We start from the raw sequence: 57,021 nt of genomic DNA on the forward strand, positions 1-57,021 counted from the left end.
TTCGGTGGTTGCGGCCCGTATCAGCCGCCGAGTTGCAGCAGGGTTACCAGCTACTGCTGCAACAGGCCCAAACCGGGCACTACTGGTTGGTTGACCTACGCCAGCGCGGCCCGGCCAGCGAGGATGATACCCATTGGGTACTCACCCAATTTATTGGGAGCCTGGCCCGGCAAACGGGCCAACGCGTGTACCTGGCTTTTTTGGTAGCCGCCGGACAGTTGCATGCGGACGAGCAGCAGTCCGGCTCCCCTATGGTTCAGAACGAGCAGGCTCACGTCCGGCTGTTCGGGGAGGAAGCACCCGCCCTTCACTGGCTGGCCAGCCGCCGCCAGCATCATAGCGCTTAAACACTGCCTATCTCTCACTTTTCCATACCTCAGTTATATGCTCCGCACCCCTTTACCCGTATCCGTATTGCTGCTCAGTGGCCTGTTTGCTTGTGCAGCCTTCTCCTCGGCACATGCCCAAACCCAGCCCACCGCCACTGCGCAACCAGCAGCCCAATTGAAGGATGGCGCCTTCCGGCGTGAGGGCAAAACGTTCCGGCTGCAAGCTGGGCAGGTGTTTACCCTCACGGCACCCGTGCGCTTTGCCAACGGCCTCACCTTGCGCCCCGATGGTATCATGGTAAGCAAAAACGGTAACCGCCAACTGCTGGAAAACGGCAAAGCCATTAACATGCAGGGCGACGTGGTGCTGTACCGCGACGATATGATGACCCCCGAAGCCATTACTCGCCACGATGAGCAAACTACCGGTGCAGCCGGAACTACTACCATAACCATTCCGGCGGCCGTAAACCTCTCCGCTCTTAGCGCGGAGCTGCAACGCACTGCCCAGCGTTTCGAGCAGTTACGGCAGCTCAGTCAGCTGCTTAACCAGCGCACCAGTGCCGCCGCCGCCGGTACCACCCCTCCCCCCGCCCTGGAAAGCCAGATCCGGGAGCTGAGCCAACAGCTGCGCCCATAATGCACGGTTCTTGCATAGCCTCTGCTACAGGTAGTTGACTATCTGGCAATTTGCCCAAAAGCCTGTTTTCCACGCCAGCAACGTGGTTGCGCTGGGCTTAACTGGACGCAATGCAGTATATAGAATTCCGTATGCCTGATATTAAGGTTTAGGGTCTTCGAAAATAATTTTGGCATTTGCACGTGGTACCCGTTGTGTTTGGCGCGGCGGTTCTCTACATTTGGTTTTAGCGGCATCTTCACGCATCCTTCATTCAGGTTTTCACTGGCAACTGCATTCTATGGCCTAAAGCTCTACGTCCCCTTTACTTTCGTAGTGTTTATGGAAACCATGCAGCCGAGCGACTCCGCTCTCATCTCGCGCTATATTGCCGGCCAGGAAGATGCCTTTGCTCAGTTACTTGAGCGGCACAAGGCCCGCGTATTTACCACTATCATGCTCATTGTTCGCGACGAAGACGTGGCGGAAGATTTGCTGCAGGATACATTTATCAAGGCCGTCCACACTATGAAGAGTGGGCGCTACAACGAAGAGGGGAAATTTTCATCGTGGATTTGCCGGATTGCGCATAATTTAGCCATTGACTGCTTCCGCCGCGAAAAACGGAGTCCTTTGTTGAACCTTGACACAACAAGTCATGCGTTCAACTCGTTGTCGTTGGCAGAAGAAGGGGCTGAAGCGGCGCTTACCCGGGAAGAAACCCACGCGCGGCTTCGGGAACTGATTCAGGAGCTGCCCGCGGCGCAGAAGGAAGTCCTGATCATGCGCCATTACGGCGACATGAGTTTTCAGGAAATAGCCGATGCAACGGGGGTCAGCATTAACACTGCGCTGGGGCGTATGCGCTATGCGCTGATCAACCTGCGGAAAAAGATGGCCGCACAACCCGTTTTCTATGATCAAAACCTTTACCCACGAGACGCTGCTCCGGTACGTGTACAACGAATTGCCAGCTAAGGAGCACCAACAAGTAGAACATGCCCTCTTGCACGATGCCGAATTAGCGGCCTCCTGCGCCGATTTGCTACTGGCCCAGCGCGCCCTCAACGACTTGCGCCGCGCCCCCAGCAAGCGCACCACCGACTCCATCCTGCAGTATTCCCGCACCTTTCTGCGGAAGGAATAAGACTGGTTTCCAGTTGAAATTTACAGCGCCGCGAAGTTACTGAGTAGGTAACTTCGCGGCGCTGTGCTTTTTGGTACTGCCATAGTTGCTGTTAGTTGCCTTTAGCCATGCGTAAGCCCGAGCGTTACCGCCATTTCATCGAGTATTTCACCACCCATTTCCCAGAGCCCGAAACAGAGCTGCACTATGCCAACCCCTACGAGCTGATTGTGGCCGTAGTGCTCAGCGCCCAGTGCACCGATAAACGTGTGAACCAGGTGATGCCTGCCTTGGTGCAGCAGTTTCCCACACCCGAGCACCTGGCCGCCGCCTCTGCCGAGGATATTTTCCCTTTTATTCGCAGCGTATCTTATCCCAACAACAAAGCCAAGCACCTAGCCGGCCTGGGCCGGATGTTGGTGCAGGATTTCGGGGGTGAGGTACCTAGCTCTATTGAGGAGTTACAGCGCTTGCCCGGTGTCGGCCGCAAAACGGCCAACGTGGTGGTATCAGTCATTTACAACCAACCAGCCATGGCCGTGGATACGCATGTATTCCGGGTGTCGCACAGGTTGGGGCTGGTGAGCAAAACGGCTACCACCCCTCTGGCCGTGGAAAAAGAGTTGGTTCGCTATACCCCTACTGACCTGATTCCGAAAGCGCACCACTGGCTGATCCTGCATGGGCGTTACATCTGCGTGGCCCGCACGCCCAAGTGCGCTGTATGTCCACTCACAAGTTGGTGCAAATACTACGCTGAGCTAGAAAGTAAAAACTCGCTGAAGACAGCAAAACCTGCCAAAACTGCCTCAATATCAATCTATAATAACCCAAGTAGTACAACTTAGTATAAAAGTAGTACTCCTGAGCTCATAAGTTCCCTACTGTCCTTTAGCCGCGCTCTGCAAAATTTGCTGCATGCGGGCTCCTATCAGTTGCCGGTCAAATTCTAGCCGGGCCACTATTTTTCCTTGCTCCCCGGCGGCCAGCACCTGGGTAGAGTTTGCCAGCACCTGCGCCAGCAGTTGGGCCAGTGCGGGCGCATCACTGGCGGGTGAATACCAGCCGCAGCAGTGTTGCTCAACAAAGCGCTTCGTCCAGCCCGGGTTAGTTACCACTACCGGCGTACCAACCACCAAGCTGTCGTAGAACTTAGCGGGGGAATTGGCGTCCAGCACGGGCAGGCCCAGGAAGGGCGCCACTGATATGGTGGCTAGCCGAAACCAGGAGAATACTGCGTGACGCGGTTGCGGAGGTACTACCCGGATGAACGGGTGACGGGCAGCTGCTTGCGCCAACTGGTCATCGAAGTACCCGTGACCTATAAATACCCATGCTACATCAGGGCAGGTTGGGGCCAGCAGCACGGCCGCCTCCAGTAGCAGCGGAATATCGTTGGCCCGCCCAAAAGTACCAGCATACAGCACTACCCGCTTGCCCTGGAGTTGCCAATCCCGGCGCAAGGCCTCCACGGTTTCGTTTGTAGCCCGGGCCGCCAACTCCAAATCGGTACCGTTGAGGAGGGTAAATACCTTTTGGGAATCAAAAGACCGGGGTAGCTTTTTGCCCACGGCCTGCACATACTCCGTCATATCGGGCGAGAGAGTGACAATAGACGTTGCCTGCTTATACAGCCGGGCCTCCATCCGAAACAGTTGCTGCTGGGCCAGGCGGTTGGGCACGGCCCCCATGGCAATAGGGAAAGAGGGCCACAAATCCTGCACTTCAAATACCCAGGGCACCCGCCGCCAGCGGGCTACCTGGGCAGCAGCCCAGGCGGCTGTAAGCGGGGTGCTGATACCCCATATCACGTCGGGCCGAGCAATGCGCAGGCCTTGCCGCACGGCATAAGCGGCGTATTGGGCGAAGGCCAGACCCCGCCGGGCTACGCCCATGCGATTTTCGTAGGGCACATCGGCCGCGTGCAGCTCCACTCCCTCGGGCACCCAGGCAAACTCCTGGGTAAGGCGCTGCCGCTCCCAGGTGCGGGTGGTGATGAGTGTTACGTGGTGGTGCCGGGCCAGCTGCGCCAACAACGAATAGTGCCGGCTGGTAGCCGGACAATCGGGGTTGGTGTGGTACTGGCTAAAGACGGCTATGTGCATCTGGTTACGTTAAAAATCACCGCCCCAAATTCTACTACCCTACAAACCGCCCGCAACCCTGCATTCACTTTCTAACTCACCCGACCCCGATTCACCTTGGGGCGGTAGCGTGACTCATTGAGGATACGCTGGGTGTTTTTCTCGGCCATCAACTGTTTCAGCGTCACGTTGGGGTGCTCGTTCATGTACTTGCGCACAATCTGCCAGCCCACCCAGGCCCCTACCCGGCCGGGGCAGGTTTTGTCGATTTCCGGGATATTGGGCCGCTCCCCAATGTATTTCTGGATGGTAAAGGGAGCAGTGGTATAGAGCAGCTTCTTCTCGATGAAATGCGCCCATATTTTGCCCTCGTTGAAGTACACTCCCGCCATTTCCTTGTCAGAATAGCCCATCAGCAGGGAGTCGGCGGTGCAGGGTAGTACTTTTTCGGCGAAGTACAGTGCCTTACCAAACTGCACCATTTCGCCGAGCATGGTTTGGTTGGTGAGTTGTTTCTGGTTGTATTTGCTGCTGATGGCCAGGGCCACCGTGGGTACCAGGTGCTCGGGTGTGTAGCGCCGCAGAATATAGCCCGGCACGTTGGGCCGGTACGCAGCCTTAGGCCCCACAAAGAAGTCGGTACTGAGCACCATTAGGCTGTCGTTTACAAACACATCCTGACTGAGCCCGCTCACGAACGTTTTGACGGGCGGCACCCGAAAATCGGGGAAATTGTACCGGATATACTGAAACATAGGCTTCAGCTGTTTCTCCAGCGCCGGCGTAGTGAAAGTGCTATCGGCCTGAGCGCCGAGTTTTTGCAGCCCCACATTAGTAGCCAGGCGCGCCAGCGTGGTAGCCAGCCCCGGAGGCGGATACTGCCCGCTTTGCAAAAAATGCCGGGCAAACAATGGGTGCTGCTGCACAAACTGCCCCGCATCGGCCGGGGATTTAATCTGGAAAAAAGGCTTTTCCAGGCGCTCCAACTGCACCGGCGCGGTCACCTTGGCCACGTCGGGGTTCATTTCGCAGCTTTCCTGGCCTTGGCTGCAGGCCAGCAGGGTGATGGAGGCTACCACCAAGGCTGCCAGGGTACGCAAACGGACAGGAATATGCATCACGCTTCTATCTTTGGGGTGAAATTAGCCAAAACCAAACGGCCAGCGGCCGTAGCTTCGTGTTTCTCATCACCGTAATTCTGCAGCTGTTATGAAAAAAGCCCTGCTTGCCCTCGTTTTCAGCGCTGCCACCATTGGGGCGGTATCGGCGCAGGTTGAAATCGGTTTGAAGGTTTCGCCCTCTGTCACCCACCTGCGCACCGATTCGCCTAGTGCGTACGGTTTCGAAAACCAGCAGTCCAAGGTGGGCATTGGCGGTGGTATTATCGTCGATTATTTTTTTGGCCAGAACTACGCCTTTGGCACCGGCCTGGAACTGACGGGCAAAGGCGGTACCATCAGCTACTTCGACCCAGCCCGCAATGCCCGCATTGAACAGAAAATTGGTCTGCAGTACCTGCAGGTGCCACTTACGGTAAAGCTATTCACCAACGATATTGCTACCGATACCAAGCTGTATTTCCAGCTGGGCGGCACCCTGAATGCTGCCATTGCCGGCCGCATCAACGGCGAAAAACGATACGTTGACCCCACTACTACCCAGGAAACCAAGGCGGCCAAGCACGTAATCATTCCGGATGCGGGCTTGCGTGGGGCTTTCGGAGTAGAGTACCAGCTTGGCCAGAGCACGAAGGTGCTGCTGGGCCTTAGCTACAACCGGGGGTTGTTCAACATCGACAATTACTTTGAGGATGAGCGAGGCTTCAAGGATGTGGAGCTCAAGAACAGCGAGTTTGCGCTGGATTTGGGTCTCAAATTCTAGCTCTCGGATTTCCGCACGCCAACGCCCGCAACGCCTTCTGGCGTTGCGGGCGTTGGCGTTCTATGCAGAAACAGGCTTAGTAATGTGCTGGCTACTTACGTGCCAGGTACTTGCTGGCGGTGGCAGATAGGCTCTGGAATACCAGGGACAGTACGTTATTGTGCAGTATCCGTCCACTGCCAACAGCTATGCACAAACGGCTTACTACTTTGTTGGGCGAGGATTCTGCCTGTTTTAACTGATTTTGGGGCGCCGGCCGGAGCTACTTTATTTACTCACCTATACCTTGCGCTATCAAATCTGCAACGTTCCGCGCTCTGCAGAGAATTGTTGTATTTTCTGCCTTCCTCGCCTGCTATGCCCGCTTCATTTACCTGTGTTATCGTTGATGACAACGAAATCAACCGGCTGACGCTGGAGCATATGGTGGAGTTGACTCCGGAGCTTACATTAATGGCTTCTTTGGCTGGCAGCCTGGAGGCGCTGCAGTACTTCCGTCAGGGAGGGCAGGCCGATTTACTGCTGTTGGATATTGAAATGCCTCACCTCACGGGTCTGGAGCTAGCCCGCTTACTGCCGCAGCCAGCCCCGGCGGTTATCATGGTTACCACGCACCGGGATTTTGCCGTAGATGCCTTTGAACTACAGGTCGTCGACTACCTGGTCAAGCCAGTTGATCTGCCTCGTTTCACCCAGGCCGTCACCAGAGCCCTGGACCGCCACCAGTTGCAGGTAGCCGCCGTGGCTCCTGCACCCGTAATTGACACGCCAAGCTCAGAGCTTTTTATCAAGGTAGGCACCAAAATGCTGCGCCTTGATTTCAATGAGGTGCTGTTCATTGAGGCCATGTCCACGTATTCCATTTTGGTCACAGGTACGCAAAAGCACATCGTATATATGACCCTCAAGGCCCTCACCGACCGGTTGCCCTTTGCGCATTTTGTGCGGGCCCACCGGAGCTACATCGTCAATACTCAGCGCATTGATGCCATTGAGGATAACATGTTGCAACTGGGTAAGTACGAGGTGCCCATTGGCAAATCCTATCAGGAGGAATTTTACCGCCAGATACGCGGCCTGTAACGGCGAGTTACTCCTGCGGCAACTCGCGGGGAAGCTCCTGCAAGGCGCGTTTTACCTGGGAAACCACCCGGGCCACCGCCTCATGAGCCGGCACCTGCTCGGAGCCGACTGCCGGAACGTGCTGCTCCAGCTGCTGCATGGCCCCGGCTACCTCCCGCACCCCTAACGACTCAATACCCGGTTTGATGTGGTGAATGATGGCCGCCACCTGCTGCCAGTCGCCAGCAATGGCGGCGGCTTCCAGCTGCGAGAGGCTGGCCGGAACGTTGCTTAGGAAGGAGCGAATAATTTTGAGCACGAAGGCTTCGCGGCCGTGCGATAAAGCCCGCAGCTTGGTAAGGTCGTAGCTGTTTGTTGCCGGCGCCGCCGTGGGCATTAATTTCTCCAATACCTGGTATAGCTCCGCCTCCTCAAACGGTTTAGTCAGGCACTCATTCATCCCCGCAGCCAGGTACTTGGCACTGTCGGCCCGGAAGGCATTAGCCGTGAGGGCCAAGATGGGTACGTTGGCTTTAGCGGCATCGGGCAGCTCCCGAATGAGGGCCGTAGCCTCCAGCCCACTCATACCCGGCATCTGAATATCCATCAGGATAACATCATAGTCGTGCTGCTGATACATGGCTACACCCTGAATCCCGTCTTCCGCCTCGTCCACCGTCACGCCCCACTCTTCCAACAGCATGCGCGCCACGTCCCGGTTCACTTCGTTGTCTTCCACCAGCAGCGCGCGGCGGCCCTGTAAAGTCCCGTTATCAAAGGCAGAGGTAGCTACCTGCGTACTGACCGGAACACTGCGCGGCAACGTGAGCTGAAACCGAAAAGTACTGCCCTGGCCTAGCTCGCTTTCTACTGCTAGGGTGCCCCCTAGTTGCTCTACTATAGCCCGCGAAATACTCAAGCCCAATCCAGTGCCACCAAACCGCCGGGTGGTGTCGGCGTAGGCTTGGGTAAAGCCCTCAAAAATGCGCTGCTGCTGCTCAACCGGAATGCCGATACCAGTATCAGTTACCGAAAACTCTACGGTAAGCGTTTCGGGCGTTTCGGTTAGCTGCTGGCCTACCACGGTGATATGCCCCCCCCGAGCCGTAAACTTCACGGCATTGGCCAGCAGGTTGATTAACACCTGGTTGATGCGGTACGGGTCGCCGAGTACCCAGGGTATAGGGCAAGATTCTTTCAGAGGTACCCCCGTTACCGTTATTCCTTTCTCAATGGCCTGGTGCACCAGCGGCTGAATAGCCTCCCCCATGGAATCACAGAGGTTGAAGGGCGTTTGCTCAAACTCCAGCTTACCGGAGGTTATTTTGGCCATGTCCAGCACATCGTTGATGATGCTGAGCAGATGCTGGCCGGAAGTCCGGATGACGCGCAGAAACTCCTGCTGACGCGCATCCAGGCGCGTTTTGCTGAGTTGGGTAGCCATACCCAGCACTCCGTTCATGGGCGTGCGGATTTCATGGCTCATGTTAGCCAGAAAGTTCTCCCGGGCCCGCACCGCCGCCTCAGCTTCGTCTTTAGCGTGATTGAGCTCCTGCTCGGCCAGGATGCGTTTGGTAATGTTGATGAGGTACAGGTTTACGTAGCTCTCCTCCGGAAACGGCATCACAAACACCGCGTAAAAACTAGTACCTACCGGAATATCTACCTGCCAGGGGGCATTTTGGGCCAAGGCCGTAGCTGCCAGCCGTTGTGCCTTGGCCAGCAGGCGGTTCTGGTCGGTTTCGCTGAGGCTGGCGTGCAGGGCACTTGCCGAGGGATTGTTATATAGTACCTGCCCCTCAGCATCAATCCGGAAAATGGGATTTGGGTTTTGGCCGGGAATGCTGGCTACCGCCCGCAACTGCTCCGTAGCCCGGTGGTACTCCGTAATATCCCGAAACCGGATCATAGTGCGGGCACGTAGGCCATTCACCTCCTGCACCGGCACGAAGTCACGCTCCAGCACCCGCCCGTCGCTTAGTTCCAGCTGTTCATTGAAAACCGGCTCACCCTTGGCGCGCAGCTCGTGCACCCGCTGCTCAAAGGCCAGCTGATCGGCGGCCATACCAAACATAACCGCCGCCATTTCCTGCCAGGGCTGCCCAATCCAGTGACTGGCCGAATGCGGCATATCCCACAGGGCACAGCACCGCTCATTCACCAACGCAATGCGCCCCTCCGGATCAATCAGGATGACGCCTTCCTGGGCCTGACTAATCAGGTGCTGGAGCCGCGTTTCCAGGGTGTATGCATCTTCTTTCACCTGCCGCAGCTCCTGCTCCAACTCCTGAATTCGCTGGTACGCTTGCGCGGCATCTGCAAACTGAGGCGGAACAGAGGGCGGAAAGGTCATAGCGTAGTAGGAGGACGACGTGCTTGCCCGCAAGTACGGATACCCTCGCTGAATGAACCGCCATTCTGGCTGAATAGTAGTTTTTTCCTGCCTAACGTCAGTTTCCCGCAACTAAAGCCGCCAAGCGAAATTTTCCATGTTTCATTCCTTGGCACAGGAAAAAGCCCGCCTTGCTCTCAGCAACGCGGGCTTTTCTTCTATCAGGAGGAGTTTTCTCGCAGAAAAAATCCGTCAGTCAGTTATTTCCAGTTCCCGGTCCTGCAACCGGCTCATGGCCGCCGCGGCCGAGTGCAGCTCGATTTCCTCGCCGTGCTCGTCCTCAATGCGGTACTCAGTGAGGCCCAGACTAGTGTCCTTCATCACCTTCACCCACTTGTAATACTTCAAGTACCATTTCATCTGCCGGCTTACCAACCCTTTGGTATAATAGGCGTGCAGGAAAGGATGCACCGAAAGCGTAATACCCGACTGGTTTTGGGCTACCAGCAGGTCGTCAATGCTGTTGTCGATTTCGTCCGTCACGAGGATGGAAGCGGAAATCTTGCCCGTGCCGCCGCAGGTGGGGCATACCTCACCGGTGACAATGGCTTCGGCCGGCCGCACGCGCTGCCGGGTAATCTGAAGCAGGCCAAACTTGGTGATGGGCAGAATGGTGTACCGGGCCTTGTCATGTTTCATGATGCTGTGCACGGTATCCTCCACCTTCTTGCGGCTCTCGCCCGACTTCATATCAATGAAGTCGACGACGATGATGCCGCCCATGTCGCGCAGCCGGAGCTGGCGGGCTACTTCTTTGGCGGCCGCGAGGTTCACGTGCAGGGCTGTGGCCTCTTGGTCGCCTTCCTGGTTGCTCTTGTTACCGGAGTTTACGTCGATAACGTGCAGAGCTTCCGTGTGTTCAATGACTAGGTAACCACCGCCGGGCACGGTTACGGTTTTGCCAAACAGCGTTTTCAGCTGTTTTTCAATACCGTGCTGCTCGAACACTTTTACCTTGCCGGTGTGCAGCTTCAGTAAGCCCAGCTTGTCGGGCGCAATCTGCTGCAGGTAGCTGCGCATTTCCTCGTACATCGGGGCCGAGTCCACGGTAATGGCATCGAACGACTCGTTGAGCATGTCGCGCAGCATGGAGGAGGTGCGGCCCAGCTCGCCCAGAATCTTGTCATTGGGTTTCCCCGCCTTCAGATTCTGAAACAGCGTGTTCCACTTCTCTACCATATTCTGCATATCACGGTCGAGTTCAGCCACCTCGCGGCCCTCGGCCACCGTGCGGATGATCACGCCAAAATTGTCGGGCTTGATGGAGGCAATGAGCCGCTTGAGCCGCTCCCGCTCCGTCTTGCTGACAATTTTCTTGGATACGCTGATGGTGTTGGAAAATGGCACCAGTACCAAGTAACGGCCAGCCATGGAAATATCCATGGACAAGCGGGGGCCCTTGGTAGAAATCGGCTCCTTGATGATTTGCACCACCAGTTGCTGGCCCTTCTTCAGGGCGTTGTCGATTTTGCCGACTTTGTCGAGCGTCCCGTCAAACTGGAAGGTTTTCAGGGGGCCGACGGGTATTTTCTGCGAGTGTACGCCTTTGCCCCACTTCACCAGGGAAGGAAAGTTTTCCCCTAGGTCGCCGTAGTGCAGAAAGGCATCTTTTTGGTACCCGATATCAATGAACGCGGCGTTCAGACCGGGCATAACTTTCTTGACCGTACCCAGGAAAATGTCACCAACCGAGTAGGCGGTGTCATTGCGGTCGAAATGATATTCGATGAGCCGCTTGTCCTGTAGCAGGGCAATCCGTTCTCCGTCCTGAGTAGAATTAATGATTAATTCGTTACTCAATGGATTAAGCGGTTAGAATAGAATCTCTGGCGGAGCCGGCTATTGAGCCTGCTTGCCCCTTGAAACCCGTAAAGGGAAGCCAGTGCACCAAGGCACTAGCTTCCCTTTCAAGCCACGGGGAAAGCAAACTTATGGCCACTCTCAGAGAACCTAAGTGAAAGATAGACGGGGCATTTTCTGGTAGAAAAAGCCCGCCAGCAAACCCCGGGAGGGCTTACTTCTTCTTGTGACGGTTCTTGCGCAGACGCTTCTTCCGCTTGTGAGTGGCAATCTTATGACGCTTTCTCTTTTTACCGCAGGGCATGTTGATGTGGGTTAAGTGGTTGAATGGTTTGTTTTGGCTAGTTTTCGGTTGCTGGTTGCCGGTTGTCAGAGAAATCTAATAACGCACAACTAGCAACTGACAACTAATTTATTGCAGCTTTTTCAGCTCATCATCCACCGAAGTAGCCAGAGCTGGGTCGGGGCTGATGCTTTTGGCTTTCAGGAAGGCTTTGCGGGCCTCGGCCTTCGCGCCGGTTTTGGCTAATGAGACGCCAAGATAAAACTGTCCGTTGATGTTTTCGGGGTTTACTTTCGCCAACTCCTGAAAACGCTCCACTGCTTTATCGAACTGCCCGCTCTGAATGGCCAGAAAACCAAGGTTATACAGGGCTTTTTCATTGCGCGGGTCGGCTGCCAATACCTCCCGAATTAGCGTGATACCCTGCACCGGATTGGTGCTGGACATATAGGCCATACCCAGGTTGGTTTTGGCGTCGAGGTTGTCGGGGTTGTTTTTCAGCACTTTCTGGTACAGCTCCTGGCACTTGGCACCCAGCAGCTTCTGGCGCTCCTCAGTAGTGGCAAAGCTATAGGCCTCAAAGTACTGATCGGCGGCCCGCTTCCAGGCCTGCTCACCAGGGCGAACCACAGCCACCTGCTCCAGGTAATACCCAGCGCTATCAAAACGCTCCACGGCCTTATACTTCTCAGCTAATTGCTGGGCCAACCGCAGCTTGGCGGTTTGGTCAGCCTCGCTGGAGAACTTGCGTACCAACGCGGTGATTTCACCGCGCTGGGCGGCCGGCACCGTCATGTGAGGCTGTTCGGCGCTTCCCTCATCGTGACTACCAATCGGGTGACCATGCTCATCCAAGCCGGTGGCACTGGTGGACGGAGCGGCCGCGCCCTGGTCACGGTTGGCCGTGCGGGCAGCAGTTTGCGTCAACGACTCTTTGCCCTCCTTGGGCTTCACAATTACCTTCGGCAACAAAAACAAACCGGCCACCAGCGCAAACGCCAGGGCCAGAACAAGAAGTTGATGCTTGGAAGATGCGGTAGTGGATGCCATCAGCGCGGGAAAAAAGCCGGCCGCCGGGTTCCCATGTCTGGGCAAGCCCGGCGGCACAGCCGGCAAACGAACAGAACAGGTTGCTTAGGCAGCCAGTTCCTTAATTTTTTTGCTGTTTTTGATCTTACCAATGAAGGTCTTTGACGGCTTGAAGCTCGGGATGAAATGCTCGTCGATGATAATCGACGTGTTTTTCGAGATGTTACGGGCTACTTTTTTCGCGCGCTTTTTGTTCACGAAAGAGCCGAATCCACGCACGTAGATGTTGTTGCCTTCGGCCATGGAATCCTTCACGACTTTGAAGAAGGCTTCTACGGTAGCCGAAACGTCTGCTTTCTCGATGCCGGTCTTGTCGGCAATTTCGGCAATTACTTCTGCTTTAGTCACGCTGGTAAGTGTACTAGGGAGTGAAAAATATTCTGACTGGCAAAAAGATGCCACTCCTCAAAACGTAAGCACTTGCCCGGTAAGAGTTTGCCTGCGTTTTGAGGGGCACAAAGGTAGTCCCCTTTTTTGGTTTTACAAACCGTTTTCCTGCAATCTGCCCGGACGTCATGGTTGCATCCAACTTATTCTTTCTCAAAACATTGAGCTCCTCTCTAACCGACTCATCCCGCTCTTGGTTTTCGACCGCCTTGCTGAATTGGTACCCGCGCCACCGCCGCGACCTGCCCTGGCGCCATACTCGTGACCCGTACGCCATCTGGCTGTCGGAGGTGATTTTGCAGCAAACCCGCGTGAAACAGGGCCTTCCCTACTACCTAGATTTCATCACAACTTACCCCACGGTGCAAGACTTGGCGGTAGCCCCGCAGGACGAGGTATTGCGCCACTGGCAGGGCTTGGGCTACTATTCCCGAGCCCGCAACATGCATCACACGGCCCAGCAGGTAGTGCAGGAGTACGGCGGGCATTTTCCTGGTTCCTATGCCGAGTTGTTGCAACTGCGCGGGGTGGGCCAGTACACGGCGGCGGCTATTGCCTCTTTCGCCTACGATGAGCAAGTAGCCGTGCTGGATGGCAATGTATTTCGGGTGCTGGCGCGGGTGTTTGGCCTCAGCCAAGACATTGCCGTGCCTGCCAGCCGCAAAGTGTTTCAGCAATTGGCCGACACTCTGATTCCGGCCGAACAGCCAGCGGAGTTCAACCAAGCTATCATGGAGTTTGGGGCCATCCAATGTACCCCCCAAAAACCCGATTGCCTATTCTGCCCCTTGCAGCAGCAGTGCTTTGCCTTTCAGCGAGGCTTGGTGCAGGAGCTGCCGGTTAAAAGCAAGGCCAAGGCCGCACGCACGCGCTACTTCCACTATCTAGTGCTGCGCTACGCCGACATGGTGTATATGCGCAAGCGGGGCCCAAAGGACATTTGGGAAGGCCTGTACGACTTTGCTCTGCACGAAACGGATGCTGCTGATTTGCCAGCCGTAGCCGTGGTGGAGGCTGTGGAAAACCTGGGGGCGCGTATGCTGACCAACCGGGTTGAAGAGCCAGTGGCCGCCCTCCGACACGTACTGAGTCATCAGAAAGTGGAGGCTAAGTTTCATCCGATCTGGTTGGAAGCACCATTGGCTGCTGAAGTCATGGAGCGCACGGGCTTGGCCCCTTATCGGGCCGCAGCTATTGAGGAGTTGCCGAAATCAATTTTAACAACTAATTATATTAGCAATATTAAGTTGTGATCAGCTAATTTATTTGGTATTCGCTGGTCGTTTTGTTATCTTTATAGAGTTGAATATTTCCCTATTCACTTACTTTCACGAACATTCTCATGGCAAGCGTAAACAAGGTTATTCTGATTGGACACTTGGGAAAAGACCCCGAGGTGCGGCACCTGGAAGGCGGCAACTCGGTAGCCAATTTTACTATGGCCACCAATGAGTATTACAAAGACAAGCAGGGTACCCGCGTGGAGCGCACCGAGTGGCATACCATTGCTGCTTGGCGCAACCTAGCGGAGCTAGCCGAAAAGTACCTGCGCAAGGGCCAGCAGGTATATGTGGAGGGCCGCATCCGGACCCGGCAGTACCAGGACAAGGACAACCAGACGCGCTACGTCACGGAAATTGTGGCCGAGGAAATTTCCTTGCTGAGCAGCCGTCCGGCCGCCGAAGCCGGGCAGCTGGCCCCGGCTGCCGAAGCGCCCACTACTTTCCGTCAAGAGCCGGAGCTAGACCAACTCCCGTTTTAGCTCCGCCTGTAGCCCAACCTGAAAGCCCCGGCCCAGCCGGGGCTTTTTGCGTGACCCGCGGAACGTAGGCAGACACGGCGCTGGTTTCTTGGCTACCTTTACCTGCTCATCCGACCCCGCTGCTGCATGGCCGTTTCTTTCTTTCTGCGCGCTGCTGGCGCGGTATGCTCCCTGCTCGTTCTGGCCGCCGGCTGCACCTCCGCACCCGACTACACGCCCAAACCCAAGGGCTACAATCGTATTGACCTGCCCTCTCACGCCTATCAGTCGTTGGGCGCGGGCCATCCGTACACGTTTGAGTACTCGCGCTACGCCAAAATTCTGCGCGACTCGTCCTACCTAGCCCAGCCACACTGGATTAACGTGTACTACCCCAAGCTGCAGGCTAATGTGCAGATAACGTACTCTGACCTGAAGGGCCAGCCCAAGCTGTTCAACCGGATGCTGGAAGATGCCCGCAAGCTTACTAGCAAGCACGAAATCAAGGCTACCGCCATCGACGAATCGGTGATGAAAACACCCAATGGCATGCGGGTGGCTGTGTTTGAGCTCCAGGGCGAAGTACCCAGTCAGTTCCAGTTTTACACCACCGACAGCACCCGCCACTTTTTCCGGGGGGCGCTCTACTTCCGTACGGCTACGGCCAACGACTCGTTGGCCCCCGTGATTGAGTACGTGAAACAGGATGTGGTGCGGCTGCTGAACACGCTGAAATATCAATGATTTTTGAAGCTATTGACCGTTGGCTGATAGCTTTATCGTAGCGCTTTCAAAAAAGCTACCAGCTATCAGCCAATAGCGAACAGCTAGTAAATGAGTAACTTCTTTCAAACCAAGCTAGAATACCTGCGGGGTGTGGGCCTGCAACGGGCTCAGCTGCTGCAAAAGGAGCTGAACCTATTCACCTACGGTGACCTGATTCAGCGCTACCCGTTCCGCTACCTCGACCGCACCCAGTTCTACAACATCTGCGACCTGCACGACGACCTGCCATTTGTGCAAGTGAAGGGCGTATTGCGCAACCGTGAGGTGGTGGGCGAAGGCCCTAAGAAGCGCATGGTGGCCAAGGTAGCCGACGCCAGCGGAGAACTGGACCTGGTGTGGTTCAAGGGCGTGAACTACCTGGAGAAGGTGATTAAGAACCACCAGGAGTACATCGTATTCGGCAAGCCCACGATGTTCAACGGCCGCCCCCAGATGGCCCACCCGGAAATGGAGGAGGTGACCGAGCAGAAAGTTGGCCAGAGCTACCTGCAACCAGTATACAACACCTCCGAGAAGCTCAAGAACTACCACCGCATAGATAGCAAGGCCATTGCGCGCATGGTGGCCGACTTGCTGAAGATTGCCCTGCCCCAGGTGCAGGAAACTCTGTCGCCAGCCCTTATTCAGCAGTATGCGCTGATGGACAAGGCCACCGCCATTCAGCAGATTCACTTTCCCCAAAGCACCGAGCAACTGCAAACGGCGCGTTTTCGGCTGAAATTTGAGGAGTTGTTTTACGTGCAGCTCAAGCTGCTGCGCCAACGCGACCAACGAAAAGTTACGCTGGCTGGCCAAGTGTTCAAGGAAGTGCCTACGCTGGTGCATTTCTACAAGAATGTAATGCCTTTCGACCTCACTGGGGCCCAAAAGCGCGTTATCCATGATATCTACAAGGACTTCTGCGCAGGCCAGCAAATGAACCGGCTGCTGCAAGGCGACGTTGGCTCGGGCAAGACGATTGTGGCCTTCATCAGCATGCTTATGGCCGCCGACAACGGCGCCCAAAGCTGCCTGATGGCTCCGACCGAAATTCTGGCTGACCAGCATTACGTGGGGCTGAAAGGGTTTGCTGATTTGCTGGGCCTGAAGATTGGGAAGCTCACAGGCAGCACCCGTACGGCCGAGCGGCGCGTGCTGCACGAGCAGTTACGGAGCGGAGAAATGCACATGCTGGTAGGCACGCACGCGCTACTGGAGGATGTGGTGCAATTCCGTAATCTGGGACTTACCATTATGGATGAGCAGCACCGCTTTGGGGTGGCCCAGCGCTCCAAGCTCTGGCAGAAAAACCCGCACGTTATTCCGCATGTGCTGGTAATGACGGCCACGCCCATTCCGCGCACCCTGGCCATGACGCTCTACGGTGACCTAGATGTATCGGTGATTGATGAGCTGCCGGCCGGCCGTAAGCCCATTGTTACCGTACACCGCTTCGATTCCAACCGCCTCAAGGTATTTGGTTTCCTACGCGACCAGATTCGGTTAGGGCGGCAGGTGTACATTGTGTACCCATTGATTGAGGAAAGCGAAACAATGGCCGACTACAAGGACCTGATGGATGGCTACGAAAGCGTGGCCCGGGCATTTCCGGAGTTCCAAATCAGCATCGTACACGGGCGTATGTCGGCCGCCGAGAAAGACGCTGAGATGCAGCGGTTCGTGAAGAATGAAACCCAGATTATGGTGGCTACCACCGTAATTGAAGTGGGTGTAAACGTGCCCAACGCCTCGGTAATGGTCATTGAAAGCACTGAGCGGTTTGGCCTTTCTCAGCTGCACCAGTTGCGGGGCCGCGTGGGCCGGGGCGCCGAGCAGAGCTACTGTATCCTGATGAGCGGCTACAAACTCAGCAAAGATTCGCGCACCCGCATCGAAACGATGGTGCGCACCAACAATGGCTTTGAAATTGCTGACATCGACCTTAAGCTGCGCGGCCCCGGTGACCTGATGGGCACTCAACAAAGCGGCGTCCTTGATCTGCTCATTGCTGATTTAGCCAAGGATGGCCGTATTTTGAGCGAAAGCCGCGCCGCCGCCCAAGCTATTCTGGCCGAAGACCCTGACTTAAAGAAGCCCGAAAATCAGGCCATCCGCCGCCATATCGAGAGCTTACCAGCCACGGCCGTGAACTGGAGCCGCATCAGTTAATTCCCTTTACCTGCTTCGGTCGGTCCAGTACCATGATAATGCCTGATTTGCTCCCCGTCTGGGAAAGCAAATCAGGCATTATCATGGTACTGGACCGACAGTAAAAAGACGACCTATAGGAGGTCGTCTGGAGCAGGGTTACTCAATGTTAGCCGTTGAAACAGAAGCCGGAGCGGTAGCCTGCCAAAAGCTAGAGCCATTGTTACTAATCTTTCGCTTGACGGCTGGGGCAGTGTGGAAGAAAGAAGCGGCACTAACCGGGAGGTGCCATACAGCTTGCGTGGGTTTAGCAACCGTACCAGGTGTCAATGCCTGCTGGTTGAGCTTACCTAGTACAATCAGCGAAATCATTAAAGAAAAACGTAATAAAGATTTCATAGAGTACAATCAAGTTGAGTAAATGCGGGCTGCAAATTTCGGACCATCAAGCCGTAAATCCTACAACTGCCTAGAAAACTACAGAAAATTCAAGGTAAAGTCTCCACACCTGTTGTGAACACCTACTCCTTCACTAACCCGAGATGGCATTTTTATATAGAAAAAACTATTTCCTATATAAAACGCTGTCCACGGCCCTACGTCTTGTTGCAGTATTTTTCGAAGTTTTACTACTTAGAGAAAACAGCCGTAATGCTTGCCATTGACACCGCTTTCGGCATCACTGGCGCACACAATACCGGCTTAATAGGGCCTTACCAGTTGCAAAGCGGGGGGTGTACGGAGTCCGCGGGAAGTTGGATACCTTTGGAGAGTACATTTTTCTCGTACTCTCCTATTTTTTTACGTAACTGACTTTGCCTGTGCGTTTTTCTTTTTTGCTGCATACCGGTATTTCAGCCGCCCTGCTACTTGCCAGCTTGCCTATAGCCTCGGCTCAACGGGTAAAATCAGCGGCCTTCAGCTACTTGCCCGAGCAAACGGATGACCGGTATAACCAGCGAGTACCCAGCAAAACGCTGCCCTTGCCAGCTGGCGGATTTATTGTGCTGGCACATACCTCGGCCACTGAGTATGCCGTGGAACGATACGATGCTGAACTGAAGCGACAGTGGAGCACGGTTTTGCCCTTGACGGCCGGCGAAGCCGTGGATGGCTTTGCGCGCAGCAGCAGCCACGCACTAGTGGTTGTTCATCAAGGCGGCTCATCCCAGCAGCTGACGGCGTATTCTCTGGACCTGAGCAATGGCCAGAAATTACCGGCTAAAAAACTTTTGGATGCCTCCTCCCGCGACCGTCGCCCCGGTGTGGCCTTTTCGCCCGATGGCAGCAAGCTGGTAGTATGGCGCTACCTTACACAGGGGGCCCAGATTAAGGCCATTAGTGCCAGCGTGTTCGACGGAAAGCTGACCAAGCTCAAAGACCGCACCTACGATTTCCACGACCAAGGCGGCTTCTTTTCGACTACCGTGCATGTGGGCAACGACGGCTCCCAGCTGGTGACGCTGGTAGGCGACGAGATGAAAAAGCTGACCGTACGCCGCTACCGCAACGATTCGCCCGATGTGAAAGTGATGTCGGTATCGGTGGGCGGTACGTTTGGAGGCAAGGTGGTCAATGTGTTCGACTCCCGTTTCCGCCTGCTGCCCGATAATACGCTGTACGCCGCGGCCATCTGCAACGAGCGGGAAACCGGCCTCTACCACAGCCTGAAAGTGGTGAAGTTCGACTTCTCGGCCGAAGGCGACATGAAGTTTGCTCCCGAAGTCAAATTCACACCTGAGTACCTGGCTGAAGCCAACAAAGCCACCGGCAGCGCTGCCAAGCGCCTCGAAGATGTGTACCTAACTGACCTGCTGCTCACCGACGACAAGCAGCTGGTGGTGGCGGCCGAGAAGAAGTACGAGGAAGGCGGCGACGACTCGCCCGGCCACACCCGCGAGTTGCACCTGTTTGGCTACAACGAGTTCCAGACGCCCACCTGGCACAGCATCATCGGCAAGGACCAAGTGGCCCCCGCTACCGAAGGCTACAGCAGCATTGGGTACCGGGCAGCCGTGTTTGGCCCCGAAGTGCAGGTAGTTACCTGGGAGAAGCTCAAGAACAAGTCGGATCTGTACTTACGCCGCTTAAACGTACAGACGGGCGTGGTATCGGAACCGAAAGGACTGGGTTTGAACGTAGCTGCCGACCAGAACCCCTCCTATGTGAAGGATTTCACGGCCTGGATAGATGCAAAAACCCTCATCGGCGTAAGCCGGCCCAGCAAAAAATCAGCGGCCCTGATGTTGAACAAGATTGTGGTTAAATAAATCACAGATGGTGCAGATGGTGCTAATACCGCAGATCTGTTCGCCCACAAAAAAGCCGTTTCTGAATCCAGAAACGGCTTTTTTGTGGGCGAACATGCGCATTGGTTTACGGAAAGATGCCGAGGGACTGGTAGCTGACGCCGATTTTCTCGATGGCGCTATAAAAGGCGGCGGTGCGCAGGTCGGTTATGCCTTCCACGTCGTCCATTACCTTGCGGATAGACTGGTAGGCGGTAATCATGGTGTCCTCGAGGCCAGAGTGCACCAGGTCAATTTCATCGGCGCCGTGCACGATGAGCTGGCGCTCCTGGTCGGTGATGGTTTTGCCGGTGGTGCGCTCAATGGTTTCCACCAGCCGACGCATGGCACCCTCCTCGGCCCGCTTGCCCATGCGCCCAAAGCGCACGTTCGACAGGTTTTTCAGCCATTCGAAGTATGATACCGTCACACCGCCGGCATTCAGATAAAGGTCGGGCAGGATGATGACGCCCTTATCCAGCAGAATTCTCTCAGCGGCCTGGGTGGTGGGGCCGTTGGCCCCTTCGGCAATGATTTTGGCCTTGATGCGGTTGGCATTGCCTTCGTGAATCTGGTTTTCCAGCGCTGCCGGAATCAGCACGTCGCACTCCCGCTCCAGCAGGTCCAGCGACTCGGCCACGTCCTCGGCCCCGGCAAATCCCAGCACTGAACCTGTGCGTTGGCGGTGCTGAAACAAAGCCTCCACATCGAGGCCGGCTTCGCTGAATACGCCGCCTTCCCGCTCGGCAATACCGATGATGATGGCTCCGGCTTCCTGGCAGAACTTGGCCGCGTAGTAGCCCACGTTACCCAGCCCCTGCACGATGATGCGCTTGCCGGCCACGCCGCTGCTCAGGCCCACTTTGGCCAGCATCGGCTCATCCAGCAGCAGTTCGCGCAGGCCGTAAAACACCCCCAGGCCCGTAGCCTCGGTCCGCCCCCGGATGCCCCCCTGCCCGACCGGCTTGCCGGTTACGCAGCCTAGGGCGTTGGTGTCGCCGTATTTGAAAGTCTGGTAAGTATCAGCAATCCAAGCCATTTCGCGGCTACCGGTGCCGTAGTCGGGGGCCGGCACGTCCATGCCGGGGCCGATGAGGTTCTTTTTAATCAGCTCCGTGGCGTAGCGCCGCGTCACGCGCTCCAGAATATTCACGGGCGTGGTGCGGGGGTTGATTTTTACTCCTCCTTTCGCGCCCCCGAACGGCACGTCCACCAGCGCGCACTTGAAGGTCATAAGCGTAGCCAGGGCCATTACCTCCTCCTCATCCACGTACACACTGTACCGGATGCCGCCCTTGCTGGGCAGCTTGTGGTGACTATGCTGCACCCGGATACCTTCGAACACCTGCACATGGCCGTCCACTTCCACCGGGAAGTTGACCTTGTATATGCTGTTGCAGGCCCGGATTTGGGCGATGATGCCGGGGTCAAGCTTGGAGAAGCTGGCCGCGTGGTCGTAAAACCGCAGCACGCTCTCGTAAAAGTCTTTACCCTGTACCTGTTCGTTGGCCATAAGTGGATGGAATTGAAGGTGGGAGATGTATCAGCAAACGGTAGCCCGGCCGCTGGCGTTGTGCCGAATTGCGTTTTTAAGGCCGGTGAACGAAGTAGAGACGCAATATTTTGCGTCTCGTCGTTGAACAAGGCACCGCGCATATTAAATAACATCAGCAACGACGAGACGCAAAATATTGCGTCTCTACTTCGTTCACCGGCCTCACCCAGATTCCTTCCTTTGATCAGAATGACAAACACCCAAAAACGCAGCAAGCCGCCCCCGTTTCGGGGGCGGCTTGCTGTTTACTGAGGTTCCCCGGCTTCACGCTTCGCGGAAAGCGCCTGCCAGCACCGTCCACAGAATCCGTGAAATCCGCGAGAAATCCGTGTTAATCAGTGGTCCTTAGTAGGTGTATTCGTTGGCGGCAATGAGGTGGTCGGCAATGCGCCGACGGGCCTCCTTAGCGTTGTAGAGGTCCGACTTGGTGAAGCGCTTCAGGCCCATAGCCAAGAGGCGCTGCTCGTCGCCCTCTGTCATGGTGCCGATGGCGTCTTTGCCGAACTTGTTTACTTGGTCCACGGTGTCGTAGAGGTACACGCGGGCAATGTCGATCTGCGTCGAAACTGCCTCCTCGCCTTTAGCGGTGGCTTCCTTCTCCACGCGTAGCAGCGTGCTTTCGGCGGTGTACACCTTGATGGCCATGTCGGCAATGTTCATCAGTACTTCCTGCTCTTTGGCGAGCGAGTTCATGTACTTCTGCACAGCCGTACCAGCTACCATCAGAATGGCCTTCTTCAGCTTGGCAATGGTCTTTTTCTCGGCGGCAAACAGGCCGGTTTCTTCTTCCAGGTTGAAGTCCGGAATAGCCATCAGCTCCTGCTGCACGGCCTGGGCCGGGCCCATCAGGTCCAGCTCGCCTTTCATAGCCTTCTTCAGGATCATGTCCACGGCCAGCATGCGGTTAATTTCGTTGGTGCCCTCGAAGATGCGGTTGATGCGCGAATCCCGGTAGGCGCGGTCCATCGGGTAGTCGGCCGAGAAGCCGTAGCCACCGTAAATCTGCACGCCTTCATCCACCACGTAATCCAGCACTTCTGAGCCTTCTACTTTCAGAATGGCGCACTCCACGGCAAACTCGCGGGCGGCCCCCAGCAGCGCCTCGTTGTGGCTCTGACCTTTGCTGAGCAGCTCCTGCTCCATGCGGAAGATGTCCATGCCGGCGCGGTAAATAGCCGATTCTACGGCGTAGATGCGTACCGCCTGCTGAGCCAGCTTATATTTGATAGCGCCGAACTTGCTGATGGGCAGCTTAAACTGCACCCGCTCGTTGGCGTATTTCACGCTCAGCGTGGCAGCCATTTTGGTAGCGCCCAGGCAAGCGGCAGCCAGCTTGATGCGGCCAATGTTCAGGATGTTGAAGGCAATGAGGTGGCCTTTGCCAATCTCGCCCAGCACCGCCGATTTCGGCACTTTAACGTCGGACAGGAACACCTGGCGGGTCGAAGAACCCTTGATACCCATCTTGTGCTCCTCGTTCCCGAGGCTCAGACCGGGCGTGTTTTTCTCCACAATGAAGCCGGTGAACTTGTCACCATCCACCTGCGCAAACACGATGAATACGTCGGCAAAACCACCGTTCGTAATCCACATTTTCTGGCCGTTGAGCACGTAATGCTCACCGTCTTCGGTGGGCATGGCTTTGGTCTTGGCGCCCAGGGCGTCGGAACCGGAGCCGGGCTCGGTGAGGCAGTAAGCACCCATCAGCTCACCGTTGGTGAGGCCGGGCAGGTACTTGGCCTTCTGCTCGTCGTTGCCGAAGTACAGAATGGGCAGCATGGCAATGCCGGTATGCGCCGCGAAGGCCACCGGGAACGAGTGGCCACCACCCACACCCTCCGTCACGCGCAGCGACGTGGGGAAGTCCATGTCCAGTCCGCCGTACTGCTCAGGAATGCTCACGCCGAACAGCCCTAGCTGGCCGGCTTTTTCCATCAGGCCGCGCATGAGGCCTTCCTCGTGGTTATCGAGGCGCTCCAGCAGCGGCTGCACCTCCTTCTCCACGAAGTCGAGAGCGGTCTGGTGCATCATGTTCTGCTCCTCCGAAAAATCGGCGGGCGTGAATACGTCCTGGGCGTCGGTTTCCTTGATGATAAACTCGCCGCCTTTCACAAGTTGGTTGGTTACTTCCATGACCGGGTGAGGGTTGATGTGGGAAAATTCGAAGTCAAAAAGAAGAGGAACTACTCGGCTTACCTACTATTTACCGGCAAGTAAGCCCCGTTGTTTTGTTGTACCGAAAGATACAAAAATTTGTTATGCTTGCCGACTAGTTACTGAAAAGAAAACCCCAGTTTGATGTGGGGTTTCTTTTTGCGGTTCGGCAGAACGTGTAGAGACGCAATATTTTGCGTCTCGCCGTTGCTGATGTTGTTCAGATAGCGCAAGACCGGTCGTTCAACGACGAGACGCAAAATATTGCGTCTCTACACTGTTCTGACCACACAGCTTTGGCTTGTGCCGTGAGCGGCTGAGTTTTCCGTCCGAAGCTGGGCTTCGGGCCGCCCACGGCACAAGCTAAAGCTTATGCTACATTATTACTTCAGCAACTCGTAGATGCCGGCTACGCCCTGGCCGCCACCTACACAGGCGGTTACCATGCCGTACTTCTGGCCCCGGGCGCGCAGCTCATGGAAGAGCTGGATGCTGAGCTTGGCACCGGAGCAGCCTAGTGGGTGACCAAGGGCAATGGCGCCGCCGTTCACGTTCACTTTGCTCTGGTCCATGTCCAGTTCGCGCATTACGGCCAGGCTCTGGGAGGCGAAGGCCTCATTCAGCTCAAACAGGTCGATGTCCTGAAGCTTCATGCCGGCCTGCTTCAGCGCCTTCGGCACGGCCTTGATGGGGCCCATGCCCATGATGCGCGGGTCGATGCCTTCGGTAGCGTAGGTCACCATGCGGGCTACGGGCTCCAGGTTCAGCTCCTTCACCATGCGCTCCGACATTACAATGACGAAAGCGGCCCCGTCGGAGGTCTGCGAGGAGTTACCGGCCGTTACCGAGCCGTTGGCGGCAAACACGGGACGCAGCTTGCCCAGCGCTTCCAGGGAGGTGTCGGCGCGGGGACCTTCGTCGGTATCGACTACGAAGGAGCGGTTTTTCTTTTTGCCGGTGGCTTGGTCGAGGTAGGTTTCCTCCACGGTCACGGGCACAATCTGGTCCTTGAACTTGCCTTCCTGAATGGCTTTGATGGCCTTCTGGTGCGAGTTGTAGGCAAACTGGTCCTGGTCTTCGCGGGTGATGCCGTAATCCTGGGCCACAGCTTCGGCGGTGAGGCCCATGCCGAGGTAGTAGTCAGGGTGCTTCTGGGCCAGGTTGTAGTTGGGCACAGTTTTCCAGCCCACGGTGGGCACCAGGCTCATGCTTTCAGTACCGCCGGCCACAATGCAGTCGGCCATACCGGCGGCAATTTTACCGGCGGCCATGGCAATGGTTTCCACGCCGGAGCCGCAATAGCGGTTCACAATGAGGCCCGACACGTTCATCGGCAAGGCCAGCAGCGAAATCAGGCGGCCCATCTGCAGGCCCTGCTCGGCCTCCGGCACGGCGTTGCCCACAATCACGTCGTCGATGCGGGTGGGGTCCAGCTGGGGCACCGAGGCCACCAGGTGCTTGATGACGTCGGCGGCGAGGTCATCGGGGCGGGTGAAGCGGAAACCGCCACGGTTGGCCTTGCCAACGGCCGTGCGGTAACCGGCTACGATATATGCGTTCATTTTTTTGAGTCTTAGAGAAGGTGGGATGTTAAAATCCGTCTGTCATGTTGAGCTTGCCGAAGCATCTCGCGTGCTGATGCCGAGTTAGTAATCAACGAAGCAGTAGAGATGCTTCGGCAAGCTCAGCATGACAACGATTTTTTAACGGCTAATTCCGCAGCGGTTTACCAGTAGTCAGGATGCTCTGAATCCGCTCCAGCGTTTTCCGCTCGCCGGTGAGCGAGAGAAAGGCTTCGCGCTCCAGGTCCAGCAGGTACTGCTCCGATACTTCGGTGGGGCTGCTCAGGTCGCCGCCGCACATGATGTAGGCCAGCTTGTTGGCAATCTTCACATCGTGGTCGGAGATGTAGCGGCCTTCTTTCATGGCGTGCACGCCGGTCAGGAACATGCCCAGGGCGCCTTTGCCCTGCACCTTGATGTTGGTTTTCTGCAGCGGCTGGGTGTAGCCATCCTCGGCCAGTTCAATGGCAGCGGCTTTGGCCTGGGCCAGCACGCGGTTGGAGTTTACCACCACTTCGTCGCCGCGGCGCAGGAAGCCCAGGTCGAAGGCTTCGTGGGCCGAGGTGGATACCTTGGCGGTGCTCACCGTCATGAAGGCGTTGCGCAGCAGGTTGTACTCCGGCTCACCTTCCTCGTATTTGAGGGCAGTGCGCAGGGTCATTTCCTTGGTACCGCCGCCGCCCGGAATCAGGCCCACGCCGAATTCCACGAGGCCCATATAGGTTTCGGCCGCTGCTACCACCCGGTCGCAGTGCAGGTTTAGCTCGCAGCCGCCTCCCAGGGCCAGGCCGTGGGGGGCGCCCACCACCGGAATGCTGCTGTAGCGCATCCGCATCATGGCCTGCTGGAACTGGGCAATCATCAGGTTCAGCTCGTCGTACTCCTGGTCCAGCGCGAACATGTACACGAGGCCCAGGTTGGCACCGGCCGAGAAGTTCGGCGCGTCGTTGCCCACCACGAGGCCGCGGAAGTCCTTTTCGGCCAGCTCCACGCCTTTCAGCAAACCCTGGATGACGTCGGAACCCAGCGCGTTCATCTTCGAGTGGAACTCCACGTTCAGGATACCGTCGCCCATGTCGAGCACCGAGGCGCCGGCGTTTTTCCACAGCACTTTGCCCGTGGCGCGCAGGTTGTCCAGAATGATGAAGTTCTCCATGCCCGGAATAGCCTGGTAGCTCTTCGACTCGATGTCGTAGAACTGCTTCACGCCGGCTTCGCTCACTTTGTAGAAGGCGGTGTGGCCGGCGGCTACCATCTCCTCTACCCACGGCGCTACGGTTTTGCCTTCGGCCTTTGCCAGCTCCAGGCCCTTCTGCACGCCCAGGGCATCCCAGGTTTCGAAGGGTCCCAGGTCCCAGCCGAAGCCGGCGCGCAGGGCGTCGTCAATTTTATAGAGCGAGTCGGTGATTTCCGGAATCCGGTTGCTCACGTAGGCAAACAGGCCCGCGAAGGTCTTGCGGTAGAAGTCCCCGGCTTTGTCTGTGCCGGCGGCCAGCACCTTGAAGCGGTCCGCCAGCTTTTCAATCGGCTTGGTGGCTTCCAGAGTGGCGAATTTCACCTTCTGGCTGGGCTTATATTCCAGCGTGTTCAGGTCGAGGGCCTGAATTTCCGACTTGCCGCCGGCGCCCTTCACTTTCTTGTAGAAGCCCTGGGCGGTTTTGTCGCCCAGCCACTTGTTCTCGGCCATCTTCTTGATGAAGTCCGGCAGTTGAAATACGTGCTTGGCTTCGTCGTTGGGCAGGTTCTGGGCGAGGCCGTTGGCCACGTTGATCATCGTATCCAGGCCCACCACATCGGACGTGCGGAACGTAGCCGACTTGGCGTGGCCGATAACCGGCCCGGTCAGCTTGTCCACTTCCTCCACCGTCAGGCCCAGCTCGCTCATCACCTGCACCACATCCATGATGGCGAAAACGCCCACGCGGTTGGCAATGAAGGCCGGGGTGTCCTTGGCCAGTACCGTGGTTTTGCCCAGGTACAGGTCGCCGTAGTGCATCAGGAAATCCACCACCGACTTGTCGGTTTCCGGCGTCGGAATGATTTCGAGCAGCTTCAGGTAGCGGGGCGGGTTGAAGAAGTGCGTGCCGCAGAAGTGCTTGCGGAAGTCGTCGGAACGACCCTCCGTCATCATATGAATCGGAATGCCCGAGGTGTTCGAGGTGATGAGCGTGCCGGGCTTGCGGAACTGCTCTACCCGCTCGAACAGGCTCTTTTTGATGTCAAGACGTTCCACTACCACCTCAATCGTCCAGTCGCAGCCGGCAATGTCCTTGAGGTTATCGTCGAAGTTGCCGGTTTTGATGCGCGCGGCATCAGCCTTGCGGTACAGCGGCGACGGATTGGCCGCTACGGCGGCCTGCAAGGAGGCATTCACGATGCGGTTCTTCACGGCCGGGTTGTCCAGCTTCAGGCCTTTGGCCTCCTCGGCGGGCAGCAGCTCCTTGGGCGCAATGTCGAGCAGCAATACCTGCACACCGATGTTGGCGAAGTGGCACGCAATGCGCGAGCCCATCACCCCGGAGCCCAATACGGCTACTTTTTTGATGGTACGGTTCATTCGTGGGGAGGAATGAGGTGGGAAAATGAGTTGTTAGTTGTCAGTTACCAGTTGTCAGCCGCAGGCCTGAACTAGTCGTCATGCCGAGTTTTTAAGCGAACAAACTCCCTCTCTCAGTTGGAAGTAAGTCCGTAAAAAAAGCTCCGCACCGTCCGGCTAAGCCGGCGACTCGGAGCGTAAGGGTTTTGGTTTGAAGTCGTCGTAGAGGGTTTTGCCCTCAATCATGCCCGTAATCTGGCCGACTACCCTAAAGAACACGTTCAGTTCGCTCTGTGGGATTTTCTCGCGCACCTTCTGGTTGAAGTGGCGCACCGTCTGGCGGGAAATTTCCTTGCCGCGCAGGCCTTCCTCCGTCAGGAAGATACGCACCGAGCGTTTATCTTGGGTATCAGCCTGTTTGTAGATCAGGCCCTTCTCCTCCATGCTCCGCAGAATGCGTGTGAGCGAGCGGGTTTCGAGGCCCAATAAAGGTGCTATCTTGGTGGCCGGGGTACCGTTCTCCTGGTCGATGTTCAGCAGCACAAAGCCGATGCTCGTGGTAATATCGTGCTTGGCAGCCTGCGTATTGTACATGCGCGAAATGGCGTGCCAGGCTACTTTGATGTTATAATCGACGGTTTCTTCGGGAGTCATGGGTAGGTACTGCAAGTCCGGTAAACATACAGAAAACTGTTATGCTTGCATACTAAGTTACATAAAAAATTTAGGCTTTACCTTGTTGCTCACGCATAGAAAAGCCCCGCTACCAACTTGGCCGGGGCTTTTCTGTGAATTTCGGCTGGGTTTACCGGCGCTCCTCCCGGTTGTAGAGGCTGTCGATTAGCTCCTTATTGTTTTCGGTGATGACTTTGCGCTTGACCTTCATGGTGGGGGTCATCTCGCCGGTTTCTACGGTCCAGTGAGTGGGCAGCAGCGCAATTTTCTTGACTTGCTCCCACTGAGCAAAGCCGCTGTTGTACTTGTGCACGAGGTCCTCGTACATCTTCACCACCTTCTCGTCTTTCACCAGCTCCTCATTGGAGCAGTTGCAGTTCACGTTGTTACGCTTACACCAGCCTTTGAGGTCATCGAAAGAGGGAATGACCAGCGCAGAAGGAAATTTCTGCCCGTCGCCGACCACCATGCACTGTTCTACTAGCGGCGACTCTTTGAGTTTACCTTCAATGACCTGCGGGGCAATGTACTTGCCGCCGGAGGTTTTGAACATTTCCTTTTTACGGTCGGTGATTTTCAGGAATTTGCCGTCTACAATCTCACCGATGTCGCCGGTGTGGAACCAGCCTTCCTCATCGAATTCCTTGGCCGTTAGCTCGGGCTTGTTATAATACCCTTTCATCACCGACTCGGACTTGGTGAGGATTTCGCCATCCTTGGCAATTTTCACTTCGGTGTTGTCGATGATGGGGCCCACGGTGCCAATCATGTTGTTTTCGGGCTCGTAGCCGCCCACGGCAATTACCGGGGAGGTTTCGGTGAGGCCGTAGCCCTCCATTACCCGGATGCCACCCGCCCAGAACACGCGGGCCAGGCGAGGCTGCAGGGCTCCGCCCCCACTCACAATGCAGCGGAGGTTGCCACCCAGCGCCTCGCGCCACTTGCTAAAAATCAGCTTGTTTGCCAGAGCCAGCTGGGTGTTATAGAAGAAGCCGTTGTCCTTCTGATTATCATATTTAAGGCCCAGGTCAAGCGCCCAGAAAAACAGGCTTTTTTTCACGCCGGTTTGCTCGTGGCCCTTGGCTACAATCTTGTCGTACACCTTTTCCAGCAGGCGCGGCACGGTGGTGAAGATTTCGGGCTTCACCTCGCGCAAGTTATCGGCAATAGTTTCCATGCTCTCGGCGTAGTAGATGCTCACACCGTTGATGAGGTAGAGGTGGGTAACCATACGCTCAAAAATGTGGCAGAGCGGCAGGAAGCTCAGGGCTTTATCATCCTTGGTAACGGGCACAAAGCGCTGGGAATTGCGGCAGTTGCTGAGCAGATTGTTGTGGGTAAGCATCACGCCCTTGGGCTGGCCGGTGGTGCCCGAGGTGTAAATCAGCGTGAGTAAATCGTCGGGCTGCACGGCGGCTTTTAGCGGCTCCAACTCCTGAGCATTGCCTTTTTTGCCTAGCTCCAGCAGTTCTTCAAAGTGACGCGCACCCTCAATCTTATCAAAGGTGAAAACGTTTTGCTGGGGAATATCCAGGCCCTGAGTAGCTTCCTGTACTTTGTCGAACAGCTTTTTATCCGATACAAACACGGCCTTTACGCCGGCATCTGTGAAGATGTACTTGTAATCCTCTACCGTAATGCTGGGGTACATGGGCACGCTGGTAGCCCCCAGTTGGGCAATGCCAAAATCCGCAAACATCCACTCCGGGCGGTTCATGGAAATAATGGCCACTTTATCGTCCTTACCGATGCCCAAGCTGCGTAAGCCCAGACTCACTTGGTTTACTTTCTCGACTACCGTATCGGTACTAATAGGCGTGTACTGACCGTTGAGTTTGACGGCAAAGCAGTCGGGCTTATTGTACTTCTGCTGCAGGTGGGGTAGAATGTCGAACGTACGGCGAATATCCATGGTGGAGCGGGGCACTTGGTGGGGTTGGGACCAGAGAGAAGACGGTATTAGCAGTCCTGATACGGTAAAGCAAGCTGAGCCGTAACGGGAATGGCAGCTTAAATAACTATTTTTTTCGCGGGAAAGCGCTATCCACTGATTAAAAGCCCCTAGGGCAGTGCCGGGCTTTTGCGTAGCTTTGTCGGAGTCCGCACCCGCCGCGCACGATGAATCTGGCTATCTTTTTTGACCCGCTCACTGAGGAGCTGGTTTCCGCTGCATCCGCCCCCACCACACTGGCAAGCTACGTTACGCCCTTCCTGGATACGTTTCCGGATTGGCGCGCGGCCGATTTGGCTATTATTGGTCTGGATGAATGGCGAGGTAGCGCCGATGGCGCCCCATCGCGCCACGGCGCTGATACCGTGCGCAAATGCCTGTACCAGCTGCAGAAGGGTTCGGGGCCGTGCCGGTTGGTTGATTTGGGCAATCTGCGGCCCGGCCTTACCCTGGAAGATACCTACCAGCGGCTGCGCGAAATCATTGCGGCCCTGTTGGAGAATAATACGGTTCCGCTGCTGCTGGGTGGTTCTCACGACCTGGATTACGGGCAGTTTCTGGCCTACGAAACCCTGGAGCGGCCCATCAGTTTTGCTACCATTGACGCCCGCGTGGATATGGCCGAGCCTGAAGGTGCTATGCCCGCAGACAGCCACCTGCGGCGTATGCTTCTGCACGAGCCTTCCTTTCTGTTCAACTTCGCGCAGCTGGCTCATCAGCAGTATCTGGTGGCCCCCGATGTACTGGCGGCGCTGGAAAAACTGCACTTTGAAACGCTGCGCGTAGGCCAGGTGCGCGACGATATTCGGCAGGCAGAGCCTTTACTGCGTCAGGCCGATTTTGTGAGCGTGGATATTGCCGCCCTGCGCTGGAACGATGCGCCTGGTTACTATCCGGCTAACCCCTTTGGCCTCACCAATGAGGAAGCAGCTAAGCTGGCTTGGTACGCGGGCTGCAATGACCAGCTTACTTCGTTCGGCCTCTACGGCTACCGCCCTGACTACGACGCACACGGCCTGGCTGCTATGGTGTTGGCTACTATGCTTTGGTACTTTGTGGAAGGCTACTACCACCGCCGCCGCGAAACTGATTTCCGGGGTCCCAGCTTTGTGCGCTACGCCGCCGGTTTGCACGGACCGCCCGACTACAGCCCTCTGGAAGAATATGCCGAGGAAGGCCCCGACCGGATTGTATTCTATAAGTCACAGCAAACCGACCGGTGGTGGATGGAGGTAGTAAACCTGGCGGGCAACGCCAAACGTATTGTTCCCTGCAGTTACCAAGATTACCTGCACGCAGCCCAGGGGGACGTACCGCACCGCTGGATTCTGACCCAGGCCCTGTTGGGGTAATCTTGTTTTGTTGTTTGCTGCTTGCTACTAGCTGTTGTTTTTGCTGTATGTCTGATTTACCGTCTCTCCCGAACGACAACCAACCAGTTAGCACTACACTTCTACCAACGTATACCCGCAGCCAGCTGGCTCTTCGCAACGGTCAAGACCGGGACGAAATTTGGGTGGCCTACCGGGGCCTGGTGTACGATGTAACCCGTTCCCGCCTCTGGAAGCGGGGCAACCACTACGAGCACTGGGCCGGTCAGGACCTCACCAAGGAACTGGATCAGGATGCGCCGCACACGCCCAATGTTTTCGACAAGTTCTCGGTAATCGGCCATCTGGCCTAGTTCTTTCCTGCCCTCTTCCCTTTGCCCATGAGCACCACCGAAAGTCCCTCCGAATTCAACCACCTCGAAACCTTATCCACGCAGGCGCTGCTGGCGGGCATCAATAGCGTAGATCAAACCGTTCCGCTGGCTGTGGCCAAAGCGTTACCGCAAGTTGAAGCTCTGGTAGAGGCCACGGTGGCGCGGCTGGGCAAAGGCGGGCGGCTATTTTACATCGGCGCGGGTACCAGTGGGCGGCTGGGTATTCTGGATGCGTCGGAGTGCCCGCCCACATTTGGGGTGCCACATGGAGTGGTAATTGGCCTGATTGCCGGCGGCGACGCCGCCATTCGGAAGGCCGTGGAAAACGCGGAGGATGATGCCGAACAGGCCTGGAAGGATTTGCAGGCCCATAATATCACCGCCCAGGATATTGTGGTAGGCATTGCTGCTTCGGGCCGGACGCCTTACGTAATTGGTGGTTTAGAGCAGGCCCGGCAGGCAGGCTTAGCTACTGGCTGTATCGTATGCAACGCGGGCTCCGAGGTGGCTGCCGTAGCCGAGTTTCCGGTGGAAGTAGTAACGGGCCCCGAGTTTGTGACCGGCAGCACCCGTCTCAAGGCCGGCACCGCCCAGAAACTGGTGCTCAATATGCTGACCACGGCTACGTTCATCCGGCTGGGCCGCGTGAAGGGCAACAAGATGGTGGATATGCAGCTCAGCAACGCCAAGCTGGTAGACCGGGGCGAGAAGATGCTGATGGATGAACTGCACATCGGGCAGGAAGCCGCAGCCACCCTGCTCCGCCAGCACGGCTCGGTGCGGGCGGCACTAGCGGCTTATCAAGCGTAGATCATCGACTCTGGAACGGCAGAACGAACGGGGTTTCCGCGGCCAACTTTTGGGTAGCTGCGGAAACCCCGTTTGCTTGTTCACAGTTAGTCAAAAAAACTGTACGCTCAGACTACGGTGTGAGTATCTCCTTTCCGCTACTGCTATGCACACCATTGAGCCGCACTACGCCTGGCTCGACCAGTACCAGGCCAACGAAGACCCCAGCTCCCCCTTATTTGAGGCCGAGAACAGCCTCGACAGCTACACCAATACCATCTACGGCTACTACATCCATCCCCAGTGGGACAGCCTGGGCTCCGACACGCTGTACCTGAAAATCCTGTTTGTAGAGTACGAGGCGGGCGCGGCCATTATTGAATTCATTGGGGAGTGGAATGATGCCATTGAAAACGACATAATGCTGCTGAAGCGTAACATCATCGACCTGATGACGCACGAGGGTATTCGCAAATTCGTGCTCATCGGCGAAAACGTGTTCAACTTCCACGGCTCCGATGACTCTTACTATGAGGAATGGTTTGAGGACGTGGAGGATGGTTGGATTGCTGGCGTAAACTTTCAGGAGCACGTTGTTCGCGAAATGCGCCAATACAACGTCGATTCGTACGTGAACTTTGGGGGCCAACTGGATGAGCTACCGTGGCGCACATACCCACCCCGTAAGCTTTTTGAGGTAGTGGATAGCCTGTTACAGCGCCGTTTGGGTTAGCTGCTGAAGGTGAGTACGCTCCCTAACCTGCAAGACACTCTCAACTAGCCTTCTCACTTCTAGTGTTTCATTTGCACGTCATCTGGCGTCGAAGCTGTTTTGAAAGCTAAAATTGTGGTTATCCTGAATGCAGCGAAGGACCTTGTCCCGTCTGCACGATTGTCATGCTGGCGTGAGTAGGTTCTTCGCTGCGCCCAGGATGACAGACACAAATAACAAAAGCCACTTTCTAAACAGCTTCGTCAATAAAAAAAGGACCGCTCCAAGAGGAGCGGTCCTTTTTTTATTGACGCCAGATGGCGCGTTGACTACTTGGCATCAGCCGAGTCAGCAGCGTTTTCCATAGCGTCAGCTTTGGCTTCGGTAGAAGCCTCTACCGAGTCAGCACCAGCTTCGTTGCCAGCAGCTTCCATAGCGTCAGCTTTGGCTTCGCCAGCAGCTTCTACGTTTTCGGCAGCTTGCTCCTGCGCATCTTCTTTCTTGCTGTCGCAGGAAGCGAAGGAGAACGAAGCGGCGGCCAGGGCAAGAAACAATACCTTTTTCATGGGGAAGATTAAGTGAAGGGTAAGAGTGATTTAAAGCTAGCCTGGCCCTTCTTACGAAAAGTGCCGAAGCTCAACCTTTATCGTAAACTTAACCAGAAGTAACCCGCGGTAAGCAGGAAAATTTTCTATCCTCGCTGAATCTTTGACTATCTGCTCTTGGCCAAAAGCAGAAAAGGCCGCTTCCCGGATGGGAAGCGGCCTTTTTAGAGCGCCGCAAGGCGCATCAGCTTACTTAGCGTCGGTTGCGTCAGCAGCGTTTTCCATAGCGTCAGCTTTGGCTTCGGTAGAAGCTTCTACCGAGTCAGCACCGGCTTCGTTGCCAGCAGCTTCCATAGCGTCAGCTTTGGCTTCGCCAGCGTCTTCTACTTGCTCAGCCTGAGCTTCTTGAGCGTTTTCAGTTTTGCTGTCGCAAGAAGCGAAGGAGAACGAAACAGCAGCCAGGGCGAGGAACAATACCTTTTTCATGATGGGGATGATTGAGAGAATGGAATTTCAAAAGACAATAACTGACAGCCTGCGCCGACAATCAGGGCTTTATATCTGTTCATCTAGAAGGTAACCCAGCGGCTAAAAAATATTTTCATCTTTTTTTTCCGCGGGGCTGCCTACTATGGCGTTAGCCTATTTTTTGCGGAACACGATGCCGATGGGTACGCCAGTGAAGTTGAAGTTCTCCCGCAGGCGGTTTTCCAGGTAGCGCGTGTAGCTCTCTTTCACGTACTGGGGCAGGTTGCAGAAGAAGGCAAATACCGGGTTATGCGTAGGCAGTTGCGTAGCGTATTTGATGCGCACCATTTTACCCTTCTGAATGGGCGGCGGGTACTTCTCAATTTCCTTCAGCATCACCTCGTTCAGCTCCGAAGTCGGGATTTTGCGGCGCTTATTCTCGTACACCTCAATGGCCGTTTCAATGGCTTTGTGCACGCGCTGCTTGGTGAGCACCGACACGAAAATCACGGGCGGATACGCAATGGGCGCAATCTTCTCCATGATTTTGGCCTCGAACTCCTTGGCCGTATTGGTTTCCTTATTTTCCACCAAATCCCACTTGTTCACTAGAATTACGATGCCCTTGCGGTTCTTATCGGCCAGGCCAATGATGTTCACATCCTGGGCCTCAATGCCGCGGGTGGCATCCAGCATCACCACGCAGATGTCAGCCTCTTCCAAGGCCCGAATAGAGCGCAGCACGGAGTAGAACTCCACGTCCTCGTGCACCTTGGTTTTGCGGCGCAGCCCGGCCGTATCCACCAGCATGAACTCCTTCCCGAAGGCGTTGTAGCGGGCCTGAATGGAGTCGCGGGTGGTGCCGGCAATGTCGGTTACGATGCTCCGGTCGGTGCCCAGCAGCAGGTTCACGAAAGAGGATTTGCCCACGTTTGGGCGGCCTACTACGGCAATTTTGGGAATGCCCAGATCGGGTTCTTCCACGCCTTCTTCTTCGAAGTGGCTGATAACGGCATCCAGCAAATCACCGGTGCCCGAGCCGCTCTGGGAGCTGATGGGGTAGATTTCACCATCACCAACGCCGAGCGTGTAGAACTCGCCGGCGGCGTGGGCGCGGGCGTTAGTGTCGGCTTTGTTAGCGACGATATAGATGGGCTTTTTACCCTGGTAGCGGCGCAGCACGTTGGCAAACTCCTCATCGAGGTGATGTACGCCGGCGTCCACGTCTACCATAAACAGCACCACGTCGGCCTCGTCAATAGCCAGCTTTACCTGCTTGTTGATTTCGCCCTCAAAGATGTCGTCGGAGTTGTGCACGTACCCGCCCGTATCGATAACGGTAAAGTACTTGCCGGTCCAGTCGCCGTAGCCGTAGTGCCGGTCACGGGTTACGCCGCTCTCATTGTCCATGATGGCCTTACGCTGGCCCACGAGGCGGTTGAACAGGGTGGATTTGCCCACGTTGGGGCGGCCCACAATTGCAATGGTATTCTTCATGCGTCTGACTCCAGCCGCCGGCCCGACCAAGTTCGGCAGTGCCCGGAGTAGTTAAGTGAGTGTGAGGTCGGAATAAGTGGTGAGATGGTGAAGTTGTGAAATGGTGAGTTTTATATTCTGACTGCGTAGATGGCACGTCTTGAACAGCAACTCACCATTTCACAATTTCACCGTCTCACCTATTGGCTGTACCCAAAACGGTTCAGGGCTTTCGGGTCGGTGCGCCAGTTTTCGTTGACTTTGACGTGGATTTCGAGGAAGACTTTCTTCTGGAAGAACTTCTCCATTTCCTCCCGGGCCCAGGTGCCCACTTTTTTCAGCGCCGCGCCCTGCTGGCCGATGATGATGCCTTTCTGACTGCTGCGCTCCACGAAGATGATGGCCCGCATCCGGATGATATCGTCATCCTCCTTGAACTCCTCAATACCCACCTCGCAGCTGTAGGGCACCTCTTTTTTGTAGAGCTTAAAGATTTTCTCCCGGATCATCTCGGCGGCGAAAAAACGCTCCGGTTTGTCGGTTAGTTCATCTTTGGGGTAGTAAGGCGGATGGACGGGTAGGTAGCTCAACACCAAGTCCAATAGCTCGCCGGTACCAAACTTTTCCAGGGCTGAAATGGGCAGCACCCGGGCCGCGTTAGGCAGGTGGCTGCGCCAATACTCTACTTTGGCTTCCACCTCGGCCTGGTCGGCCTGGTCGATTTTGTTGACCAGCAGCAGAATGGGCGTGTCCACCATCTTTCGCAGACGCTCTACTACCGGCTCCTCATCGTGCTTTTCGTAGATATCCGTCACGAACAACACCACGTCAGCATCTTCCAGGGAAGAGTACACGAACGACATCATGGCGTTGTGCAGCTCGTATTTGGGCTGGATGATACCGGGCGTATCGGAGTAGACCAACTGAAAATCGTCGCCGTTGAGGATGCCCAGGATACGGTGACGCGTGGTCTGGGCCTTGCTGGTCACAATGCTGAGCCGCTCACCCATCAGGGCGTTCATCAGCGTGGACTTACCCACGTTGGGCTTGCCAATGATGCTCACGAAGCCGGCGCGGTGCGGAGTTGGGTCAGTATTCACTTCAGATTCTGGATTTTGGGCTGCAAAGGTACGGTTATTTTGGGCGGTTAGCGGTTAACACTCAGCTATTAGCTTTTTTTGCACGTTCATTCAAGCCAAAATGCCGGCTTGCCGGTTAAGGCTTCACGCAGTATCCCATTCCAAGTTGCTGAATCTGGTGCCGGACAGCGGCCCTTCGGCCCCTCCGCCCAATCCTGAACAGCTCGTAGTTACTTACAATGCCTTCACCTCCTGCATCTTCCAAAGGCCGCATCGGCGTTCTACTCGTCAACCTGGGTACGCCCGACTCGCCCACCACGCCTGACGTGCGCCGCTACCTCAACGAGTTTCTCACCGATGCCCGCGTAATTGACATGCCGGCGGCCGTGCGCTACCCCCTGTTCCGGGGACTGGTGGTACCGCTGCGGGCGCCTAAGTCGGCGAAGATCTATCAGCAGCTTTGGGACAAGGACCGGGGCTCTCCCCTGCTCTACCACGGCCTGGATTTGCAGAAGCTGGTGCAGGAAAAACTGGGCAAGGACTACCTGGTGGCCTTCGGGATGCGCTACCAGAACCCCAGCATCGAAAGTGCCCTGCAGGAGCTGCGCGACGCGGCCGTGGACCGAATTATCGTGCTGCCCTTGTTTCCGCAGTACGCGGCGGCCAGCACCGGCTCGGTGCAGGAGAAAGTAATGGAATTGGTGAGCAAGTGGTGGGTGGTACCGAGCATCAGCTTCATCAGCACGTTTGTGGATGACCCCGGCTTTATCAACAGCTTTGCCGCACTAGGCAAGGCCGAGCTGGCCAAGCACGACTATGACCACATCGTGTTCAGCTACCACGGCATTCCGGAGCGGCACGTGTTGAAAGGCAGCCACAAAGGCTACTGCAAGCTAGGTTCTTGTTGCAACAGCTACAACAAGAACAACCGCTACTGCTACCGGGCACAGTGTTTTGAAACCTCGCGCCAGCTGGGTGCCGCCCTGGGCCTCAGCCCCGAGCAGTATACTACCTGCTTCCAGAGCCGCCTGCAAAGTCGCCTCCGTGACCCGTGGCTGCAACCCTACACTGATGAGGCGCTCAAGGAAATGCCTGCCAAGGGCATCAAAAACGTGCTGGCCTTCTCCCCTGCCTTCGTGGCCGATTGCCTGGAAACCACCATTGAGGTAGGCGAAGAGTTCAAGGAAATGTTTGAAGAAGCCGGCGGCCAGCACTGGCAGCTGGTGCCCAGCCTTAACTCCACCCCTATGTGGGTGGATGCCGTAACGGCTATGATTCGGCGGAACTAGTGCCGCAACTAATCCAAAGCAAAATGGCCCCGCAGCAAGCTGCTGCGGGGCCATTTTGCTTATACGTGCTAATGCTTACCCCAGCTTGCGTCGCTGGTAAAAGGTAGAGCCATCATACCCAGACTGGCCGTAGAAACCTTGGTCGTTAGGAGTTGAAAGCGGCAGGTTCAGAGCCCGCAACATGGCCTCTTCATACTGACGGGTAATCTGGATTTCAACGTAGGGCGGATACTCCAGCACAGATTGAGCAGTAAGAGAAGGCACGAACACGTTATCGGCTTCTTCGTCCAGGGCGGCCACTCCTATAGGCAGCAGAATATGCCGGTCCCGCTCATTAATCTGCAGGTGGTCATTCAGCTCGATATCCAGGTAGCGCACTTTTAGAGCCTCTACGTCCACAATCAGCTCAAATACCTGCCCAAACTGCCGACCATCGGCCCCGCGCACTGGCCAGCCCCGCACATCAGGGTTACCATCGGCTACTTCAAACTCAGTCAGATCATGTAGACGACGCAGGTGCATACCTTCCGCCGAGGGAATGGGCTCAGAAGTGGTTTCCATACTAGAAGACTAAAAAATAAAGCCCAATTACGTGCGGTGAAATGAGAATTAACGGGCCGGTTCGCTCAGGGCCTGTACCAGTTGAGCAGCCTGCTGAAAATAGGTTTTGACCTGCTCCTGCTCTTGAGGCGTGGTATTACGGCCGCTCAGGTTGTCGGCCAGGGCGGTGAGCTGACGAGCCGCCGTTTCCTGCTCCGGATATGCCTTCTGCTGAATAGCCAGCATCAGGTAGGCTGCCGCCACGTAGCCAGGCCGCAAACTGGCCCCGGCCTCGCCTAACCGGTTGGTGGCACTGGTCAGGTCGTCGCGGCGGGTCTGGATGGCCGGGTCGCGCAAGTCGTCCCGATCTACCAAATCAACCAGCGTTGAAGTCAGTAGCCGCAGTCCTTCCTGTCCGTAGGTGGGGCGAGAAGCATCTCCCTGGGCAAAAGCTGCCAGCACGGCCGGGGTTGCCGGAGCAGTGCTTTCAGCGGCCATGTCGCCGACGGCATCAACTGCCGGAGCAGGACCGGTTTCGGCGCCAGTGGTGCTGTCCGGTGGAGCCGGGATACCCGAGCCAGCCGGGGGCCGTTCATCAACGGGAGGCGCCGTTTCGGCCCGGAACAGGAAATACGCTCCTATACCTACTACTGCCAGCACAACCAGCAATAATAGCCAGGGGCTCGGGGTATTTTTTTTGCGCTGAATATTAATATCCGCCATACAAACCGGAAAAGGGTGCGTGCGACTTACGCATTTTGGCCAAAATATGATTCGGTTACGCTCTATGCACTGGCTGCCTCTGGCAAATGACTACACCGGCATCAGCAACGAAGTATAATTGATTAGAGCAGCTTTCCTGAGTAATTGGCGGCCCTGAACGATTCCTGGAATACTCTTCAGTAGTGGCCGCATGGAGTATAGCTGCTAGATTTTACCTGCATACAGCAGTGCTTATTTACAGCACGACAGTAAAGAAACCAGTTGCTTTGAGCAGCCGCCATCTACTCGGAGCAACTGCCTGAAAAGTGGCTATTTTCTCCGTTGCCCCGTAGGCAAGCTACTGTACATACATTGATTCTATGCACCGTAGCCTCGAACTTACTGTTCCGCCCACCGTTACCGAAGACCTTTGCCAGCAACTGGTTGCCTTGGATGAGGTAGTAAGTTTAAGCGTGCAAAAAGGCATTTCCCGCAAACCCGCCGGCGACGTAATCAGCGTGCAAGTGCTCAACCGGGGGGCCGATGATGTGCTGCGCCTGGCAGGCAAAGCCGTAGCCCGGCCTGGGGATTTATCGGTGGCCACTGCGGAGTTGAGTAGTATAATTGCTCCCGCAGAGGGCGAGAAAATTCTCAACGACAAGGACGAAGCTATTTGGGAGGAGGTGGAGGCTGGGCTGCGCCACCAGGGCCGGCCTACCTCCAATTATCTGGCGTTAATGGGCCTTGGCGGCATCATGGCCGCGGTGGGTCTGGTTTCGGAGCCAGTGCCGCAGGCCGTAGCCTTTATTGCCTCCAGCATCATTGCACCGGGTTTTGAGCCTGTAGCGGCTATTCCCATGGGCGTGGTGCTGGGCCGCTGGCAGGTAGTAGCGCGGGGCTTGCGTTCCACCGTCATCGGCTACTCATTGTTTATGCTCATGGCAGGACTGACGATGTTGTTGCTGGTGCAGGTGGGTGAAAGCTCGGCCACCGAGCTTGCCACCAACCCAGAAGTGCGCAGTATGGCGCAGCCTACGCTCAAAACGCTATTGGTTTCGGCCTGCGGGGCGGCGGCGGGTATCGTCATTATTGCGGCGTACCGGCGCAGCGTTATTGCCGGGGCCCTCATTGCGCTTATTCTGATGCCAGCCGCCGCGCTGGTAGGCTGTGGGCTGGCCGTAGGTCGCTCTAATCTGGCCGCCGAAGGCCTCACCCGTTTCCTGATTGATGTGGGGTTTGTGCTAGGCCTTGGCCTACTCATCTTTTACTGCAAACAACGTTTTCAGCACCAACGCCGCCCCCTAGAATAAAACAAAAGGCCTTCTACTGCTTGGTAGAAGGCCTTTTGTTTTGAAGGGTGACTAGCTACTATACCTTCAATGGTTGCTGACGGTACATTTTAGCCAACTGGTCTACGGCATAATCGACTTCCTCAGCAGTGTTGTACTTGCTCATGGAGAAGCGGATAGTTCCCCGGCTAGGGTCGCAGTCCAGAGCATTAAGCACGTGGGAGCCAGCATTGGCTCCGCTGGTACATGCTGAGCCTCCGGAACAGGATATGTGGTTAATATCCAGGTTGAACAGCAACATTTCGTTCAGATCCGAGGCGGGCAGGCTTACGCTCAGTACCGTGTACAGACTCTGGTCAGCCTCTGCCGAGGTACCATTGAACTCTACTCCGTCAATTTCAGTACGCAGCTTGGCAATAAACCGGTCTTTCAGGCCTTGGATGTGGTGCTGATGCGTGGCCATATCACGGTAGGCTATTTCCAAAGCTTTGGCCAGCCCGATAATACCGTACACGTTTTCGGTGCCGGCACGCTGGTTGCGCTCCTGGGAGCCGCCATGAATCAGCGCATCAACCAACAGCCCCGAGCGGCGGTACAGGAAGCCGGCCCCCTTGGGCCCGTGGAATTTGTGTGCCGAGCCTACCAGGAAATGAGCCTTCAATTGCTGCACATCGTGGCGGTAATGCCCCATTGTCTGCACCGTATCCGTATGAAAGACAGCATCGTAGTGGGCACAAATTTCCCCAATGGCAGCAATGTCGTTAAGGTTACCAATTTCATTGTTAGCGTGCATCAGGCTCACAAATGTGCGCGGCTGCGTCGACAGCAACTCCTCCAGATGTTCCAAATCGAGGCGGCCTTGTGCATCATGGCGCACGTAGCTAAGCGTAATGTCGCCGGCCTTTTCCAAGGCCTCCATCGTGTGCAGCACAGCATGATGCTCCAGCTTGGAAGTAATGCCGTGTTTCAGCCCCAGCGTCCGGACGCTGCCGAAAGCAGCGTAATTGTCGGCCTCGGTACCACAGGAGGTAAACACAATTTCAGCTGGCGCCGCATTAATTAGATGGGCAATGGTCTTGCGGGCGTTTTCGACGGCGGCGCGCACTTGGCGGCCATGGCCATGGATGCTGCTGGGGTTACCAAAATGGTTCTGCAGAAACGGCAGCATGGCGTCCAACACTTCGGGGTCCAGCGGCGTGGTGGCAGCATTATCGAAATACACGTTCATAAGCAAGACAAAAGCAGGTGGAAACGCAGGAAAGGAAAACGCCCACAAAAATAGGGGTTTCTACTGGGCTGTGTTACTTGCGCCTCTTTCACAACAGCAAGGCGCCCCCAGCCTCTGACGGTAACCGTCAGAGGCTGGGGGCGCCTTGCTGTTGTGCTTACAGGTAGTTACCGGCTACTTGCTGATGATTTCTTTAATGTCGCCGATAATTTTATTAGCCAAGTGGTCAGCCGTAGCATTGGAGTCCGACTCGGCGTAAATCCGGATGATGGGCTCCGTATTGGACTTGCGCAAGTGTACCCATTCTTTGTCAAACTCGATTTTTACGCCGTCAATAGTATTTACAGGCTGCTTGGCGTAACGCTTTTCCATTTCCATCAGCACCTCATCGGTGTTGATTTCGGGCGTTAGCTCAATCTTGTTCTTCGAGATAAAGTAGTTCGGGTAGGAAGCTCGCAACCGAGTCATGGTCAGACCGGTTTTGGCCAGATGACTTAGGAACAAAGCAATACCCACCAAGGAGTCGCGGCCATAGTGCAGTTCGGGGTAGATGATGCCCCCGTTGCCCTCACCGCCAATAATGGCATTAGTTTCCTTCATCTTGTTTACCACATTCACCTCCCCTACGGCGGCGGCGGCGTACTGCCCGCCGTGCTTCTCGGTTACGTCGCGCAGAGCGCGGGTGCTGCTAAGGTTGCTCACGGTATTACCCCCACCATTCTGCTGGAGCACGTAGTCGGCCACGGCCACCAGCGTGTACTCTTCTCCGAACATGGTGCCGTCTTCGTTTACCAGAGCCAAGCGGTCCACATCGGGGTCCACTACAATGCCTAGGTCGAAAGAGCCCTTCTCCATGGTCTTGGCAATTTCCCGCAGGTTCTCAGGCAGGGGCTCGGGGTTGTGGGCAAAGTCGCCGGTGGGCTCACAAAACAGCTTCTCAATAATTTCTACGCCCAACTGTTCCAGCAGCATTGGCACGGCAAAGCCCCCACAGGAGTTTACCGCATCCACCACTACCCGAAAATTCTTGGCCTTGATAGCGGCTTTGTCGACCAGGGGCAGCGCCAGAATGGTGTTAATGTGCTGCTGCAGAAACGTGTCGTCGGTGGTATAGCTGCCCAGCTTGGTTACTGGCGCGAAATCAAACGCTTCCGAATCACCCAGAGCTAGTACCAGCTTACCATCGGCGTCCGAAATAAACTCGCCCTTCCCATTTAGCAACTTCAAGGCATTCCACTGCTTGGGGTTATGCGAAGCCGTCAGGATGATACCCCCACCCGCGTTTTTGGCCGGTACGGCCATTTCTACGGTAGGCGTGGTGCTCAAGCCCAAGTCAATTACATGGATGCCCAGCCCTTGCAGCGTGGCCGCCACCAACCGGCTCACCATGTCGCCGGAGAGGCGGGCATCACGCCCAATAACAATGGTATTGTTATCGGTTTGCTGCAGCACCCAGGTACCAAAAGCAGCCGCGTATTTTACCACGTCAATCGGCGTGAGTCCGTCACCGGCTGCACCGCCAATGGTGCCGCGAATGCCCGAAATAGATTTAATCAGTGCCACTGTATGTTGCTATGATGAAGTACAAGAGTGAGGAGAAATAAGGCTGCAAAAGTAGCCAACTACGCCTGCTTTCCCTACGAAAGAATATGTGCATCCGGTCGAAGAAGACCTGTATCCTCCGCCGCCCATCCGAAAAGCCGGCAGCGGTTGTATATTTGGCTTAATGGAATACACTACTTCTGCCCGTCGGCCTCAACAGTTGGAAGCCTTTGGCCGGCTGCTCGACGTATTGGACCGCCTTCGCGCCGAGTGTCCCTGGGACCGGAAGCAAACCTTGGAAAGTCTGCGCCATCTCACTATCGAGGAAACATACGAGCTAAGCGACGCCATTATCCGTCATGATTTGCCCGACCTGAAAAAGGAGCTTGGTGACGTGATGCTGCACCTAACCTTTTACGCTAAAATAGCCAGTGAGCAGGGCGCTTTTGATATTGCCGATGTACTAAATGCCCAGTGCGACAAGCTAATTTTTCGGCACCCACACATTTACGGCGACGTGCAGGCGCATGACGAAGAAACCGTGAAGCGCAACTGGGAACAGTTAAAGCTGCAGGAAAAAGGCAACTCATCGGTACTAGGTGGCGTACCCTCGTCGTTACCGGCCTTGGTGAAGGCCATGCGTATTCAGGAAAAAGCGCGCGGTGCGGGCTTCGACTGGGACAAACCCGAGCAGGTTTGGGAGAAAGTGCAGGAAGAGCTGGAAGAGTTTAAGGCTGAATTTGCGGGTGAGCAACCGCAGGAAACCCCTTCAGAACAAGCCGCTGCCGAGTTTGGTGACCTGCTCTTCTCCCTTATCAACTTTGCCCGACACGCCGGCATTAACCCGGAGGAGGCGCTGGAGCGCACAAACCGTAAGTTCATTCAGCGCTTCCAGTACTTAGAGACTCAATCGGCTCAGGATGGGCACCAACTGCGTGATTTAAGCTTGGCCCAAATGGACGTTTATTGGAATCAAGCAAAACAATTAGCTGCTGACAATGCCAAAGAAGCACCCACGAAATAGCCTTTTTTTGAGGCACACATGGTTTTAAAGCGTTTAAACGCATTTTTCATTTGGCAGCACTCAGGTTTTTTATTTAGGTTTGCCAAGGCTAGTTCTGTTTTTGAGACGGGCTCCGCGCACGAGCAGACCCATACCCGGCCGGGCTTCCGGTCACCAGTATGCGGGTGCGTGGTATTCCAGACCAGAATTCAACTAGCCGCTGTTTTTTCTTTTTTTACACGTACGTCAACCTTTCACCAACAACCCACTAATTCTCCGGAACAATGGAACAAAAGAATGCCATGAACAAGCCCGCGGCTCGGCCCGCCGCTGCTGCTGCGCCTAAGGGCGAGTCCAAGGGTGGTGGTTCATCCTCATTTGCCGTTATCGCCATCCTGGTGGCATTTGTTGTCAGCGTGCTGATTTACATCTTCATCCTCGGCGACGGTAGTCACTTTCAAGGTGGCAGCAACGAAAACAACCCTCTCTCGGGCGACTACTTCGGTGTAGTGTACAAAGGTGGTCCCGTAGTACCCGTACTGATGACCATGTTCCTGTGTGTGTTCATCTTCTCGATTGAGCGTGCCCTGACCATTGGTCGTGCTAAAGGTTCGAAAAGCATCGAAACTTTCGTTCGCACCATCCGTCAGAAGCTGAACGTGAACGACATCACCGGTGCCATTGCCGCCTGCGACCAGCAGAAAGGCTCGGTAGCCAACGTAGTACGTGCTGGCCTGATGAAGTACCAGGAAATGTCGCGTGAGCGCAACATGGAGAAAGACCAGAAAATCCTGGCTATCCAGAAGGAAATCGAAGAATCGACGGCTCTGGAACTGCCAATGCTGGAGAAAAACCTCGTTATCATCTCAACCTTGGCTTCGGTAGCCACCCTGACCGGCCTGATCGGTACGGTACTGGGGATGATCAAGGCCTTCTCGGCTCTGGCCCAAGGTGGTGCTCCTGATGCAGTAGGTCTGGCTAACGGTATCTCGGAAGCTCTGATCAACACGGCTCTGGGTATCGGTACTTCGGCTCTGGCTATCGTAGCCTACAACTTCTTCACCAGCAAAATTGACGAGCTGACTTACAGCATCGACGAAGCTGGTTTCAGCATCATTCAGACGTACGCTGCTCAGCACGGCGAAACCGACCACCACGCTGCTTAATTTTTAGTGCCTCTACGCACTAAAGCACAGGTTCTTTCGTTTCTGAATTACGCTTTTAACCGACACCAGCAATGCCCAAAGTAAAGCCTCACAGAACATCCCCGTCGTTGGATATGACTCCGATGGTGGACTTGGCCTTCCTGCTGGTGACTTTCTTCATGCTCACCACCAAGTTTGCCCCGGAAGAGGCCGTGGTGGTGGATACGCCCTCCTCTACCTCGGAAATTCGCCTACCAGAGTCACACGTAATTACCATTGCGGTTGATGATCAGAAGCGCGTATTCTTCGGGGTAGATGATGACGCTATCAAGTCCGATTTGCTGACGCAGGTGGGAGCCAAATACGGGGTAAGCTTTACGCCCTCCCAGATTCAGGCTTTCAAAGGCGTAGCGTCGAGCTTCGGTACTCCAATCGAAAAATTGCCGGCCCTGCTCAGCCTCGACAGCGAGCAGCGTAAGTTGGTGAAGCAGGAAGGTATTCCGGCCGACTCCACCAACAACCAGTTCATCGAGTGGGTACAGACGGCTCAGCAGCTTAGCCGCAAATCAGCCTACGGCAAGCCAGCTTACGTTGCCATTAAAGGCGACGGCAAAACGGACGTGCCTACGGTAAGGAAAGTCATCAAGCTGATGCAGGAGAAGAACATTAACCGGTTCAACCTCATTACCGACCTGGAAACCAAACCAGTAGCCGGTAAGTAACCCGCACAGACATGGCAGAAATTCAACAATCCGGCGACTCCGGCAAAGGTGGGAAGAAGCGGGCCAAGAAAATGTCGACCAAAATCGACATGACCCCTATGGTAGACTTGGCCTTTCTCCTGCTCACTTTCTTCATGCTCACGACTACCTTCAGCAAGCCCACCGTAATGGAAGTGGCTATGCCGGTGAAGCCGAAAGCAGATGACCCGGAGCCCCCGGCAATCAAAGAATCCAACGCTCTTACGCTTCTGTTGGGCGAAGGCAACAAGCTGTATTATTACGACGGCCTGTTAAGCGCCAGCCAGAAGCCGGAACTGAAGCTCACCAACTACGGTGCCGATGGCATCCGGAAAGTGTTGCTTCAGCGGAACAGCAACCCCGACCTGGTGGTGCTGATCAAGCCCGACGACAAATCGGCTTACAAGAATATGGTTGATATTCTTGACGAGATGAACATCACGGCTACTAAAAAGTACGCCTTGGTGGACATTGCCAAGCCTGACCAGGAACTGATTAAAACTTCTGGATTATGATGGACAACATGCAGTTGGCCAAAGCAAGCCTCGATGATATCGTCTTCGAGGGGCGCAATAAGGCCTATGGAGCCTACGTAATCCGGCGGGTATATGGCAAGCACGTAACCCGGGCTGTTCTCCTCGCCATTGCTGTCTTCTCTTTGCTCATCGCCTTCCCTTTGGTAGCGCGTATGCTGAAAAAAGATGAGGTGGTGGCTGAAGAGAAGATGCTGAAGGTGAACACGCTGGAAGCGCCCCCGCTGGATGCTACGAAGCCGCCACCCCCACCCCCGCCGCCACCAGACGCGCCGCCGCCACCGCCACCCAAGCTCACCACGGTAAAGTTTGTGCCCCCGGTTATCAAAAAGGATAATGAGGTGCAGAAACAGGAAGAAATTCCGGACCAGGAAGAGTTGAAGGACAAGGTGGTAGCCAACGAAACCGTGAAAGGCAACACCGACAACCCCGCCGACTTGGCAGGTTTGGAACCCGGTGAAGGCACGAAAGCGGTAGAGGAAGTGGTAGAAACCAAGCCCTACACCTACGTTGAGCAAATGCCGGTTTTCCCCGGTGGGCAGGAAGCCCTGCTGCAGTACATTGCCAAGAATATTAAGTATCCGGCAATGGCCCTGCGCAACCAGGTAGAAGGCCGCGTGTTTATCAAGTTTGTAGTAGGTCCCGATGGATCGGTTACGAATGCTGAAGTGCAGAAAGGTATTGGTGCCGGTTGCGACGAAGAGTCGTTGCGGGTAATCAAAAACCTGCCCCGCTTCACGCCTGGTAAGCAAAATGGTCGTGCTGTATCGGTGTACTACACCGTTCCGGTAACCTTCGCCATCAAGTAAGGATCCTGTAGTCGGTTAACCCCGGCTTCGCTTAATATCCCAAGTTAGACTTCGGTCCGGCTTGGGATATTTGCTTTTCTATACTTCTATAAAAAAATATAGTAGGCTGGCATACTACCACTCATTAGATAGGCGTTGAGTGATTGAAAGCCAGCGGGTAAGCAAGTGTGGGTAGTACGGAATGGCTTGGGAGTATTGGTCTGTACTGTTTCATTCACCTTAACTACCTATACCATGACCACAGCCGCACACACCGCCCTTCCCTCCCTTGACGACATAGTATTCGAGGGCCGCAACAAAGCCTACGGCGCCTACGTGCTCCGGCAGGAGTACGGGCAGCACATCCGTAAGGCCACTATTATTGGCGTTAGTCTGGCGGCGCTGCTCCTAGCTGTTCCCGTGGTCATACAACAGATCTGGCCAGCCGCACCGCCCGTGGTGGACATTCCGGCTGACTTACCAATTGTAGAGCTTCTGGACAACGTGACCATAGAGCCCACAAGTCCCCCGGCAGCGGCTGTTCGCCCGACTATTGTTGTCACGCCCCCCCGGACGTTTCCTACCCGGGTTGTGCCGGATGAGCAGGTTCCGGCTACCCAGTCGGAAGAACAGGTAACGGCTCCTGTCGTTGACGGGCCGGTGGCAGTTGGCACTATTCCCCAGGAAGGAACGGGCGGGGTTGCGGGCACAGGCACCAGCACGGGCAACGACTCAGCCGCTAAAACGGCGGAACCAGCCGTTATGAAGCCCTTCGTGCACGTGGAGGAAATGCCGGAATTTGCCGGCGGCCAGGCAGCGTTGATGAAATATCTGCAACGTCAGCTTCGCTACCCTTCGTCGGCACTGCGGGCCGGGGTCGAAGGCAAGGTCTTCATATCCTTCACCGTGAATACGGATGGCACCATCCAAGACGTGACGGTGCTCAAGGGCCTAGGCTACGGCACCGATGAGGAGGCCAGCCGGGTAATCCGGCAAATGCCTGCCTGGAAGCCCGGCTACCAGAACCACCGGGCCGTGCCGGTACGCTACTCACTGCCCATTACGTTTAAGTATGAATAGCAGCGAAGCCGGATATAGCGTAACTTGAATTGATTTTTCGGAAGCCAAGAAACAGCTGGTTTGCTAAAAACCAGCTGTTTCTTGGCTTTTTTTGCGTCCGCCAAACCGGCCCGGCACCCTGCTTACTGAACAAAACGGTTACTTTCTGACGTTTAAAGCTACATCTACCTGCTCTTTTCTTTTTTTCATGTCAGACCTGCCTCCTACCCACGAGCGACTTGGCACGCGGCGCCAATCATCGGTGGTGCGCTATTTTACGCTCATCATGTCAGTGCTTTACACGCTGGTGGGCGTTGCTCTGCTACTGGCCCCGGCCGGTACGCTCAACCTGCCCAACTTTGCCCGCTACCTTCTGGCCGGCGTCTTCGTATTTTATGGAATCATTAGATTTGTCCGCACCTACCAGCAACATTTCACCAAAAACCGGGATGACGCACGCTAAACTTGCAGTATTGGGCACTTGCCTAGCCATGAGCACCTGGCTGACGGGCTGTGGCAGCGGCTCATCGTCGGGCAGCACTCAGGAGCTCGATACGCCTACCAGCGGTACTATTCGCATTGGGGTAGATGAGACCTTTGAGCCCATTTTGAAGTCGCAGGTAGATACCTTCCAGAAGCTGTACCCCGGCGCGCACTTGCAAACCTCCTACTCACCCGAGTTGGATGTGATGCAGGCCTTTATGGCTGACAGTATTCGGTTGGCAATAGTAGCCCGGCCGTTATCTGCTGATGAGAAAGAACGGTTTCAGCAGCTGAAAATAGAGCCGCGTGCCATTCGTATCGGGGTTGACGGGGTGGCCATCATCGTGCATCCCAGCAACGCCGACTCTCTGCTGACAATGGCGCAGCTGAAAGGCATCTTTACGGGCCAGTTGACGCAGTGGAGCCAACTCAGCAGCAAGAACAAGCTGGGAGCCATTACGGCGGTGTTCGACAACAACAACTCCAGCACGGCCCGCTTCGTGCAGGACTCCGTAACACGTGGTGTAGCTCTTACAAAAGGAGTTTATGCCTCCAAATCGAACCCGGCGCTGCTTGATTACGTTGCTACTCATCCAAACGCTATTGGCGTCATTGGAGTAAACTGGATTAGTGACCGGGACGATGCCGCCGTGCAGAAATTCCTGAAGCGGGTGCGGGTAGTGGCAGTAAGTCCAAAAGCTGCCGGTTCTGCCCCCGCCGATTATATTCAGCCGTATCAAGGCTACTTGGCCCAGAAAACGTACCCTCTGCGCCGGGAGCTATATGTTATCAGCCGGGAAGCTCGGGCCGGACTTGGCACCGGTTTTGCAACCTTCTTGGCAGGTAACAAAGGGCAGCTCATCATGCTGAAATCGGGTTTGATGCCGGCTACCGGCCAAGTCCGTATGATTGAGGTAAAGCCTAACTAAAAACGCTCTTCTCCCTTTCCTTCGAATTTTCACTTAACCTTTTGCTCATGAACCTCAAGCCCTGGAAGCTCACGCTCCTCGCCGCTTTGTCCGTTACCGGTTCGGCCGCTCTTGCTCAGACCAGCCCTCAAAAAGCTCTTGAGTTGGAACGCTACAGCGAGGCCCGTGCTGCTCTGCTGCGTGCTCCGCAGTCTAATGAAACCAATTATGAATTGGGTCGCCTTTACCAAATGCGCGAAATGCCCGATTCAGCTGCTTATTATTTCAACCGGGTTTCGCTGAACCAGAAAGACCCGATGACTCTGGTAGCAGCCGGCCGTGCTGCCCTGGCCCAAGGCAAAACCGCTGAAGCTGAAATTCAGTTTGACAATGCGGTGAAGGCCTCTAAAGGCAAAGATCAGAAGGTGTACACGATGATTGCCCAAGCGTATGCTGAATCAAACATCAAAGACACTGGCAAGGCTCTTTCGTATGTAAGCGCCGGTGAGAAGCTGAACAAAGGCGGTAAAGACGACCCAGCACTGATGATTGCTCGTGGTGACATTTACCTCAAAGGCGAGACAGGTGGCGGCGAGGCTATGAACAGCTACGAGCGTGCTTCTTTGGCCGACCCTAACAACGTACAAGCGTACGTACGCAAGGGTCAGTTGAACATGCGCGCCCGTACTTATAACGAAGCTAAGACCAACTTCGACAAGGCCATCAGCATCGACCCGAATTACGCTCCGGCTTATAACGCACTGGCCGAAACGTACTACTTCGCAGGCCGTTATGACGACGCATTGGCGCAGTTCCAGAAGTATTCTTCTTTGGCTGAGAAGTCGTCGAACACGGATGCCAAGTATGCCTCCTTCCTGTACCTGACCAAGAAATACCCGGAGGCACTGGTAGAAGTGGATAAAGTGTTGGCTAAAGACCCCAACAACCTCACCATGAACCGTCTGCGCGCTTACAGCCTGTATGAAACTGGTAAAAATGATGAGGCATTGGCCGCCATGCAGAAGTATCTGCAAGTGGCTCAAGCCGATAACAAGGTTATCACCGAGGATAACGTGTACTACGGCAAGATGCTGATCAAGGGTGGCAAAACCAGCGAAGGTGCGGCCATCATCAAGAAAGCCATTGACGCCGACCCCAAGAAGGCTTCAGAACTTCAGAACGAACTGGCGCAGGCTTACTTGGCGGCTAAGGACTACCCCAACGCCATTAGCACCCTGAAAGCCCGTATGGCGGCTACGAAGGGCGGTGAGTTGACGGACAAGGTATACTTGGGCCGGGCTTACGAGATGAACGGCCAGTATGTGCAGGCTGATAGCCTGTACGGGGTAGTAGTGACGGAGCGCCCGAACTACATCCCGGGTTACCAGATGCGGGCCCGGGCTAATGCCAACCAAGACAAGGACTCGAAGCAGGGCTTGGCGAAGCCTTACTACGAGCAGTACATCAAGGCAGCCACTGCCGCCGAGGATGCCAGCAAGTACAAGTCCGGCCTGATTGAGGCCAACAAGTACCTGGGCTACTACTACTACCAGAAAGGCGACAAGACCACCGCGCTTCCCTACTGGCAGCAGGCCCTGGCGCTGGACCCCAACGACCAGCAGGCCAAAACCGCCGTGTCTGACATTACCAAGCCTGCCAAAGCACCCGCTAAGGCGCCAGTGAAGCGCAAGTAATTGCACTGGCAATAAAGTAAAAGGGTCCGCTATTGAGTAGCGGACCCTTTTTTTATGCGTTTTACGGAGCCTCTGCCAGCGCTACGGATGCTCGGTAGTGTGCTGAGTCCAGGCAGCCAGCAACGCTTCAAAATCGGCCGGTAGTTCCGCCTCAAACTGCAGGAACTCCCGGGTCGTTGGGTGCTCGAAGCCCAATGACTTAGCATGAAGTGCCTGACGGGGCATTAGCTCTAGCATTTTCTCGGCAAAGACTTTATAAGCGCCCGTACGCTGGCCATACACGATTCGGTCGCCGCCGTAGGTGGCATCCCCGAACAGGGGGTGCCCGATGTGCTTCATGTGCGCCCGAATCTGGTGGGTGCGGCCGGTTTCAAGGTTGCACTGCAAGAGGGCTACTTTGCCGAATGACTGTAGCACTTTATAGTGCGTGACGGCGTGCTTGCCTTGGTCGCCCTCCGGGTACACGGCCTGCACCTTCCGGTCTTTGAGGCTGCGCCCAATATGGCCCCGGATGGTTCCGGCTGGCTCTTTGGGTACGCCCCACACCAAAGCCAGGTAGGTTCGCTCAATGGTATGATGGAAGAACTGATTGGAAAGGTGCGTCATGGCAAATTCGGTTTTACCAACTACCAGCAGCCCTGACGTATCCTTGTCAATGCGGTGGACCAAGCCCGGACGGATTTCGCCGTTGCGGCCGGTAGGCAGGTTCTGCAGATGGTAAGCCAGCCCATTCACGAGTGTACCGTTCCAGTTGCCAAAAGCCGGATGCACCACCAGCCCAGCCGGCTTATTCACCAGCAGTAACTCAGCATCCTCGTACCGGATATCAAGCGGCATTGGCTCCGGCACAACCTTGAATTCCCGAGGTGGCTCAGGCAAAGTAATAGTGATGGTGTCGCCGGGTTTTACGCGGTAGTTGGACTTTACTGGCCGCTCATTCACCTGCACGGCTTCGGCCTTAATGGCGTTTTGAATGCGGGTGCGCGAGGTAGCCGGCAAGCGGTTCAGCAGAAACTTATCCAAGCGCAGCAACTCCTGGCGCTTATCGGCCGTGATGCGGTGGTGCTCATACAATTCGTCACTGCCTTCACTATCGTCGTCCAACTCCGCATCCGACATGGGCGCAGCAGCAGTCGAAAAAATGGGTTGCTCCGGGTATTCTTCCTGCTCCAACATGGGGATATACAGTCAACTCACTAGGTATTCCAGCATCCAGGCTGGGTTTCTATAAAACAGCAACAGCCGGAGCTAATGCCCCGGCTGCGCCAGAATTCAACTCAAACAAGACTGTGGAGCCTTATTTCTTGGTCTTCGTTTTGGTTTTGGTGGCCGTTGGAACAGCCGAAGGGGCCGCAGTAGCCGGAGTAGTTACTTTGGCAGCCGGAGCGGCGGCACCGGGCGTAACCCCCATTTTCTTCAGCACCAGATCCGACACGTCGCCATCCTTGGGGCCGTGGAGCAGCACGGGGCTGGCACCGTCCGAGTTCAGGATGTAGGTGTAGCCGTTTTCCTCGGCTACGGCGTCAATGTTCTTTTGCAGCTTGTCTAGGGCCGGTTTCAGCAACGCCTGCTGCTTCTGCTGCAAGGAGGCTTCCGCGTTCTGCTGAAACTCCTGCATCGACTGTTGCAGGTTCTGCAGCTCTTTTTCCTTGTCGGCCCGCACAGGGTCGGGCATGGCCTGTCCGCCTTTCTGGTAGGCCTCCAGCTTGGTGCGGAAATCGGTTTGCTTGGCGTCCAGCTGATTCTTAAGCTGGGTGCTGTAATCTTTCAGCTGCGACTCAATCTGCTTGCTTTCGGGCATCTGGCTCAGCACATACTCCACGCTGGTGTAGCCAATTTTCAGCGGTGCAGCCGTTTGTGCCATTGAAACCGTAGCCGTGGTGAAGGTAAGGGCGGCAGCAGCCAGCGCAACGCGGAACTTGTTCATGGTGGTCATCAAAAAGGGAAAAGTCAGAGAGTTAGATGCGTAAAGTTACTTCTTTCGGGTAGAAGGTCGTGCGGCCGGACGGGCGGGCTGCTTGCCAGCTACGGGTTCCTCCTCCACGGCACCATCACCGGACGGAGCCGCGGGAGTAGCCACTGTTTTCACCGTGCCCTTCTGAGCCGGCTGGTTGCGCTCCTCAGATGCTAAACCCAATTCTTCCAGTACAAATTCCGTGTAATCATGCACGGGATTGGTGTACAGCATAGTCAGGTCGCCGGATTTATCGAACATGATAGCCAGCTGCTTCTTTTTGGCCACCTTTTCGATGGCCTCAAATACCTTATCCTGCACGGGTTTGGTAAGCTCCTGGCGCTTCTTAAAAAGCTGACCCTCGAAGCCGAAGATTTTGTTTTGGTAGGACTTAATATCCTGCTCCTTTTTCAGAATCTCGTCTTGGCGCTTTTTCTTCATGGCCTCTGTGAGAACCACTTCTTCGGCCTGATAATTCCGATACAGCTTATCCAGATCCTTTTTCTGGGTTTCGATGTCCTTTTGCCAGTTGCCCGACAGCGTGTTAAGCTCCTGCTGCGCCTGAGTGTAGGCGGGCATCTTGCTCAGAATAAACTCCGAATCCACATAGCCGAACTTCTGGGCCTGCGCCGCCTGCGGTGCCAGCATCATCCACATCAGCCCCAGCAGAGCTACTGCTCCCGAAAACAGTTTTTTCATACAGATAAGAGGGAAGATGAATGGCCCGCAACGCCGCTAGGGTTAGCGGAGCTGCTGACCAATGATAAAATGGAATCGGCCGGCTTCCTGCTTCTGACCAGGGGTGGCCACTGGCACTTTGTCGAAGCCCCAGCCGTAATCGAAGCCTAGCAAACCGAATGCCGACATGAAAATCCGGGCCCCTATCCCCGCCGAGCGGTACAATTTATAAGGGTTGTAGGTAGCGTACTGCTCGAAAGCATTACCCGCTTCTGCGAAGCCCAGCACGTACACCGTAGCCGCTGGGTTGAGGCTGACGGGATAACGCATTTCCATCACAAATTTATTGTACACCACGCCCCCGGCCGAGTTCTGGCGGGATGGAGGCAGTGCATCAGCTTCGTTGGGGTCGGCGTAACCGCGGAGGCCCACGTATTCGGTACCGGCTATGAAGTTGCTGGATCCACCGTAGCCCAGGCCTGAACCACCGAGCTTGAACCGCTCAAATGGGCCAATAGGACGGGCACTATTGTAGCTGCCAATGAATCCAAAGTGAGCCCGCGTATTCAGTACCAGTTTGCCCACCATCGGCGAGAACCACGAGGCATCGAACATCCACTTATGAAACTCTACCCACTCGTTCACGCTGGGGTGGGAGCCCGGGAACAGGGAGTAAGGCGGCGTCAGGTTCACGCTCAACGACAACGAGGAGCCCCGACGGGTAAACGTAGGGTTATCGATGCTATTGCGCGACAGGGTAGTATTGAACGTTACGTTAGTGGCGTTACCGGTCCCCGTAGGGAAGAAGTTGGTACCCAGGGCCGTGTAGTTCTGCAGCTTGTACTGCGTTACCGACATGGCATTGCTCAGCGTAAAGTAGTCATCGGGCCAGCGCAGGCGGCGGCCTAAGCTCACACTCCCCCCGTTGGTTTTCAGGAAGCTTCCGGTTTCGGCATCGAAGTTGGTGCCGAGGCGGTAAATCGTTTTGGTCAGGCTCACCGACAGGGAGTTGGGCTTGCGCCCGCCCAGCCAGGGCTCTGTAAACGAGAAGGAATAGGCCTGATACTGCAAGCCGTTGGCCTGCACGTTCAGGGCCAGGCGCTGCCCGTCCCCGGCCGGTACGGGCGTCCAGTTGCGGAGCGTACCGGCTTTGCGCAGGGAGAAGTTGTTAAACACCAGCCCAACCGTACCGATAAAGCCAGCATAACCACCCCAGCCACCCGAAAGCGTAATTTGGTCGGAAGGTTTCTCCTCCACGGTGTAGTTGATGTCTACGGTACCATCGGCTTGGTTAGGCACAGGGTTCAGGCCAATCTTCTCGGGGTCGAAGTAGCCCAGCGTGGCAATTTCGCGCTGGCTGCGGATGAGGTTCTCCCGGCTGAATTTCTCGCCCGGCAGCGTATACAATGCCCGACGCACTACGTGGTCGGAGGTTTTGGTATTACCGGCAATGTTCACATCCTTGATACGGGCCTGCACACCTTCGGTCACGCGCATCTCAATATCAATCGAGTCGCCCTCCACTTTGGTTTCTACCGGCTCAATCTGGAAGAACAGGTAGCCGTCGTTCATGTACAACGACGACACATCCTGTCCCGTAGGATTATAGTTCAGCCGTTTGTCCAGGGTTTCCTTGCTGTACACGCTGCCCTCCCGAATACCTAGCACAGAGGCCAGGGTTTTATCGTCGTAGAGGTAGTTGCCCTTCCAGGTAATGTTGCGGAAGTAGTACTTCGGCCCCTCATCCACCTTCACCGTCAGGCGCAGGCCATCACCCTCCCGAGACAAGGAGTCGGATACAACAACCGCGTCCCGGTAGCCTTCACTGTTGTAGAAGTCAATAAGCTTCTGCTTGTCATCAGCAAATTCCTTGGGCTGATACTTACCTGAGTTGAAGAGCTTGGGAAACTTCTTCTCCTTGGTTTTTTTGAACTTGCCTTTCAGCTTGCTGTCCTTGAAGGCGGTGTTGCCCTCAAACACAATTTCGTTGATCTTGACTTTGTCGCCCTTATCAACGTTGATGAGCAGCACTACGCTATTGGACAGGGCCGAATCCGGCTTCTGCACAATATTCACCTTGGCGTCCAGAAAGCCTTTGTTGGTGTAGAACTTGCGTACCTGGGAACGGGTGTTGCTCAGCAGCGCGTCCGTAACCACCTTCCCCCGAATTAGCTTGATTTTGTTTTTCAGCTCATCGGCTTGGCCTTTGCCAATACCGGTAAACTCAAATTTGGACAACCGGGGG

52 protein-coding genes (2 of these 52 running past the window's edge) are annotated in these 57,021 nt (G+C 55.7%); 27 read left to right on the top strand and 25 right to left on the bottom strand.

The genetic code is table 11. The annotated features are described in order from the left end of the window. The 5 genes from ROI90_RS10685 to nth all read left to right on the top strand — a co-directional run. Positions 1-347, top strand: the 3' portion of a protein-coding gene (locus ROI90_RS10685) for a hypothetical protein (protein ID WP_315998335.1). 76 nt of this gene lie to the left of the window's left edge; only the last 347 of its 423 coding nucleotides appear in the window; its start codon lies beyond the left edge, outside the window; it ends in the stop codon at positions 345-347. Between the two features lie 37 nt (positions 348-384). Next, positions 385-969, top strand: coding sequence for a DUF6799 domain-containing protein (locus ROI90_RS10690; RefSeq protein ID WP_315998336.1), 585 nt, complete (start codon positions 385-387; stop codon positions 967-969). Between the two features lie 321 nt (positions 970-1,290). Next, positions 1,291-1,926, top strand: coding sequence for an RNA polymerase sigma factor (locus ROI90_RS10695; protein WP_125431922.1), 636 nt, complete (start codon positions 1,291-1,293; stop codon positions 1,924-1,926). Continuing rightward, positions 1,865-2,095, top strand: a complete 231-nt coding sequence (locus ROI90_RS10700) for an anti-sigma factor (protein ID WP_315998337.1) — start codon at positions 1,865-1,867, stop codon at positions 2,093-2,095. Before ROI90_RS10695 ends, ROI90_RS10700 begins: the two co-directional genes overlap by 62 nt. Before the next feature lie 107 nt (positions 2,096-2,202). Further along, complete coding sequence (gene nth, locus ROI90_RS10705) at positions 2,203-2,922, top strand: endonuclease III (protein WP_315998338.1); 720 nt, start codon at positions 2,203-2,205, stop codon at positions 2,920-2,922. Positions 2,923-2,955: 33 nt separating this feature from the next. Here nth and ROI90_RS10710 read toward each other — a convergent pair whose 3' ends face one another. Further along, complete coding sequence (locus tag ROI90_RS10710; protein WP_315998339.1) at positions 2,956-4,179, bottom strand: glycosyltransferase family 4 protein; 1,224 nt, start codon at positions 4,177-4,179, stop codon at positions 2,956-2,958. Between the two features lie 71 nt (positions 4,180-4,250). After that, positions 4,251-5,258 carry a gliding motility lipoprotein GldB gene (gene gldB, locus ROI90_RS10715; RefSeq protein WP_315998340.1) on the bottom strand — a complete coding sequence of 336 codons (1,008 nt, stop codon included), beginning with the start codon at positions 5,256-5,258 and terminating at the stop codon, positions 4,251-4,253. 109 nt (positions 5,259-5,367) lie between these two features. Here gldB and ROI90_RS10720 point away from each other — a divergent pair, with 109 nt between their 5' ends. Continuing rightward, positions 5,368-6,039 carry a porin family protein gene (locus ROI90_RS10720; RefSeq protein ID WP_315998341.1) on the top strand — a complete coding sequence of 224 codons (672 nt, stop codon included), beginning with the start codon at positions 5,368-5,370 and terminating at the stop codon, positions 6,037-6,039. 357 nt (positions 6,040-6,396) lie between these two features. After that, entirely contained in the window at positions 6,397-7,122 is a 726-nt protein-coding gene (locus ROI90_RS10725) for a LytR/AlgR family response regulator transcription factor (RefSeq protein WP_315998342.1), read from the top strand. A gap of 7 nt (positions 7,123-7,129) precedes the next feature. Here ROI90_RS10725 and ROI90_RS10730 read toward each other — a convergent pair whose 3' ends face one another. The 4 genes from ROI90_RS10730 to ROI90_RS10745 form a co-directional block, all read right to left on the bottom strand. Next, entirely contained in the window at positions 7,130-9,454 is a 2,325-nt protein-coding gene (locus ROI90_RS10730; RefSeq protein WP_315998343.1) for a hybrid sensor histidine kinase/response regulator, read from the bottom strand. A 231-nt stretch (positions 9,455-9,685) separates the two neighbouring features. Next, the gene (locus tag ROI90_RS10735; protein WP_315998344.1) at positions 9,686-11,293 is read right to left on the bottom strand and encodes an Rne/Rng family ribonuclease; all 1,608 of its coding nucleotides are present in this window, start codon (positions 11,291-11,293) and stop codon (positions 9,686-9,688) included. Between the two features lie 412 nt (positions 11,294-11,705). Continuing rightward, positions 11,706-12,626, bottom strand: a complete 921-nt coding sequence (locus ROI90_RS10740) for a tetratricopeptide repeat protein (protein WP_315998345.1) — start codon at positions 12,624-12,626, stop codon at positions 11,706-11,708. A gap of 84 nt (positions 12,627-12,710) precedes the next feature. Beyond that, positions 12,711-13,013, bottom strand: a complete 303-nt coding sequence (locus ROI90_RS10745; protein ID WP_110979047.1) for an HU family DNA-binding protein — start codon at positions 13,011-13,013, stop codon at positions 12,711-12,713. A 200-nt stretch (positions 13,014-13,213) separates the two neighbouring features. On the opposite strand from ROI90_RS10745, the gene mutY reads away from it, so the two are divergent. From mutY to recG, 4 genes are all read left to right on the top strand, one after another. Further along, positions 13,214-14,305, top strand: coding sequence for an A/G-specific adenine glycosylase (mutY, locus tag ROI90_RS10750; protein WP_315998346.1), 1,092 nt, complete (start codon positions 13,214-13,216; stop codon positions 14,303-14,305). Between the two features lie 89 nt (positions 14,306-14,394). Then, positions 14,395-14,814 carry a single-stranded DNA-binding protein gene (locus ROI90_RS10755; RefSeq protein ID WP_315998347.1) on the top strand — a complete coding sequence of 140 codons (420 nt, stop codon included), beginning with the start codon at positions 14,395-14,397 and terminating at the stop codon, positions 14,812-14,814. A 126-nt stretch (positions 14,815-14,940) separates the two neighbouring features. After that, positions 14,941-15,537, top strand: coding sequence for a gliding motility lipoprotein GldD (gldD, locus tag ROI90_RS10760; protein WP_315998348.1), 597 nt, complete (start codon positions 14,941-14,943; stop codon positions 15,535-15,537). Between the two features lie 90 nt (positions 15,538-15,627). After that, on the top strand, positions 15,628-17,727 hold the full coding sequence (recG, locus tag ROI90_RS10765) for an ATP-dependent DNA helicase RecG (RefSeq protein WP_315998349.1): 2,100 nt from the start codon (positions 15,628-15,630) through the stop codon (positions 17,725-17,727). Between the two features lie 138 nt (positions 17,728-17,865). Here the strand turns inward: recG and ROI90_RS10770 are convergent, their stop codons facing one another. Further along, complete coding sequence (locus tag ROI90_RS10770; RefSeq protein ID WP_315998350.1) at positions 17,866-18,105, bottom strand: hypothetical protein; 240 nt, start codon at positions 18,103-18,105, stop codon at positions 17,866-17,868. 422 nt (positions 18,106-18,527) lie between these two features. Here ROI90_RS10770 and ROI90_RS10775 point away from each other — a divergent pair, with 422 nt between their 5' ends. Next, positions 18,528-19,976 (top strand): TolB-like translocation protein, encoded by a 1,449-nt coding sequence (locus ROI90_RS10775; protein ID WP_315998351.1) that lies wholly within the window; start codon positions 18,528-18,530, stop codon positions 19,974-19,976. Between the two features lie 106 nt (positions 19,977-20,082). On the opposite strand, the gene ROI90_RS10780 is transcribed toward ROI90_RS10775, so the two are convergent. The 6 genes from ROI90_RS10780 to ROI90_RS10805 all read right to left on the bottom strand — a co-directional run bounded on the left by ROI90_RS10780 (position 20,083) and on the right by ROI90_RS10805 (position 30,388). After that, on the bottom strand, positions 20,083-21,507 hold the full coding sequence (locus ROI90_RS10780) for a Glu/Leu/Phe/Val family dehydrogenase (RefSeq protein ID WP_315998352.1): 1,425 nt from the start codon (positions 21,505-21,507) through the stop codon (positions 20,083-20,085). A 387-nt stretch (positions 21,508-21,894) separates the two neighbouring features. Next, positions 21,895-23,682, bottom strand: a complete 1,788-nt coding sequence (locus tag ROI90_RS10785; protein WP_315998353.1) for an acyl-CoA dehydrogenase family protein — start codon at positions 23,680-23,682, stop codon at positions 21,895-21,897. A gap of 404 nt (positions 23,683-24,086) precedes the next feature. Next, entirely contained in the window at positions 24,087-25,265 is a 1,179-nt protein-coding gene (locus ROI90_RS10790; protein ID WP_315998354.1) for an acetyl-CoA C-acyltransferase, read from the bottom strand. 148 nt (positions 25,266-25,413) lie between these two features. Beyond that, the gene (locus tag ROI90_RS10795; RefSeq protein ID WP_315998355.1) at positions 25,414-27,822 is read right to left on the bottom strand and encodes a 3-hydroxyacyl-CoA dehydrogenase/enoyl-CoA hydratase family protein; all 2,409 of its coding nucleotides are present in this window, start codon (positions 27,820-27,822) and stop codon (positions 25,414-25,416) included. Positions 27,823-27,978: 156 nt separating this feature from the next. Then, positions 27,979-28,455 carry a MarR family winged helix-turn-helix transcriptional regulator gene (locus tag ROI90_RS10800; RefSeq protein ID WP_315998356.1) on the bottom strand — a complete coding sequence of 159 codons (477 nt, stop codon included), beginning with the start codon at positions 28,453-28,455 and terminating at the stop codon, positions 27,979-27,981. A 151-nt stretch (positions 28,456-28,606) separates the two neighbouring features. Next, on the bottom strand, positions 28,607-30,388 hold the full coding sequence (locus ROI90_RS10805) for an AMP-dependent synthetase/ligase (RefSeq protein ID WP_315998357.1): 1,782 nt from the start codon (positions 30,386-30,388) through the stop codon (positions 28,607-28,609). Between the two features lie 206 nt (positions 30,389-30,594). Between ROI90_RS10805 and ROI90_RS10810 the strand changes: the two genes are divergently transcribed. The 4 genes from ROI90_RS10810 (at position 30,595) to ROI90_RS10825 (ending at position 33,654) form a co-directional block, all read left to right on the top strand. After that, positions 30,595-31,779 (top strand): formimidoylglutamase, encoded by a 1,185-nt coding sequence (locus ROI90_RS10810; protein WP_315998358.1) that lies wholly within the window; start codon positions 30,595-30,597, stop codon positions 31,777-31,779. 47 nt (positions 31,780-31,826) lie between these two features. Then, entirely contained in the window at positions 31,827-32,111 is a 285-nt protein-coding gene (locus tag ROI90_RS10815) for a cytochrome b5 domain-containing protein (protein WP_315998359.1), read from the top strand. A 27-nt stretch (positions 32,112-32,138) separates the two neighbouring features. Beyond that, entirely contained in the window at positions 32,139-32,942 is an 804-nt protein-coding gene (gene murQ / locus ROI90_RS10820) for an N-acetylmuramic acid 6-phosphate etherase (RefSeq protein ID WP_315998360.1), read from the top strand. Positions 32,943-33,087: 145 nt separating this feature from the next. After that, positions 33,088-33,654, top strand: coding sequence for a hypothetical protein (locus ROI90_RS10825; RefSeq protein WP_315998361.1), 567 nt, complete (start codon positions 33,088-33,090; stop codon positions 33,652-33,654). Positions 33,655-33,962: 308 nt separating this feature from the next. On the opposite strand, the gene ROI90_RS10830 is transcribed toward ROI90_RS10825, so the two are convergent. The 4 genes from ROI90_RS10830 to era all read right to left on the bottom strand — a co-directional run bounded on the left by ROI90_RS10830 (position 33,963) and on the right by era (position 37,222). Continuing rightward, positions 33,963-34,199 carry a hypothetical protein gene (locus ROI90_RS10830; RefSeq protein ID WP_315998362.1) on the bottom strand — a complete coding sequence of 79 codons (237 nt, stop codon included), beginning with the start codon at positions 34,197-34,199 and terminating at the stop codon, positions 33,963-33,965. A gap of 228 nt (positions 34,200-34,427) precedes the next feature. Beyond that, entirely contained in the window at positions 34,428-34,664 is a 237-nt protein-coding gene (locus ROI90_RS10835; RefSeq protein ID WP_315998363.1) for a hypothetical protein, read from the bottom strand. 156 nt (positions 34,665-34,820) lie between these two features. After that, positions 34,821-36,143 (bottom strand): ribosome biogenesis GTPase Der, encoded by a 1,323-nt coding sequence (der, locus tag ROI90_RS10840; RefSeq protein ID WP_315998364.1) that lies wholly within the window; start codon positions 36,141-36,143, stop codon positions 34,821-34,823. A gap of 179 nt (positions 36,144-36,322) precedes the next feature. Beyond that, positions 36,323-37,222, bottom strand: a complete 900-nt coding sequence (gene era, locus ROI90_RS10845) for a GTPase Era (protein ID WP_315998365.1) — start codon at positions 37,220-37,222, stop codon at positions 36,323-36,325. A 218-nt stretch (positions 37,223-37,440) separates the two neighbouring features. Between era and hemH the strand changes: the two genes are divergently transcribed. Beyond that, entirely contained in the window at positions 37,441-38,490 is a 1,050-nt protein-coding gene (gene hemH, locus ROI90_RS10850) for a ferrochelatase (protein ID WP_315998366.1), read from the top strand. A gap of 75 nt (positions 38,491-38,565) precedes the next feature. On the opposite strand, the gene ROI90_RS10855 is transcribed toward hemH, so the two are convergent. Continuing rightward, complete coding sequence (locus ROI90_RS10855; RefSeq protein ID WP_315998367.1) at positions 38,566-39,051, bottom strand: PRC-barrel domain-containing protein; 486 nt, start codon at positions 39,049-39,051, stop codon at positions 38,566-38,568. Positions 39,052-39,099: 48 nt separating this feature from the next. After that, positions 39,100-39,753: a hypothetical protein gene (locus ROI90_RS10860; RefSeq protein WP_315998368.1), complete on the bottom strand. Its 654-nt coding sequence runs from the start codon at positions 39,751-39,753 to the stop codon at positions 39,100-39,102. Between the two features lie 359 nt (positions 39,754-40,112). Here ROI90_RS10860 and ROI90_RS10865 point away from each other — a divergent pair, with 359 nt between their 5' ends. Beyond that, entirely contained in the window at positions 40,113-41,042 is a 930-nt protein-coding gene (locus ROI90_RS10865) for a DUF389 domain-containing protein (protein ID WP_315998369.1), read from the top strand. Positions 41,043-41,100: 58 nt separating this feature from the next. Here the strand turns inward: ROI90_RS10865 and ROI90_RS10870 are convergent, their stop codons facing one another. Beyond that, positions 41,101-42,249, bottom strand: a complete 1,149-nt coding sequence (locus ROI90_RS10870; protein ID WP_315998370.1) for a cysteine desulfurase family protein — start codon at positions 42,247-42,249, stop codon at positions 41,101-41,103. A gap of 174 nt (positions 42,250-42,423) precedes the next feature. Next, a complete protein-coding gene (glmM, locus tag ROI90_RS10875) occupies positions 42,424-43,812 on the bottom strand; it encodes a phosphoglucosamine mutase (protein ID WP_315998371.1) in 1,389 nt (462 codons plus the stop codon). A gap of 163 nt (positions 43,813-43,975) precedes the next feature. On the opposite strand from glmM, the gene mazG reads away from it, so the two are divergent. From mazG to ROI90_RS10920, 9 genes are all read left to right on the top strand, one after another. Further along, positions 43,976-44,815 (top strand): nucleoside triphosphate pyrophosphohydrolase, encoded by an 840-nt coding sequence (gene mazG, locus ROI90_RS10880; protein ID WP_315998484.1) that lies wholly within the window; start codon positions 43,976-43,978, stop codon positions 44,813-44,815. Positions 44,816-45,096: 281 nt separating this feature from the next. Then, positions 45,097-45,960, top strand: a complete 864-nt coding sequence (locus tag ROI90_RS10885; protein ID WP_380229893.1) for a MotA/TolQ/ExbB proton channel family protein — start codon at positions 45,097-45,099, stop codon at positions 45,958-45,960. 71 nt (positions 45,961-46,031) lie between these two features. Then, positions 46,032-46,661, top strand: coding sequence for an ExbD/TolR family protein (locus tag ROI90_RS10890; protein WP_315998373.1), 630 nt, complete (start codon positions 46,032-46,034; stop codon positions 46,659-46,661). An 11-nt stretch (positions 46,662-46,672) separates the two neighbouring features. Then, positions 46,673-47,194 (top strand): ExbD/TolR family protein, encoded by a 522-nt coding sequence (locus ROI90_RS10895; protein ID WP_315998374.1) that lies wholly within the window; start codon positions 46,673-46,675, stop codon positions 47,192-47,194. Next, entirely contained in the window at positions 47,191-48,021 is an 831-nt protein-coding gene (locus ROI90_RS10900; RefSeq protein WP_315998375.1) for an energy transducer TonB, read from the top strand. Before ROI90_RS10895 ends, ROI90_RS10900 begins: the two co-directional genes overlap by 4 nt. A gap of 234 nt (positions 48,022-48,255) precedes the next feature. Further along, entirely contained in the window at positions 48,256-49,080 is an 825-nt protein-coding gene (locus ROI90_RS10905; protein WP_315998376.1) for a TonB family protein, read from the top strand. A 187-nt stretch (positions 49,081-49,267) separates the two neighbouring features. Further along, positions 49,268-49,522, top strand: coding sequence for a hypothetical protein (locus tag ROI90_RS10910; RefSeq protein ID WP_315998377.1), 255 nt, complete (start codon positions 49,268-49,270; stop codon positions 49,520-49,522). 28 nt (positions 49,523-49,550) lie between these two features. Continuing rightward, the gene (locus tag ROI90_RS10915) at positions 49,551-50,471 is read left to right on the top strand and encodes a PstS family phosphate ABC transporter substrate-binding protein (RefSeq protein ID WP_315998378.1); all 921 of its coding nucleotides are present in this window, start codon (positions 49,551-49,553) and stop codon (positions 50,469-50,471) included. 47 nt (positions 50,472-50,518) lie between these two features. Next, positions 50,519-52,144, top strand: coding sequence for a tetratricopeptide repeat protein (locus ROI90_RS10920; RefSeq protein ID WP_315998379.1), 1,626 nt, complete (start codon positions 50,519-50,521; stop codon positions 52,142-52,144). A gap of 81 nt (positions 52,145-52,225) precedes the next feature. Here the strand turns inward: ROI90_RS10920 and ROI90_RS10925 are convergent, their stop codons facing one another. From ROI90_RS10925 to bamA, 4 genes are all read right to left on the bottom strand, one after another. Next, on the bottom strand, positions 52,226-53,263 hold the full coding sequence (locus ROI90_RS10925) for an RluA family pseudouridine synthase (protein WP_315998485.1): 1,038 nt from the start codon (positions 53,261-53,263) through the stop codon (positions 52,226-52,228). A 178-nt stretch (positions 53,264-53,441) separates the two neighbouring features. Further along, positions 53,442-54,080 (bottom strand): OmpH family outer membrane protein, encoded by a 639-nt coding sequence (locus tag ROI90_RS10930; RefSeq protein WP_315998380.1) that lies wholly within the window; start codon positions 54,078-54,080, stop codon positions 53,442-53,444. Positions 54,081-54,116: 36 nt separating this feature from the next. Continuing rightward, complete coding sequence (locus tag ROI90_RS10935; protein ID WP_315998381.1) at positions 54,117-54,797, bottom strand: OmpH family outer membrane protein; 681 nt, start codon at positions 54,795-54,797, stop codon at positions 54,117-54,119. Positions 54,798-54,839: 42 nt separating this feature from the next. Continuing rightward, a protein-coding gene (gene bamA / locus ROI90_RS10940) for an outer membrane protein assembly factor BamA (protein ID WP_315998382.1) crosses the window boundary here: on the bottom strand, positions 54,840-57,021 show its 3' portion. It continues 350 nt past the right edge of the window; the window shows 2,182 of its 2,532 coding nt (coding positions 351-2,532); its start codon lies off the right edge, out of view — the gene reads right to left on this strand; its stop codon occupies positions 54,840-54,842.

This window comes from Hymenobacter endophyticus, assembly GCF_032464715.1.
Lineage (GTDB): Bacteria > Bacteroidota > Bacteroidia > Cytophagales > Hymenobacteraceae > Hymenobacter > Hymenobacter endophyticus.

What these genes read in the sequence shown, in the direction of transcription:
- ROI90_RS10730 (WP_315998343.1), bottom strand. Translation starts at nt 9,454, where the DNA reads ATGACCTTTCCGCCCTCTGTTCCGCCTCAGTTTGCAGATGCCGCGCAA.
- der (WP_315998364.1), bottom strand. Translation starts at nt 36,143, where the DNA reads ATGAAGAATACCATTGCAATTGTGGGCCGCCCCAACGTGGGCAAATCC.
- ROI90_RS10700 (WP_315998337.1), top strand. Translation starts at nt 1,865, where the DNA reads ATGATCAAAACCTTTACCCACGAGACGCTGCTCCGGTACGTGTACAAC.
- ROI90_RS10810 (WP_315998358.1), top strand. Translation starts at nt 30,595, where the DNA reads ATGAATCTGGCTATCTTTTTTGACCCGCTCACTGAGGAGCTGGTTTCC.
- ROI90_RS10855 (WP_315998367.1), bottom strand. Translation starts at nt 39,051, where the DNA reads ATGGAAACCACTTCTGAGCCCATTCCCTCGGCGGAAGGTATGCACCTG.
- ROI90_RS10710 (WP_315998339.1), bottom strand. Translation starts at nt 4,179, where the DNA reads ATGCACATAGCCGTCTTTAGCCAGTACCACACCAACCCCGATTGTCCG.
- ROI90_RS10915 (WP_315998378.1), top strand. Translation starts at nt 49,551, where the DNA reads ATGAGCACCTGGCTGACGGGCTGTGGCAGCGGCTCATCGTCGGGCAGC.
- ROI90_RS10900 (WP_315998375.1), top strand. Translation starts at nt 47,191, where the DNA reads ATGATGGACAACATGCAGTTGGCCAAAGCAAGCCTCGATGATATCGTC.
- ROI90_RS10860 (WP_315998368.1), bottom strand. Translation starts at nt 39,753, where the DNA reads ATGGCGGATATTAATATTCAGCGCAAAAAAAATACCCCGAGCCCCTGG.
- ROI90_RS10925 (WP_315998485.1), bottom strand. Translation starts at nt 53,263, where the DNA reads ATGTCGGATGCGGAGTTGGACGACGATAGTGAAGGCAGTGACGAATTG.
- ROI90_RS10815 (WP_315998359.1), top strand. Translation starts at nt 31,827, where the DNA reads ATGTCTGATTTACCGTCTCTCCCGAACGACAACCAACCAGTTAGCACT.
- murQ (WP_315998360.1), top strand. Translation starts at nt 32,139, where the DNA reads ATGAGCACCACCGAAAGTCCCTCCGAATTCAACCACCTCGAAACCTTA.
- ROI90_RS10740 (WP_315998345.1), bottom strand. Translation starts at nt 12,626, where the DNA reads ATGGCATCCACTACCGCATCTTCCAAGCATCAACTTCTTGTTCTGGCC.
- ROI90_RS10725 (WP_315998342.1), top strand. Translation starts at nt 6,397, where the DNA reads ATGCCCGCTTCATTTACCTGTGTTATCGTTGATGACAACGAAATCAAC.
- ROI90_RS10795 (WP_315998355.1), bottom strand. Translation starts at nt 27,822, where the DNA reads ATGAACCGTACCATCAAAAAAGTAGCCGTATTGGGCTCCGGGGTGATG.
- ROI90_RS10905 (WP_315998376.1), top strand. Translation starts at nt 48,256, where the DNA reads ATGACCACAGCCGCACACACCGCCCTTCCCTCCCTTGACGACATAGTA.
- ROI90_RS10805 (WP_315998357.1), bottom strand. Translation starts at nt 30,388, where the DNA reads ATGGATATTCGCCGTACGTTCGACATTCTACCCCACCTGCAGCAGAAG.
- ROI90_RS10930 (WP_315998380.1), bottom strand. Translation starts at nt 54,080, where the DNA reads ATGACCACCATGAACAAGTTCCGCGTTGCGCTGGCTGCTGCCGCCCTT.
- recG (WP_315998349.1), top strand. Translation starts at nt 15,628, where the DNA reads ATGAGTAACTTCTTTCAAACCAAGCTAGAATACCTGCGGGGTGTGGGC.
- nth (WP_315998338.1), top strand. Translation starts at nt 2,203, where the DNA reads ATGCGTAAGCCCGAGCGTTACCGCCATTTCATCGAGTATTTCACCACC.
- hemH (WP_315998366.1), top strand. Translation starts at nt 37,441, where the DNA reads ATGCCTTCACCTCCTGCATCTTCCAAAGGCCGCATCGGCGTTCTACTC.
- ROI90_RS10935 (WP_315998381.1), bottom strand. Translation starts at nt 54,797, where the DNA reads ATGAAAAAACTGTTTTCGGGAGCAGTAGCTCTGCTGGGGCTGATGTGG.
- ROI90_RS10755 (WP_315998347.1), top strand. Translation starts at nt 14,395, where the DNA reads ATGGCAAGCGTAAACAAGGTTATTCTGATTGGACACTTGGGAAAAGAC.
- ROI90_RS10800 (WP_315998356.1), bottom strand. Translation starts at nt 28,455, where the DNA reads ATGACTCCCGAAGAAACCGTCGATTATAACATCAAAGTAGCCTGGCAC.
- ROI90_RS10895 (WP_315998374.1), top strand. Translation starts at nt 46,673, where the DNA reads ATGGCAGAAATTCAACAATCCGGCGACTCCGGCAAAGGTGGGAAGAAG.
- ROI90_RS10690 (WP_315998336.1), top strand. Translation starts at nt 385, where the DNA reads ATGCTCCGCACCCCTTTACCCGTATCCGTATTGCTGCTCAGTGGCCTG.
- ROI90_RS10920 (WP_315998379.1), top strand. Translation starts at nt 50,519, where the DNA reads ATGAACCTCAAGCCCTGGAAGCTCACGCTCCTCGCCGCTTTGTCCGTT.
- ROI90_RS10695 (WP_125431922.1), top strand. Translation starts at nt 1,291, where the DNA reads ATGGAAACCATGCAGCCGAGCGACTCCGCTCTCATCTCGCGCTATATT.
- ROI90_RS10835 (WP_315998363.1), bottom strand. Translation starts at nt 34,664, where the DNA reads ATGAAAAAGGTATTGTTCCTCGCCCTGGCTGCTGTTTCGTTCTCCTTC.
- ROI90_RS10885 (WP_380229893.1), top strand. Translation starts at nt 45,097, where the DNA reads ATGAACAAGCCCGCGGCTCGGCCCGCCGCTGCTGCTGCGCCTAAGGGC.
- ROI90_RS10825 (WP_315998361.1), top strand. Translation starts at nt 33,088, where the DNA reads ATGCACACCATTGAGCCGCACTACGCCTGGCTCGACCAGTACCAGGCC.
- ROI90_RS10910 (WP_315998377.1), top strand. Translation starts at nt 49,268, where the DNA reads ATGTCAGACCTGCCTCCTACCCACGAGCGACTTGGCACGCGGCGCCAA.
- ROI90_RS10865 (WP_315998369.1), top strand. Translation starts at nt 40,113, where the DNA reads ATGCACCGTAGCCTCGAACTTACTGTTCCGCCCACCGTTACCGAAGAC.
- ROI90_RS10720 (WP_315998341.1), top strand. Translation starts at nt 5,368, where the DNA reads ATGAAAAAAGCCCTGCTTGCCCTCGTTTTCAGCGCTGCCACCATTGGG.
- ROI90_RS10870 (WP_315998370.1), bottom strand. Translation starts at nt 42,249, where the DNA reads ATGAACGTGTATTTCGATAATGCTGCCACCACGCCGCTGGACCCCGAA.
- ROI90_RS10830 (WP_315998362.1), bottom strand. Translation starts at nt 34,199, where the DNA reads ATGAAAAAGGTATTGTTTCTTGCCCTGGCCGCCGCTTCGTTCTCCTTC.
- ROI90_RS10780 (WP_315998352.1), bottom strand. Translation starts at nt 21,507, where the DNA reads ATGGCCAACGAACAGGTACAGGGTAAAGACTTTTACGAGAGCGTGCTG.
- ROI90_RS10790 (WP_315998354.1), bottom strand. Translation starts at nt 25,265, where the DNA reads ATGAACGCATATATCGTAGCCGGTTACCGCACGGCCGTTGGCAAGGCC.
- mazG (WP_315998484.1), top strand. Translation starts at nt 43,976, where the DNA reads ATGGAATACACTACTTCTGCCCGTCGGCCTCAACAGTTGGAAGCCTTT.
- ROI90_RS10785 (WP_315998353.1), bottom strand. Translation starts at nt 23,682, where the DNA reads ATGGAAGTAACCAACCAACTTGTGAAAGGCGGCGAGTTTATCATCAAG.
- ROI90_RS10890 (WP_315998373.1), top strand. Translation starts at nt 46,032, where the DNA reads ATGCCCAAAGTAAAGCCTCACAGAACATCCCCGTCGTTGGATATGACT.
- gldD (WP_315998348.1), top strand. Translation starts at nt 14,941, where the DNA reads ATGGCCGTTTCTTTCTTTCTGCGCGCTGCTGGCGCGGTATGCTCCCTG.
- ROI90_RS10770 (WP_315998350.1), bottom strand. Translation starts at nt 18,105, where the DNA reads ATGAAATCTTTATTACGTTTTTCTTTAATGATTTCGCTGATTGTACTA.